Genomic DNA, 52,571 nt, shown 5'->3' with positions numbered 1-52,571 from the left:
AGGCCGGGGTATAAAATTGGCATTGAACATAGTGCACGCTGTTGAGTTCTCAAGAATCGGACACATCCCGCCTCCACACCAGAACGGTGCTTCACAACGAAAGTGATCGAAGTTTGCTGTGCGAGGGCCAGAGCCACTCGATTTGTCTTGCTTGCCGAGACCGGTTAGGCTTGTCAGAACCGAAGTCCTGATCGCCTCCGTGGCAACTCGACTAACTTAGCACATCCGCAGGCCGTGTCAAGTCCGGCTTCTTCGTGGTGTTCGCGGCGTGATCGAGGATCGAACCGCTGCACCGACTCGGCCGTGAGGCCTTGCGACGAAGCCGGGACCGTGTCCCGTGGAGGCTTTGCATCTTACGCTCGCGATCCCGCAGTCTTCAAGAGACGAATCTCTAACGGGCCTGGGAGCGAGGGGATGGTCCCCGCTTGAGGTGGGCCAGCTGGTCTCGACGCTCTGCGCCTGACTCCCGCTTGCCGCTCCTTTGGGGTGACGAGGAGTTACATTACGTCGGGCCTCGGCCGAGCGGCAAATCGCCTGCGTCCCGGGCGTGTCGCGATCCGAGGTCCCCGCGGCGGGGGGCACCGGACGCCGGGTACCGGACACCGGACACCGGACACCGGACACCGGCCACCGGCCACCGGCCACCGGGTACCGGCTACCGGCTACCGGCTACCGGCTACCGGCTACCGGCTACCGGCTACCGGCTACCGGCTACCGGCTACCGGCTACCGGCTACCGGCTACCGGCTACCGGACACTGAGTACCGAGCGCCTGCCACCGCCCGCACCGTCGCCGCCCGGCTCCGCCCGGCTAGAGCGGGCGCGCGATCAGCGGACGAAGGCCCCGGCGAAGCTCTTCTTGCCGCGGCGGAGCACGGCGATCCCGTCGATCAAGGGGAGCTCGCCGAGGGTGACGGTCTCGGACGGGAGGATGGTGTTGTTCACCGAGAGCCCGCCCTGGGCGAGCGCTCGCCGCGCCTCCCCCGTGCCGGCGACGAGTCCGGTCTCGACGAACGCCTGCAGCGCCGGCGTCTCCCGGGTCGCCTCCATCGAGGGCACCGCCTCCAGCGCGCCGCGGAGGATGACCGGGTCGATCCCCTCGAGCGAGCCCTTGCCGAAGAGCGCGGCGGACGCGTCGATCACCGAGCGCGTCGCCTCCGCTCCATGCACCAGCGACGTGACCTCCCAGGCGAGCGCGCGCTGCGCCTCCCGGCGGAACGGCTCGTCGGCGGCGGCCTTCTCGAGCCGCTCGATCTCCGTGCGCGGCAGGAAGGTGAAGATCCGCAGGCGGTCGGCGACGTCGCGGTCGTCCGTGTTGACCCAGAACTGGTAGAACGCGTAAGGGCTGGTGAGCTCGGGGTCGAGCCAGACGGCGTTGCCCTCGCTCTTGCCGAACTTGGTGCCGTCGGAGTTCATCACCAGGGGCGTGCCGATCGCGTGGACCGACACTCCCTCCGTGCGGTGGATCAGGTCGGTTCCGCTCGTCAGATTGCCCCACTGGTCGCTGCCGCCGGTCTGCAGGACGCACCCGTACTGCCGGTAGAGCTCCAGGTAGTCGAGTCCCTGCAGGATCTGGTAGCTGAACTCGGTGTAGCTGATCCCCGCGTCGGAGTTGAGGCGGGCGCTGACCGCGTCCTTCTTGAGCATCGTCCCCACGCGGAAGTGCTTCCCGATCTCTCGCAGGAAGTCGATCGCCGACAGGGGAGCGGTCCAGTCGAGGTTGTTGACCAGGCGCAGCCCGTTGTCGCCGCCCGCGGTGACGAACCGGGACACCTGCGCCTGGAGGCGCTCGACCCACGCGGTCACCGTCTCGCGCGAGTTCAGCGTCCGTTCGGCCGTCGGACGCGGATCGCCGATCAGCCCGGTCGAGCCGCCGACGAGCCCGAGCGGCCGGTGCCCGGCCAGCTGGAGCCGGCGCATGACGATCAGCTGCACCAGGTTCCCGAGGTGGAGGCTGGGCGCGGTCGGGTCGAAGCCGCAGTAGTAGGTGATCGGCTCCCCCGACAGCAGCTCTCGCAGCGCTCCCGCGTCGGTCGACACGTGCACCGAGCCTCGCCAGACCAGCTCGTCCCACACGGAGTCGAAGGCGGGGTCGAGCCGCGGGCTCGTCGCGGACCCGGGGAGGTGCTGGTCGATCACCCGACCAGGCTACCGCGGTGCCGACCGGCCGGTCTTCACCAGTCAAGCATGCAGGCTTGATCCTGGGCTATCAAGTGCCGATACTTGATCGAGGAGGTCGAATGTTCGTCATCACCGCGGATCAGCGCGACAGCAGGCACGACCACGACCGCGTGGACCAGACGATCGCGAGCCTGGTCGACGACGGTCGGACGACGTTCGTCCTGCCCCCGGAGCGGACGGCCGGCGACGAGTTCCAGTGCGTGCTGGACCGGGCCGACGCCGTCGTCGCGCTCGTACTCGAGCTGCACCGGACCGGCCACTGGAGCATCGGTCTCGGGATCGGCCCCGTCGACCGGCCGCTCCCCGCGACCACGAGAGCGGCTACCGGGGAGGCGTACTTCGCGGCGCGCCGGGCGGTCGAGGCGGCGAAGGGCCGGCCGACGCGCTTCTGTGTCGATCCGGACGCACCGGGATCGGCGGCCCCTGCACCGGCGGACGTCCAGGCGCTGATCGATCCGCTCCTCCTGGTGCGCGACGCGCGCTCCGAAGCCGGCTGGCAGATCGTCGACCTGCTCGAGAGCGGCCTCTCCCAGAAGGACGCGGCCGAGCGCCTCGCCGTCAGCCCTCAGGCGGTCAGCCTCCGGGTCCGCGCGGCGAGCGCCCGAGTCGACGCTCCCGCCCGCGACGCGCTCGCGCGCCTGCTGACAGTGGTCGACCGTACGCTCGACCCCACCGACGAGAGGACACCCCGATGACGGCACCCCCCGGATCCCCCACCCTGCTCCTCGCCTCCGCGCTGCAGTCCGCCTCGTGGACGGCCGTGGTGCTCGTGCTGCTCGCCGGCCTCGCCGGTGCGGTGCTCGCCGTGCGCCTGCACCGTCCGCAGCTCGCCTGGATCTCCCTGGCGGCGACCGCCGCCGCCTTCCTCCTCACGGCGGTCGCCGGACCGTCCGCGCCCCCCATCCACTCCGTCCTGGTGGCCGTGCTGGCCTTCGCGCTGGCGGTCGCGGGCGGCGGGCCGGTCGTGCTGCTCACCCTCCGGCTCGCGACGGCCGACTCCCGCAGCGGCAGCCACGGCGGCATCATGGTCGCCGGCACCTCCCGCCCCGCCACCGGAGGAGCGCCCTCGGCGATCGGCCAGCCGATCGAGGTGCTGCGCGGCGGGACGACGATCGGGGTCCTCGAGCGGATCGCGACGGTCGGCGCACTGATGAGCGGTCTCCCCGAGGGGATCGCGGTCGTCGTAGCGATCAAGGGCGTCGGCCGCTTCAGCGAGCTCGCCTCCCCGGAGGCGCGCGAGCGGTTCATCATCGGAACGCTGGCGAGCCTCGCCTGGTCGGCGGCTCTCGGCGTGCTCGCCCGGCTCTACCTCGCGGGCTGAGCTCCGGGCCGCCGCCGGGGCACGGCTCTCCGGTAGGGCGAGACGGTGGGGTCGCCCGGGATGCTGAAGCGCCACGGGAAATCGTCCCCGCCACCCGGGCCCGAGACGCCGGTCCGCGGGCCCACCGCCACGGAGGACGGCCGCTCCCCCGGCAGCAGCTCGAACGACTCCTCGAGCGGGTCGCCCGACTCGGTGAGACGGACCCCGAGGGCCTTGGCCAGCCGCGCGGGTCCGCGGGCCAGGTCCCGGTGGCGCACGGGTCCGCGCCGGAGCATCGCGAGCTCCTCCCCCACGACGACCTCGCCGGCGCGCAGCAGCACGGCGGACGCCGTGCCCGCCGGCGAGCAGACGATGTTCACGCAGGTGTGCATCCCGTACGTGAAGTACGCGTACACGGACCCGGGCGGTCCGAACATGGGAGCCGTCCGGGGCGTCGGTCCGCGGTGCGCGTGCGAGCCCGGATCCTCACCCATGCCGAGGTACGCCTCGACCTCGGTCAGCCGGACGCCGACCACTCCCTCCGCCGTGCGGTGCAGGAGGACGCGGCCGAGCAGCTCCGGTGCCACCTCGAGGGCCGAGCGCGAGAGATCGGGGAGGTCCGCGCTCAGAAGAAGCTCTGGCCCGACACGAGGGTGATCACGATCACCGCGACGATGACGACTGCGGCGACGATCACGAGCGTCCGCTGCTGCCAGGGGCGCAGCGGCGGACGGCCGTCGTCGCCCGGGTCTCCTCGAAGGGTCACGGGCGCTCCCCCCGGAGGGAGCCGCGCACGACCCGGACGCGCTCGGTCAGCCGGGCGAGCTGCTCCGCGACGCGGTCGGGAGCAGTGCCGCCGACGCCGTCTCGGCTCGCCACCGATCCCTCGATGCTGAGGACCGAGCGGACGTCGGGCGTGAGGAGCGGCGACACCGAGGCGAGCGCGGCGTCGTCGAGATCCTCGAGCCCCCTCCCCTGCGACTCCGCCAACTTGACCAGCTCGCCGGTGATCTCGTGGGCGTCGCGGAAGGGCACGTGCTTCTTCACGAGCCACTCGGCCACGTCGGTCGCGAGCGAGAAGCCCTGGGGCGCGAGCTCCGCCATCCGGTCGGTGTGGAAGGTGAGGGTCGCGATCATGCCGCTGAACGCGGGCAGCAGGACCTCGAGGGTCGTCACCGAGTCGAAGACCGGCTCCTTGTCCTCCTGCAGGTCGCGGTTGTAGGCCAGCGGGAGCGCCTTGAGGGTCGCGAGCAGCCCGGTGAGGTTGCCGATCAGCCGGCCGGACTTCCCCCGGGCGAGCTCGGCGATGTCCGGGTTCTTCTTCTGCGGCATGATCGAGGACCCGGTCGAGTAGCCGTCGTCGAGCGTGACGAAGGCGAACTCCCGCGTGTTCCAGAGGACGACCTCCTCCGCGATGCGCGAGACGTCGATCCCGATCATGGCGCTGACGAAGGCGAACTCGGCGACGAGGTCGCGGCTGGCCGTCCCGTCGATCGAGTTCGGCACGCTCGATGCGAAGCCGAGATCGCGGGCGACCGCCTCGGCGTCCAGGCCGAGGGTCGAGCCGGCGAGGGCGCCCGAGCCGTAGGGCGAGACGTCCGCCCGGACGGCCCAGTCCCGCAGGCGCTCCAGATCGCGCAGCAGCGCCCAGCCGTGGGCGAGCAGGTGGTGCGCGAGGAGCACGGGCTGAGCGTGCTGGAGATGAGTGCGCCCGGGCATGATCGCCGACGGGTGCGCCGACGCCTGCGCGGCGAGGGCGTCGATGAGCTGCACCACCAGCTCCGAGACGAGCGCCGCGTGGTCGCGGAGGTACATCCGGACGAAGGTCGCGATCTGGTCGTTGCGCGAGCGCCCTGCCCGGAGCTTGCCGCCGAGCTCGGGACCGGCCTCGAGCATCAGGCCGCGCTCGAGGGCGCCGTGCACGTCCTCGTCGGACTCGTCGGCGGCGAAGCTCCCGTCGGCGACGGCCGCCTCGAGCCGGTCGAGGGCCGCGAGCATCGCGGTGAGCTCGGCGTCGTCGAGGTAGCCCGCTCCCGCGAGCGCCCGAGCGTGCGCGCGGGAGCCGGCGAGGTCGTAGGGGGCGAGCTGCCAGTCGAAGTGGGTCGACTTCGAGAGCGCGGCGAGCTCGGGCGAGGGACCGCCGGCGAAGCGGCCGCCCCACAGGGCTCCGGCCTCGCCCGCGCGGGCGGAGGGTCGTTCCGTCATGGTTCTCCTCGGGTTCGGCTGTCGAGTCTACTGAGCGGCGTCGGCGGTGCCGGCGCGCTCGAGGAGCCACACGAGCAGGGCCTTCTGCGCGTGGAGGCGGTTCTCCGCCTCGTCCCAGATCACGCTCTGCGGGCCGTCGATCACGTCGGCGGTCACCTCGTAGCCGCGGTCCGCGGGCAGGCAGTGCAGGAACAGCGCGTCGGGAGCGGCGGCGGCCATCGTGGCCGCGTCGACCCGGTAGGCGCCGAAGGTCGCGACGCGCGCCGCCTTCTCGTCCTCCTTGCCCATCGACACCCACGTGTCCGTGATCACGATGTCGGAGCCGGCCGCGCCCTCGTCGGGGTCGGTCGTGGTGATCGCCGATCCGCCGGTGGTCGCGGCGATGCGCTGCGCATCGGCCAGGACCGTCGCGTCCGGCGAGTACGACTCCGGGGAGACGATGCGGACGTGCATGCCGGCCGTGGCTCCCGCCAGGAGGTACGAGTGCGCCATGTTGCTCGCTCCGTCGCCGAAGAACGTGAGCGTGAGGCCGGCCAGGTGGCCGCGGTGCTCGCGGATGGTCAGCAGGTCGGCGAGGAGCTGGCACGGGTGGAACTCGTCCGAGAGCGCGTTGACGACCGGCACGCGCGTGCCGCGCGCCATCTCCTCCAGGCCGGACTGCGCGTAGGTGCGCCACACGATCGCGGCGACCTGGCGCTCGAGGACCCGTGCCGTGTCGGAGGCGGTCTCCTTGCCGCCGAGCTGGCTGCTCGCGGTGGAGATGATCAGGGGGCTGCCGCCGAGATCGGCGATGCCGACCGCGAAGGAGACGCGGGTGCGCGTGGAGGACTTGTCGAAGATCACGGCGACGGTCTGCGGCCCGGCGAGGGGCTTCCGGGAGAAGCGGTCGCGCTTGAGCTCGAGGGCGAGGTCGAGGATCTCGGCCTGCTCGGCGGGAGTGATGTCGTCGTCGCGGAGGAAGTGGCGGGTCACGGTGCTGGTCGCTTTCGGTGGAGGTACGGGGTCAGAGGGTCTGCAGTGCGCGGCCGAAGCGCTCGGCGAACTCGGCGACGTCGGCGGAGGTCACCACGAGCGGAGGCGCGAGCCGGATGCTCGAGTCGTTCGCCGCGTTCACGATCAGGCCGGCGTCGAGGCAGGCGGCGGCGAGCTCGGCGGCGACCGGCCTGGTCAGGGCGACGCCCAGGAGGAGGCCCGCGCCGCGGAGCCCTCCGATCAGGGGCGAGTCGAGAGCGGTCAGCGCGTCGACGATCTGCGCCCCGCGCTCTCGCGCGTTGCCGAGAAGGTCGGCGCGCTCGATCTCGGCGAGCACGGCTCCGGCCACGGCGGTCGCGAGCGGATTGCCGCCGAAGGTGCTGCCGTGGTGGCCCTTCTGCAGGAGGTCGGACGCCTCGCCGAAGGTCACCAGCGCTCCGACGGGGAAGCCTCCGCCGAGCCCCTTGGCCAGGGTGACGGCATCGGGCAGGATCCCCGCCTCCTGGTACGCGAACCAGCGTCCGGTCCGCCCCACCCCGGTCTGGATCTCGTCGACGATGAGCAGCGCGCCGTGCTCGCGGGTGAGCTCCCGCGCGCGCTCGAGGTAGCCGGCGGGCAGCGGGATGACGCCCGCCTCCCCCTGGATGGGCTCGACGACGACCGCGGCGACGGACTCGTCGAGAGCCGCCTCGAGGGCCTCGATGCTCGCCTCGAGGTGCTCGACCCCTCCCGGCATCGGCTCGAACGGCGCGCGCATCGCGGCCTTGCCGGTCAGCGCGAGCGCGCCCATCGTCCGCCCGTGGAACGCGTTCTGCAGCGCCAGGATGCGGTGCCGCCCGCCGGCCGCGTTCAGCCGTGCCAGCTTGAAGGCCGCCTCGTTGGCCTCGGTGCCCGAGTTGGCGAAGTAGACGCGGCCCGTGTCCCCGGCCCCGGTGAGGCGGCGCAGGGTCTCGGCCAGCTCGATCTGCGGGGCGGTCGCGAAGTAGTTGGAGACGTGGGCGAGCGCACCGGCCTGGCGCGTCACGGCCTCGACGAACACAGGATGCGCATGGCCGAGGGAGTTGACCGCGATGCCGCCGAGGAAGTCGAGGTACTCCCGCCCGTCGACGTCCCAGACCCGGCAGCCCTCGCCGCGCTCGAGCACGGCGAGCGGCGGCGCGAAGGTCTGCATCATCGCGGCGGAGTAGCGGTCGCGCGCCGAGCCGGTGCGGGACGCGGTCGTGGGGGTGGACATGGTGGCCTTTCGATCGGAGCGGTCCGGCCACGAGGGCCGACGGTGCGCGCGTCCCGGACGGGACGGGCGCTCGGAGCCGGGGCCGCTGAGGATCAGCGGCCCGACATTCGCTCCCGGTCGCGGGGGTCGAGCGAGGCGACGACCTCGGTGCCGATGCCCTCCGAGGTGAACACCTCGAGCAGGATCGAGTGCGGGATGCGGCCGTCGATGATGGCGGCCTTGGGCACTCCCCCGCGCACGGCGTCGAGGCAGGCGGTCATCTTGGGGATCATGCCCGATTCGAGCGAGGGCAGCAGAGCCGCCAGTTCGTCCGAGCGGATGTGCGACACGAGCGACTCGCGGTCGGGCCAGTCGGAGTAGAGGCCGGCCACGTCGGTGAGGATGACGAGCTTCTCGGCGCCGAGCGCGACGGCCAGCGCGGCGGCGGCGGCGTCGGCGTTGACGTTCAGCGACTGCGTGGGGTCGTCGGAGTCGGGAGCGATCGAGGACACGACCGGGATCCGGCCGGCCTCGAGCTGGGCGAGGACGGCGGCGGGGTCCACGGCGATCACGTCTCCGACGAGTCCGAGATCGTGCTCCTCGCCGTCGATCACGACGCCGCGGCGGCGGCCGACGAAGAGGCCCGCGTCCTCACCGGAGATCCCGGCGGCGAGGGGGCCGTGCTCGTTGATCCGGCGGACGATGTCGCGGCTGATGCTGCCGGTGAGCACCATCCGCACGACCTCCATCGCCTCGGGGCTCGTGACCCGGTAGCCGCCCCGGAACTCGCTCTCGATCCCGAGCCGGTCGAGCATCCGCGAGATCTGGGGCCCGCCGCCGTGGACGACCACGGGGCGGATCCCGGCGTAGCGCAGGTAGACCATGTCCTGGGCGAAGGAGCGCTGCAGCTCCTCCGACACCATGGCGTTGCCGCCGAACTTGATCACCATCGTGCGCCCGTGGAAGCTCTGCAGCCAGGGCAGCGACTCGATGAGCGTCGCGGCCTTCCCGGGCGCGGCGTCGCGCTCGGCGCGGCTCTCGGCCGAGAGGGTGGTGTCGTCGCTCATGGCCGCCTCAGCTCGAGTACGCGGAGTTCTCGTGCACGTAGTCGTGCGTGAGGTCGTTGGTCCAGATCGTGGCCGTCGCGTCGCCGGCGTGCAGATCGATGTCGACCGCGACATCGCGAGGGGCGAGGTCGACGAGGTCGCGGCTCGCGTGCGGCTCGCCCGCGAGGCAGACCTGCACCCCGTTCATCGCGACGTCGATGCCGTACGGGTCGAACTGCGCGTCGGTGGTGCCCACGGCGGCGAGGACGCGGCCCCAGTTCGGGTCGTTGCCGAAGATCGCGGCCTTGAAGAGGTTGCTCCGCGACACGGCGCGGGCGACGACGACGGCCTCGTCCTCGGTCGCAGCGTTCAGCACGCGGATCGCGACGTCGTGGGCGGCACCCTCCGCGTCGGCCTGCAGCTGCAGGGTGAGGTCGCGGCAGACCGCCGTCAGGGCCCGGGCGAACTCGTCGGCGTCGGCCTCGACGCCGCTGGCGCCGCTCGCGAGCAGCGCCACGGTGTCGTTCGTCGACATGCAGCCGTCCGAGTCGAGGCGGTCGAAGGTGACCCGGGTCGCAGCGCGCAGGGCGGTGTCGAGAGCGGCGGAGTCGAGGGCCGCGTCGGTCGTGATCACGACCAGCATCGTCGCCAGGCCCGGTGCGAGCATCCCGGCGCCCTTGGCCATGCCGCCGATGCTCCAGCCCTGCTCGGAGCGCACGACCGCCTGCTTCGGGACCGTGTCGGTGGTCATGATCGCGCGGGCGGCCGACTCGCCCGCCTCGGGTCCGTCGGCCAGCTCGGCGGAGGCGCCGGTCACGCCGGTGGCGAGCTTCGCGAGGTCGAGCTGGTCGCCGATCAGCCCGGTGGAGCACACCAGCACGTCTCCGGCGGACACCTCGAGGCTCTCGCCCACGAGCTCCGCGGTGCGGTGGGTGACCTGGAAGCCCTGAGCGCCGGTGTAGCAGTTGGCACCGCCGGAGTTGAGGACGATCGCCGAGACGACGCCGTCGCGCATGACCTGCTCGCTCCAGAGGACGGGATTCGCCTTGCAGCGGTTGCTCGTGAAGACGGCGGCGGCGCTCTGCAGGGGGCCGAGGTTCTGCACGAGCGCGACGTCGCGCGCTCCGGTCGACTTCAGCCCGGCGACGACTCCTGCCGCCCGGAACCCTGCTGCTGCGGTGACGCTCACGGCGCGACTCCGTTCACGCTCAGGCCGAGGGACTCCGGGAGCCCCAGGGCGATGTTGGTGGACTGGAGGGCCGCGCCCGCGGTGCCCTTGACCAGGTTGTCGATGGCCGAGACGACCACGACGCGGCGGGCGCGCTCGTCCACGGCGAGGCCGATCAGTGCGGTGTTCGCCCCCACCACGTCCGCGGTGCGGGGGAAGGATCCCTCCGGGAGCAGCTGCACGAAGGTCTCGTCGCCGTAGGCGGTCTCCCAGGCGGCGCGCACGTCCTGCGCGGAGACGCCGGGGGCGAGGCGCGCGGTCGAGGTCGCCAGGATGCCCCGGGACATCGGCACGAGGACGGGGGTGAACGAGATCGAGACGGGTCCGGCTCCGGCGAGCAGGAGGTTCTGGCGGATCTCGGGATTGTGGCGGTGCGCTCCGCCGAGGCCGTAGGCGTGCGCGGAGCCGAGGAGCTCGCTGGCGAGCAGATCGGTCCGCAGGCTCTTGCCCGCACCCGAGGGGCCGACGGCGAGGACCGAGACGAGGTCCGACGGTTCGATCACTCCGGCATGCAGGCCGGGGGCCAGGCCGAGCGTGATCGCCGTGACGTTGCAGCCGGGGACGGCGATGCGCCGCACTCCGGCGAGCGCCTCGCGCTGCTTGCGTCCCCCGCCGCCGATCAGCAGCTCCGGGAGCCCGTAGGGCCAGGCCCCGGCGAAGTCGCCCCCGTAGTAGTCGGCCCAGTCCTGCGGGTCGGTCAAGCGGTGGTCGGCGCCGCAGTCGACGACGAGCACGTCCTCGGGGAGGGTCGCCGTGATCTCGCCCGACTTCCCGTGCGGGAGGGCGAGGAAGACGACGTCGTGCCCGGCGAGGTTCCCGGTCGTCGTATCGACGAGGACGAGGTCGCGGAGCGAGCGCAGGTGCGGGTGCACGGCGATGAGAGGCTGTCCGGCGTTCGCGTGCGCCGTGACCGTGCGCACCTCGAACTCGGGGTGGTCGGCGAGCAGTCGCAGCAGCTCGCCGCCCGCGTAGCCGCTCGCACCGGCCACCGCCACGGAGAAAGTCATGCCCGAGAGCCTAGCCGGTGCGGGTGCGGGGCCCCGCCCGGCCGAACCGGTCGGGACCCCGAGCTCACTCGCGGAGACGGGCGCCGAAGCGCTCCGCCGCCACGGCCACGCCGCTCTCCTTCGCCGCCGTCGCCTCGGCCGCGGTGAGCGTGCGGTCCGGCGCGCGGAAGCGCAGCGCGAACGTCAGCGACTTCGTCCCCTCCGCGAGGCCGGTACCGCGGTAGTCGTCGACCAGGCGGATCGCCTCGAGCAGCTCACCCGCCCCCTCGGCGACGGCGGCGCGCACGTCGGCGGCCGCAGTGCCGACCGGCACGACCAGCGAGAGGTCCTGGGTCGCGGCGGGCAGCGCGCCCACCGGGCGGGCCACGACGACCCTCCCTGCCCGCGCGATCAGCGGTTCGAGGTCGAGCTCGACCACGGCGACGCGGCGCGGGAGGTCGAGCTCCTCGGCGAGCGCCGGGAGCAGCTCCCCCGCGTGGCCGATGACCGCGCCGTCGAGCACCACCTCGGCAGTGCGGCCCGGGTGCAGCGCGGCGTGAGCCCCCTGGCGCAGCACCAGCTCGGTGCCGGTCGCCGCGGAGACCTCGCGGACCACGTCGAGGGCGTCGCGCCAGTCGACGTCGCGCCCGGCGACACCGGGCTGGCGCACGACGGCGGCACCCGCGAGCAGCGCCGCGAGGTGCCGGGGCTGCGGCGGGATGCCGGCGTTCAGCTCGGCCTCCACCTCCGTGGACGGACGCGCCCCGCCCGCGGGGAGCGCCCCCGAGCCGAACGGGCGGCCGGCGGCCGGGAGGAAGACGGAGCCGAGCTCGTAGACCGCGAGATCCGTCAGCCCGCGCGAGCGGTTGCGGGCCGCGACCTGCACGAGACCCGGCAGCAGCGAGATCCGCAGCTGGCCCGCGGTCGCGTCGAGCGGGTTCGCGAGCGTGATCTGCTCCTGCGGCGTCCCGTCGACCGAGCCGAGCCGGTCGTTGATCGAGCGGGAGAGGAACGGGTACGAGAGCACCTCGGTCAGACCCGCGGCGGCGAGCGCCTGGGCCAGGGTGCGGCGCATCCTCTGGCCCGGGGTCAGCCCGCGGCCGGGAGGTGCGACGGGCAGGATCGCCGGGATGCGGTCGTACCCGGTGATGCGGGCGACCTCCTCCGCGAGCGAGGCGCGGTCGACGAGGTCGGGCCGCCAGCTCGGCGGAGTCACCAGCAGGCCCGCTCCGCCGGCCTCGACGGAGGCTCCGATCTCGACGAGCGCGCCCCGGATCTCCTCCGGGGTGTACTCCACGCCGATGAGGCCTGCGACGTAGCCGTCCGGCAGCTCGACCGGCTCCGCCGTGCGCGGGTCGGCGAGGACCGAGCCGAGCTCGTCCGCCGTCCCGCCGGCGAGCTCCACCAGCAGCTGCACCGCGCGGGCCGCGGCGACCGAGGCCACCTCGGGGTCGACGCCGCGCTCGAACCGCCGCGACGCCTCGCTCGGCAGCTTGTGCCGGCGGGCCGTCCGGGCGATCGAGACCGGGTCGAAGTTGGCCGCCTCGAGCAGGACGTCGGAGGTGGCGTCCGAGATCTCGGTGCGCGCGCCCCCCATCACTCCGGCGAGGCCGATCGCCCCGCCGTCGTCGGCGATGACGAGGTCCTCCGCGTGGAGGCGCCGGGTCTGGCCGTCGAGCGTCTCGAGCGTCTCCCCCGGTGCGGCGCGGCGCACCACGATGCCGCCCTGCAGGGTCGCCAGGTCGTAGCCGTGCAGCGGCTGGCCGAGCTCGAACATCACGTAGTTGGTGATGTCCACGACGAGCGAGATCGAGCGGACACCGGCCAGGCGCAGTCGCGCGAGCATCCACGGCGGCGTCGGGCGCGAGACGTCGACGCCCCGGACGACGCGCGTGACGAACACGGAGGCGCCGACACGGCCGCGGATCGGCGCCTCGTCGGCCACGGACACGGGGAAGACGGGCGCCGTCTCCGTGCGCTCGTGCGGAGGGAGCGCCTGAGCGGGGTCGCGGAAGGCGGCTCCGGTGGCGTGGGCGTACTCGCGGGCGATGCCGCGGATCGAGAACGCGTAGCCGCGGTCGGGCGTCACGTTGACCTCGACCGCGGCGTCGTCGAGACCGAGGAGCGCGACGGCGTCCGTGCCCGGCTCCGGGTCGAGCCCGAGCGAGGCGAGCCGGAGGATGCCGTCGTGGTCGTCCCCGAGGCCGAGCTCGCGGCTCGAGGCGATCATCCCGTCGGACACGTGCCCGTAGGTCTTCCGCGCGGAGATCGGGAACGGCCCGGGCAGGACCGCGCCCGGCAGGGACACGACGACCTTGTCGCCGGCCGCGAAGTTGTGGGCTCCGCAGACGATGCCGCGGACGTCCTCTCCGCCGTCGGCGGCCCGCCCGCCCTCCGGGGCCACGCGGACGTGGCACCAGTTGATGGTCTTGCCGTTCTTCTGCGGCTCCGGAGCGAGGTCGAGCACCTCGCCGACGACGACGGGACCGGTCACCTCGAAGCGGTGGACGTCCTCCTCTTCCAGGCCGACCGACACCAGGGCCGCGTGCACGGACTCCGTCGTGACGTCCTGCTCGAGGTCGACGTACTCCCCCAGCCAGCTCAGCGGGATGCGCATCAGATCACCATCCCGTACTGCTCGCTGAAGCGGACGTCGCCCTCGACCATGTCTCGCATGTCCTTCACGTCGTTGCGGAACATCAGGGTCCGCTCGATCCCCATGCCGAAGGCGAACCCGGAGTACTCCTCCGGGTCGATGCCGGCCGCGCGCAGCACGTTCGGATTGACCATGCCGCAGCCGCCCCACTCGATCCAGCGGGCACCGCCGACGAAGGTCGGGTGCCAGACGTCCAGTTCGGCGCTGGGCTCGGTGAAGGGGAAGTAGTTCGGGCGCAGGCGGATGCGCGCGTCGTCGCCGAACAGGATCCGCGCGACGTGCTCGAGGGTGCCCCGCAGGTGCGCCATGGTCAAGCCGCGGTCGACGGCGAGGCCCTCGAACTGCGTGAACACGGGCGTGTGCGTCGCGTCGAGCTCGTCGGTGCGGTACACCCGGCCCGGAGCGATCACGTAGAGCGGCAGCGGGCGCTCGAGCATCGAGCGGATCTGCACCGGCGAGGTGTGCGTGCGCAGCACCAGATGCGAGTCGACGGGATCGACGAAGAAGGTGTCCTGCATGGCGCGGGCCGGGTGGTCCTCGTCGAAGTTCAGGGCGTCGAAGTTGAACCACTCGTTCTCGAGCTCCGGCCCCTCCGCGATCTCCCACCCCATCCCGACGAACACGTCGGCGATCGACTCCTGGAGCAGCGAGAGAGGGTGACGGGCGCCGCGGCGCACGAAGCTGGCGCCAGCGGTGACGTCCACGCGCTCGGCCTCGAGCGCGGCCGCGTCCTCGGCCTCGACGAGCTCGGCCTCGCGGGCGGCGTAGGCGTCGCCCACCTGCTTGCGGGCACCGCCGACGAGCTTGCCGGACGCCGCCTTGTGCTCGGGCGGGACGGAGCGCATCTGCGCGTTGAGGCGGGCGAGGGCGGACCCCTCGCCGAGGTGGGCGGCTCGGGCGGACTTCAGAGCGGCGGAGTCGCCCGCCGCGCCGATGGCGGCGAGGGCGTCGGCGACCGCCGCGGAGACGGCCTCATCGGTGATCGGGTTGCTGTCTGACACGATCCCCCAGTGTAGGCGAGGGCCTCCGCCCCCTCCCGCCGGCCGCGCGCGTGCTCGTCGCGCTCGCTCACGGCCGGGCTCCCGTCTGCGCCGACGGCTCTCGAGGCCCCGCCGCTCGGCGCTGCTCGATCAGCAGGGGCGGGGGTCTCGATGCGCCGCCGCCGGCGGCTGCTCCACCAGCATGAGGAGGGGCGACCGCCGCGCCCCCGGAACGGATCGATCGCGAGTGCCGTCATCGCTCCACGCCTCCGCCTCGACGAGACCAAAGCGGAGCACCTCCGCCACATGCGCTGAGCGATCGCAGGAACCCCGAGGCGAACAGGAGAACCGCGTGTCAGCGATTCTCCGTAGCCGGGCGCAGGACGCTCTCCGGAACCCGATCCCGTCGGGAAGCCGACCGCGGTGAGGATCGCCCTCGGGCGATCCTCACCGTTCAATCCTGCACAGCGATCAGCTGCGTGTCCGTCTGCGCGCGGGCCGCGGGGTGGCCGCCGATGGTGCGGCCTCCGCGCCCGCCGCTCTTCGTGCGGATCTCGATCCACTTCGCCAGCCCCGAGAGGAGGAGGCAGATGCCGATGTAGATCGCCCCGATGACGATCGCGGCCGGGATGATCGGGCTGTCCAGGCTCGACTGGTTGCCCAGGTAGCGCGCGTAGTACAGCAGCTCGTTGTAGGTGATGATCGAGCCGAGCGCCGTGTCCTTGAGGGCGACGACGAGCTGGGCGATGATCACGGGCAGCATCGAGCGGATCGCCTGGGGGAACAGGATGAGCCGCATGACGCCGGACTTGCGCAGGCCGATCGCGTAGCCCGCCTCCTTCTGTCCTCGCGGGAGGGCCTCGATGCCGGCGCGGAAGATCTCGGAGAAGACGGAGCCGTTGTAGAGGGTCAGGGCGATGACCACGGCGAGGTAGGGGCTGAGCTTGAGGCCCGCGAACGGCAGGCCGTAGTACATCAGCATCATCAGGATCAGGACGGGGATCGCCCGGAACAGCTCGATGAAGAGCGTGACGGGGACGGTGATCCAGCGGCGGTCCGAGAGCCGGCCGATGGCCAGGAGGAGGCCGAGGACGAGGCTGGCGACGCCCGCCGTGGCGAAGGCCGCGAGCGTGCGGCCGAGGGCGGCGCCGATGCTCTGCCAGACCAGCGGGTAGCCGAACGCGCGCCACTTGGAGGCGTCGAACTGGCCCGATTCCGCGAAGCGCCAGACCACGAAGCCGAGGAACACCGCGATCAGCAGGACGACGACGACGCCGATGACGCGGTTGCGCACGATGGCCCGGGGGCCGGGGTTGTCGAAGAGGACGGAGCTCATCGGGCGACCCTCCACTTCTTCTCGAGCTGACGTTGGACGAGCGAGAGCAGGGTGACCAGGACCACGAAGACCAGGGCCACCCAGAGGACGACGATGAGGCTGTTCTCGCCGCGCTCGTTGAGCACGCGGACGATGGTGCCCGCCTCGGCGACCGAGAAGCCGGCGGCGACGGTGGTGTTCTTGAGCAGCGCGATCAGGACGCTCATGAGCGGCGGGATCACGGAGCGGAAGGCCTGGGGCAGGACGACCTGCGTCATGGTCAGGCCGAAGTCCAGGCCGATCGCGCGGGCCGCCTCGGCCTGGCCGATCGGCACGGTGTTGATGCCCGAGCGCAGCACCTCCGCGACGTAGGTCGCGGTGTAGAGGCTGAGGGCGCAGATCGCGAGGTTCGTGTAGTCCACCTGCGGCAGATCGAGCTTGGGGTAGCCGAAGGCGAAGAAGAACATCACCAGCGTGAGCGGGGTGTTCCGGATGGTGTTCACGTACACCGTGCCGACCGCGCGGGCGATCGGGACGGGCGAGACGCGCATCGCGCCGACGACCGTTCCGATCAGCAGGGCGAACACGAGCGAGACGCTGAAGAGGATCAGGGTGTTGCCGAAGGCCGGGACGTAGACGTCGAGGTTGTTCAACAGGACATCCATGCGGCTGGCCCTTCTGTCGGAGCGGTGGAGGTGGTCGAGGAGGGGGTGACCCCCGGGCGGCGCTGAGGCCGCCCGGGGCGCCTCCTAGTAGTCGTTCACCGCCGGCTGGGTGACGGTCGTGCCGGACTGGCCGAGCGTCTCGTCGTAGATGGCGCTCCAGGTCTCGCCGCCGTCGGTCAGCATGCCGTTGACGAAGTGGCGCAGGGCGTCGTCGTCCTTGGGCAGGCCGATGCCGTACAGCTCGGTGCTGAAGGGCTCGCCGACGACCTTGAGCTCGTCGGGCTTCTGCGCGGCGTAGCCGATCAGGATCGCGCCGTCGGTGGTGACGGCGTCGACGGTGCCGTCGGAGAGGGCGTCCACGCACTGCGAGTACGTGTCGAACTCCTCGGTCTTCACCTCGGGGTAGTTGGTGCGGATGTTCTGGATCGGGGTGGAGCCGGTGGCCGAGCACACGGTGGTGTCGGCGGTGAGGTCGTCCGGTCCGGTGATCGTGTCGTTGTCGGCGGCGACGAGCAGCTGCTGGCCGGTCTCGAAGTAGGGTCCGGCGAAGCCGACCTGCTCCTTGCGCTTGTCCGTGATCGAGTAGGTGCCGACGTAGTAGTCGATGTCGCCGTTCACGATCGACGCCTCGCGGTTGGCCGAGGGGATCGCCTGGAACTCGATGGCGTCTGCCGCGAAGCCGAGTGAGGCGGCGGTCCACTTCGCGATCTCGATGTCGAATCCGGAGCGCTCGCCGGTCGCCGCGTCGAGGTAGCCCAGCCCGGGCTGGTCCTCCTTGACGCCGATGACGACCTTGCCGTCCGCGGTCATCGCGTCGAAGGTCGGGCTGCCCTCGAGGGTGACGTCGGAGGCGACCTCGTACGCGGAGGTCCCTCCCTCGGAGCCTCCTCCGGCGCCGCCGCCGGCGGTTCCGGAGTCGCCGGAGCAGCCGGCGAGGGCGAGGGTCGCTGCTGCGAGTCCCGCGGTCATGAACATGAGCCTGGTGCGCATGATCGTCCTTCCTGGGGTTCGGCCCGCCGGAGCGGGCGATGTCGGGTCGGATCCCGGATCACGGGCCCGACCTGCCTGGTGGCTGCTGATCGCGCTTCTAGTGCGTGATCAGCTTGGAGAGGAAGTCCTTGGCCCGGTCGGTGCGGGGCGCGGTGAAGAACGACTCCGGGTCGGTGTCCTCGAGGATCTCGCCGTCGGCCATGAACACGACGCGATCGGCGGCCTTCCGCGCGAAGCCCATCTCATGGGTGACGACGATCATCGTCATCCCCTCCTTGGCGAGCCCGACCATCACGTCGAGGACCTCGTTGATCATCTCGGGGTCCAGCGCCGAGGTGGGCTCGTCGAAGAGCATCACCTTGGGCTTCATCGCCAGCGCCCGCGCGATCGCGACGCGCTGCTGCTGCCCGCCCGAGAGCTGGGCCGGGGTCTTGGCGGCCTGGTGGCCGACGCCGACCCGGTCGAGCAGCGCCGTGGCCTGGGCCTCCGCGTCCTTGCGGGAGACCCCGCGGACCTTGATCGGGCCGAGGGTGACGTTCTCGAGGATCGTCTTGTGCGCGAAGAGGTTGAACGACTGGAAGACCATCCCGACGTCGGCGCGGAGCGCGGCGAGGCCCGTGCCCTCCTCCGGGAGCTTCTGCCCGTCGATGGTGATGGTGCCGCCCGAGATCGTCTCGAGGCGGTTGACGGTGCGGCAGAGCGTCGACTTGCCGGATCCGGAAGGGCCGAGAACCACGACGACCTCACCCCGGTGCACCGTCAGATCGATGTCCTTCAGTGCCTGGAAGTCGCCGTAGTGCTTCTGCACTCCGGAGAGGACGACGAGGGGTTCACCGGCGGGAGCGGCGGCGCGCTCGTCTTGCGGGGCTGTGACCATGCCGTCAGAGAATCACACGGGGATGGGCCGGTCAAATCATGAGGGAATTCTTAACCGAAGGGTAACAACGCGCCCTGTTCTCCAGCTTGGCGGCTCCCCCGCGCCGATTCCTCTCAGGAACGCAGCGCGAACGCGCTCTCGTAGAGGCAGACGGACGCCGCGGTCGCGAGGTTGAGCGACTCCGCCGCCCCGTAGATGGGCACCGCGACCACGCCGTCGACGAGGGCGAGCGACTCGTCCTCGAGGCCGCGCGCCTCGTTCCCGAAGACCCAGACGGTCGGCTGGGCGAGGTCCCCGCGTGCGCGGACCTCGAGCAGATCCTCCCCCTTCACGTCGGCCGCGACGGAGCGCAGGCCCACCCCGCGGAGCCGGCCCAGCACGTCCGCGAGGTCGGCGCCGACCGCGACCGGGAGGTGGAAGAGCGAGCCGGTCGTGGAGCGCACGACCTTGGGGTTGTAGAGGTCGACCGAGCGGCCGGAGAGCACGACCGCGTCGGCACCGGCGGCGTCGGCGGCACGGATGATCGTGCCGAGGTTGCCCGGATCGCGGACCTCCTCGAGCACTGCCACGAGGCGCGGCTCGGAGGCGACGACGTCCTTGAGCGAGGTGGGGAACTGGCGGCAGACCGCGACGAAGCCCTGCGGGGTGACGGTGTCGGCCATCGCGTCGAGGACGTCCTCGGTCACGTACTCGATCTCGACCTCCGCCTCGGCGGCGGCGGCGACGATCTCGGGGTGCCGCTCCAGAGCGGTCGGAGTCGCGAACGACTCGACGATCAGCTCCGGGCGGTACTGCAGCGCCTCGGACAGGGCCTGCGGGCCCTCGAGGAGGAAGAGCCCCGTCTCGAGCCGGGCCGGGCGGCGGGTGAGCTTCGCCACGGAGCGGACACGGGGAGAGCGGGGGTTGTCGAGCATGCGGCGAGCCTATCGGCGCGGTGATCGCCGCCCCCGCAGACACGGCGCGGGACGGCCCCGCGAACGACGGAGGGGGCCGCGACCTCTCGGTCGCGACCCCCTCCGGGAAGCCGTGCTGACTACGCTGCGGCCTTGGGCGCCGAGGTGTCGGCGGGCAGCGCGCTCTTCGCGGTCGCGACGAGCGAGGCGAACGTGGCCGGCTCGGTGATCGCGAGGTCCGCGAGGATGCGGCGGTCGACCTGGACGCCGGCCAGGGCGAGGCCCTGGATGAAGCGGTTGTAGGTCAGGCCGTTCGCGCGGGACGCGGCGTTGATGCGCTGGATCCAGAGACGACGGAACTCGCCCTTCTTGGCGCGGCGGTCGCGGTACGAGTAGACGAGGGAGTGGGTGACCTGCTCCTTCGCCTTGCGGTAGAGGCGCGACCGCTGGCCGCGGTAGCCCGAGGCGCGCTCGAGGATGACCCGACGCTTCTTGTGGGCGTTGACGGCCCTCTTCACTCTTGCCATTGCTGTTTCTTCCTATCGATCCGTGTCGGCTGAGTAGCGACCACGCGGCGCAGCGGGCTGCGCCGGCGGTGGGCTACAGACCGAGAAGCTTCTTGGCGACCTTGGCGTCCTGCGGGGCGAGGACCTGGTCCTGGTTGAGGCGGCGCGTGCGCACGCTGGACTTGGACTCCAGGTTGTGACGCATACCGGCCTGCTGCTTCATGAGCTTGCCGGAGCCGGTCACCTTGAAGCGCTTCTTGGCACCCGAGTGGGTCTTCATCTTGGGCATGTTCTCTCCTTGTGAACGTCACTCCGCACTCGGCGGGGCGAAACCGGTGCCCCGCGAGCGGGGCGTCCACCGGCCCCGAGGCAGGGGCGGCGAAGTACTAGACGGACTCGGCCTCGGCCGTGTCCTCGGGGGTGTTGGCCTCGCGACGAGCGGCGCGGACCGCATTGGCCTCGGCCTTCGCCTCGGACTTGTTCTTCAGCGGGCCGATGACCATCACCATGTTGCGACCGTCGATGGTCGGGGTGGACTCGACCTGGCCGAACTCGGCGACGTCCTCCGCGAAGCGCTGGAGCAGACGGACGCCCATCTCGGGGCGCGACTGCTCGCGACCGCGGAAGAGGATCATCGCCTTGACCTTGTCGCCGGCCTTCAGGAAGCCCTCGGCGCGCTTGCGCTTGGTCTCGTAGTCGTGCTTGTCGATCTTCAGGCGGAAACGGACCTCCTTGAGGATCGTGTTCGCCTGGTTGCGACGGGCTTCCTTGAGCTTCTGAGCCTGCTCGTACTTGAACTTCCCGTAGTCCATGATCTTGGCCACGGGCGGCTTGGAGTTGGGGGCGACCTCGACCAGGTCCAGGTCTGCGTCCTGCGCGAGTCGCAGGGCGACCTCGATCTTGACGACGCCGACCTGTTCTCCTGCGGGACCCACGAGGCGGACCTCGGGGACGCGGATACGGTCGTTGGTACGGGGATCGCTGATTGCGTTTCTCCTCTGATCTCGGTGAGTGCAGCTGCGCTGCCGGAGTCTTCTCCAGCGCACCCGAGAGAGGTGATCGTCCCGTCCACGTCGTGCCTGCAGCACGGCGCTCGCACCCTGTGACGCGGTTCCCGAGGCGGACCTCGAGAGCCGCAGCCCTGCCTCCGGTGGTCTGACGACCCTCGGGGGCGGAGTGCTTCTGACCCGGTAACCTTGTGAAGCGGTCAAGCGCGGGTGGGAGAATCTCCACTTTCGAACCGAGGACATGCCTCGGAGCCCGGACAACCATAGCAGACCGGCGGCCCGCCCGACAGAGCGGATCCGGCCGCCCCTCGATCCGCCGCTCCGGCGGCCGCGCCCCTCCACCACGGACGACGAACGAAGGACCCATGGCCCAGTACGACGACGACTACACGCGACGATTCGGCGAGGACGGCGGAGCCTCCGACGTGGAGGCGGCCCGCGACATCGCGGAGGTCCCGGCGGTGGAGATCATCACCACCGCGGCCGTGCACCTGATGAGCGCGGCCGCCGTCAAGTGCGGGCTCGCCGACGAGCCCGGAGCGCAGGTCGACCTCGACGAGGCCCGCAAGCTCATCAACGCGCTCGCGGGCCTGGTCACGGCCGGCGCGCCCGACATCAGCGACATGCACGCCCGGAGCCTGCGCGACGGCCTCCGCACCCTCCAGCTCGCGTTCCGCGAGGCCTCCCCCATCGCCGACCCGATCGGCAAGGGCCCGGGCGAGAAGTGGACCGGCCCGGTCACCTGACCGGGAGTCAGCGGGCGGCGGCGAGCTGCAGCGTCATCGAGTCGACACGCTGCGCGACGGTCTCGTCGGCCGCCCACCGTGCCCCCAGTCGCGCGACCAGGGCTCCGAGCGCGTCCTGATCGAGCCCCGGGCGCAGGCTCAGCACCACCACGAGCTCGGGTCCCGCGAGGCGCTGCTCCGGGTCCCCTGCGCGCACCTCGAGCGAGGCGACCGCCCGCTCCCCCTCCGCAGCTGCGCGCAGAGCCCGGAGCACCACCGCATCGGCGTGAGCGGGCCGCCAGTCGCCGCCCTCCGCGATCGCCCAGAGGGCCGGGCGCCGGACCGCGAACTCCCGCTCGGACGCGGGGTCGAGGACCATCACCTCGGTGCCCTCCGCGACGGCCGCCAGGGCCGCGCGGCGCCCGTCGACCGGGACGGGACGGGCCGCGGGGTCCCACCGGCGCATGCTCTCGACGCCGCTGAAGACGGGGAGCACCGTGCGGCCGTCGGGTCCGGCGACCGTCACGATCGCGAGCTCCTGCGTCTTGTCCGCCCGGAGTCCCCCGACGCCCTCGGCCTCCTCGCCGAGGCGGGCGACCAGGGGGATGAGCAGGCGGGACGTGCGGAGCGCGTCGACCACGGCCTCCGGGCCGCGCGCAGCACGGGCGAAGGACGCGAGCGCGGCGACCAGCGCCTCCGGAGCGCTCCCGTCGTCCTCGGGCGCGGCGCTCGGCTCGAAGTGCCGACCCGCCCAGGGGGTGCCGGCCGAGTCGGTCAGATGCGCCGGGAGCGGGCGGGGCTCACTCGGATGCGACATCCAGGGCCTCCGCGAGCGTGAACGCGCCCGCGTACAGCGCCTTGCCGACGATCGCGCCCTCGAGGCCCTGCGGCACGAGGTCGCGCAGAGCGGCGATGTCGTCGAGGTTCGAGATGCCGCCCGAGGCGATCACGGGCCGGTGGGTGCGGGCCATGACCTGCTCGAGGAGCTCGAGGTTCGGGCCCTTGAGCGTGCCGTCCTTGGTGACGTCGGTGACGACGTAGCGGGTGCAGCCGGCCTCCTCCAGGCGGTCGAGGACCTGCCAGAGGTCACCGCCCTCCTTGGTCCAGCCGCGCGCGGCGAGCGTGGTGCCCCGGACGTCGAGCCCGACGGCGATCTGGTCGCCGTACTGCGCGATGACGCTCGCGGCCCACTCGGGGTTCTCGAGCGCCGCGGTTCCGAGATTGATGCGCTTCGCGCCGGCGCTCAGGGCCGACTCGAGGCTCCGGTCGTCGCGGATCCCGCCGGAGAGCTCGACGTTGACGCCCTTCACCTGGCGGATGACCTTCTTCATGATGCCGTGGTTGTCGCCGCGGCCGAAGGCGGCGTCGAGGTCGACGAGATGGATCCACTCCGCGCCCTGGTCGGCCCAGTCGCCCGCGGCGTCGATGGGGTCGCCGTAGTTGGTCTCGGTCCCGGCCTCGCCCTGCGTGAGCCGCACGGCCTTGCCGCCCGCCACGTCGATCGCGGGCAGGAGGACCAGGCCCGGGGCCTTGGTGAACTCGCTCATCGTCATCCTCAGTCTCGGAGCCGGTGCCGGCCCCTGGAGGCGCCGACCACCGGCCGATCCTAGTTCGTGCGGAGGGTGCCCAGCCAATTGGCGAGGAGCCGGAGCCCGGCGGCGCCCGACTTCTCGGGGTGGAACTGGGTGGCCGAGAGCGGCCCGTTCTCGACCGCGGCGATGAAGGGGCCGCCGTGGTCGGCCCAGGTGACGGCGGGACGCGGGAACGGCGGCATCACGTCGAGCGACCACTCGCGGGCGCCGTAGGAGTGCACGAAGTAGAAGCGCTCCTCGGCGATGCCGTCGAACAGCACCGAGCCGTCGGGGGCGGAGACGGTGTTCCAGCCCATGTGCGGGACGACGTCGGCCGGGAGGAGGTCGACCGTCCCGGGCCACTCCCCGAGGCCCTCGCTCTCGACCCCGCGCTCGACGCCGCGTTCGAAGAGCACCTGCATCCCGACGCAGATGCCCAGGACGGGGCGCCCGCCGGCGAGGCGCTTCTCGATGATCTCGCCGCCGCGGGCGCGGGTCAGCGCCGACATCACGGCGTCGAACGCGCCGACGCCGGGGACGAGGAGGCCGTCCGCCTCCAGAGCCCGCTGCCGGTCCCCCGTCAGCTCGACGTCGGCACCGGCGAGCTCGAGCGCCTTGACGGCGGAGTGCACGTTCCCCGAGCCGTAGTCGTAGACCACGACGGAGGCACGTGCCGAGCTCACAGCGCGCCTTTCGTCGACGGCACGCCGGAGACCAGCGGGTCGAGGGCCTTCGCCTTGCGGAAGGCGCGCGCGAACGCCTTGAACTCCGCCTCGGCGATGTGGTGCGGGTCCCTGCCGCCGAGCACCGTGATGTGCACGGTGAGGCCGGCGTTGAAGGCGATCGCCTCGAAGACGTGGCGCACCATCGATCCGGTGAAGTGGCCGCCGATCAGGTGCAGCGCGAAGCCCTCCGGCTCGCCGGTGTGCACGAGGTAGGGGCGCCCCGAGATGTCGACGACCGCCTGCACGAGCGCCTCGTCGAGGGGCACGAGAGCGTCGCCGAAGCGGGAGATCCCGGCCTTGTCGCCGAGCGCCTGCCGGATGGCCGTGCCGAGCACGATGCCGATGTCCTCCGCCGTGTGGTGGATGTCGATCTCGATGTCGCCGCGGGCACGGACGCGCAGGTCCGTGAGCGAGTGCTTCGCGAACGCCGTCAGCAGGTGGTCGAAGAAGGGCACGCCGGTCTCGAGGTCGGCGACGCCCGTGCCGTCGAGGTCGAGGGAGAGCTCGATGCTCGACTCGCTGGTGGCACGGCTGAGGGAGGCGGTGCGCCCGGGTGCGGCGCTCGGGGAGGTCATGCCTCCCAGTCTATTCGCGCCGCGTCACCGCCCCCGGGCGGAGCTCACTCGCGCGAGAGCGCCACCGCGGGGTCGGCTGACGGGGCGGGGAGGGAGGCGAGCGCCTCGAGGAACGCGGTCGTCTCCTCCTCCGTGCCGGCGCTGACGCGGAGGTGGTTCGGGATGCCGACGTCGCGGATGAGGACCCCGCGGGCGAGCAGGCCCTCGAACACGGCGGCCGGATCCGCGACGCCGCCGAAGAGGACGAAGTTGCTGCCGGTCGCGTACGGACGGTAGCCGAGGGCGCGCAGGCCGTCGATCATCCGGTCGCGCTGCACGATGATCTCGCCGACCATCGCGAGCATCTCGTCGGCGTGAGCGAGAGCGGCGGTCGCGGCGGCCTGGGTGAGGGCCGACAGGTGGTACGGGAGGCGGACGAGGCGGAGCGCGTCGATCACCGCGGGGTCGGCGGCGAGGTAGCCCAGACGGACGCCGGCGAAGGCGAAGGCCTTGCTCATGGTGCGGGACACGAGCAGGCGCGGTCGGCCGGGGAGGAGGCTCAGCGCGGTCGGTGCGCCCCTGCCGGCGAACTCGGCGTACGCCTCGTCGACCACGACGACGCCGTCGGTCGCGTCGTAGACCGCCTCGATCACGGCGAGGTCGAGCGGCGTCCCGGTCGGGTTGTTCGGAGCGCAGAGGAAGACGATGTCGGGCCGGGCCCGGCGCACCTGCTCGGCGGCGTACTCGGCTCCGACCTCGAACTCCGCCTCGCGCGGAGCGGGGATCCACTCCGTTCCGCTCCCCGACGCGAGGATCGAGTACATCGAGTAGGTGGGCGCGAAGCCCAGAAGCGAGCGCCCGGGACCGCCGAACGCCTGCAGGACGTGCTGGAGCACCTCGTTCGATCCGTTCGCAGCCCACACTCCGTCCGCGGTGAGCCCGTGACCGAGGTAGCCCGCGAGGGAGTCACGCAGCTCCCGGAACTCGCGGTCGGGGTACCGGTTGACGGTCCGGAGCGCCTCGGACACCCGCTCGACGATGTCGGCGATCACGTCGTCCGGAACGGGATGGGTGTTCTCGTTGACGTTGAGGGCCACAGGCACGATCGCCTGGGGCGCGCCGTACGGGTGCTTGCCCCGGAGGTCGTCGCGGAGGGGCAGATCGTCGAGAGTCGTCACCAGGGAATGGTAGCGAAGCGCCCGACCGGGCCGCCCGGCTCAGCGAGCGGTGTCGTACTCGGCCGGGACGGCGAGGCGCTGCCCGGGCTCGACGCCCGCGCTCGAGAGCTGGTTGAGGGAAAGGATGTCATCGACCACGTCGCGCGGGTCCGCCTGCGGGGCGAGCTCCTCGGCGAGCGACCAGAGCGACTCGCCCGCGTGGACGGTGACGTACTGGAACTCGACAGCCGCGGCATCGCTCGACGCGACCGCGCCGCCGCCGTTGAGCCCGAAGGCGAAGGCGCCCGCCACGATCGGCAGGGCACCCAGTGCGGCGACCACGACGCGGCCGCGGCGGGTGAGGCGCAGGCGGGTGCGGACGACCCGCGGTCCGGAGGACGCGTTCATCGGCTCGGGAGCGGACGGCAGGGCCTCGACGGGCCGAGCCGCGGACGAGTGCTGCAGCGGGCGGGAGGTGAGCTGTGCGGTCATGAGATCGCTCCTTTCGACAGGGATTCGGGGAGGCCCTCGGCCGGGAGGGCCACCCCGAACGCCTGTACCGAACATATCTTCGAACGACGGGACGGTCAAGAGACCCACCCGGCCGATCCGCGCGCGGACTCGCGCGCGACACACTCGAACGAATGTTCCGAGTCGGGAGTTCCGGCGGATACAGTTTCGAGAGCCTGGTCGTAGTACAGCAGCGACCACCGACATTCCTTGTCGGGTCGCGACCGGGCGGGCGCGCACGCGGCGTGCGCACCGGGAAGAGGGAGCATCGTGAGCGACGCGCAGACGGCCGGGACGCCGGCCGCCAAGACGAAGGCGGCCGCCGGACGGCGCCGGAAGAGCCTGAGCGCCAAGCAGCTCGCGATCCTCGACGCGATCCAGCGCTCGGTGTCGAGCCGCGGCTACCCGCCGAGCATGCGCGAGATCGGCGACGCGGTCGGCCTCGCCTCGCTGTCGAGCGTCACCCACCAGCTCAACCAGCTCGAGCTCAGCGGCTACCTGCGCCGCGACCCCAACCGGCCCCGCGCCCTCGAGATCCTCATCGACGTCCCCAGCTCGACGGAGGACGACGGGTCGTTCGAGTCGACCGCGACGGTCGGCGACGCGGCGATGGTCCCCCTCGTCGGCCGGATCGCGGCGGGCGTGCCGATCATGGCCGACCAGCAGATCGACGAGGTGTTCCCGCTTCCCCGCCAGCTCGTCGGCAAGGGCGAGCTCTTCATGCTCAAGGTCGTCGGCGAGTCGATGATCGACGCCGCGATCTGCGACGGGGACTGGGTCGTGGTCCGCTCGCAGCGCACCGCCGAGAACGGCGAGATCGTGGCGGCCATGCTCGACGGCGAGGCCACCGTCAAGGTGCTGCGCCAGCGCGACGGCCACACCTGGCTGCTCCCCCGCAACTCCAACTTCGAGCCGATCCTCGGCGACGAGGCCGAGGTGCTCGGGAAGATCGTGGCGGTCCTCCGCTCGGTCTGACCCCGCGCAGCCAGGAGGGGCCCGACCGGCTGCATACCGGTCGGGCCCCTCCTGCGTTCGGCTGGCACCGGCTGATCGGGCCGCGTGCCCGCCGTCGCGGTCGCGGGAAGGCTGTGGAGGTCCGCCGCCGTTCCGTCTGCGTGTCCTCGGACCGCCGCCGCGGGTCGATGGCGCGGGACGCCGCACCTCCCCTCGGACGCACGGAGCGCCCGCCTCCCTGACGGGGAGACGGGCGCTCGGGTGGTGGCGATCAGGCCTGGACGGCCGCCCGTGGAACTGCGAACTCGGTGAGCGAGCCCGCCAGATCGGCGTGCACGAGGGCGACCACGTGGGTGCCGCCCTCGACGTACTGGGTCGACAGGATCCGGCCGCTGCGGTGCAGGTGAGAGATGACGTCGCCGCGGTCGTACGGCACGAGCAGGTCGATCTCGACGTCGGGCTCGGGCAGGATCTCGGCGATCCGCGCCTCCAGCTCGTCGATGCCCTCGCCGCTGCGCGCCGACACGAAGACCGCGTCCGGAGCGAGACCGCGCAGCACCAGCCGCGTGCCCTCGTCCACGAGATCGGCCTTGTTGAAGGCGATGATCTCGGGGATGCTCCGGGCGCCCACCTCGCCGATCACGTCGCGCACGGTGGCGATCTGCCCGGCGGGATCGGGGTGGGAGGCGTCCACGACGTGGACGATCACGTCGGAGTCCGCCACCTCCTCGAGCGTCGACCGGAAGGCCTCGACGAGCTGGTGCGGAAGCGCTCGCACGAAGCCGACGGTGTCGGCGAGCGTGTAGAGGCGCCCGTCCTTCGTCTGGGCCTTGCGGACAGTGGCGTCGAGGGTCGCGAAGAGCGAGTTCTCGACGAGGACGCCCGCGTGGGTCATCCGGTTCAGCAGGCTCGACTTGCCGGCGTTCGTGTAGCCCGCGATCGCCACCGAGGGAACGGAGTTGCGCTTGCGGTTCGCGCGCTTGGCCTCGCGAGCGGGCTTCATCGCCGTGATCTGCTTCCGCAGGCGTGCCATGCGGGTGTGGATGCGGCGGCGGTCGAGCTCGATCTTCGTCTCACCCGGACCGCGCGAGCCCATTCCGGCCCCCGCGCCCACCTGGCCTCCGGCCTGGCGGGACATCGACTCGCCCCAGCCGCGCAGTCGCGGGAGCAGGTACTCGAGCTGCGCGAGCTCGACCTGCGCCTTGCCCTCGCGGCTCTTCGCGTGCTGGCTGAAGATGTCGAGGATCACCGCGGTGCGGTCGATCACCTTGACCTTCACCACGTCCTCCAGCGAGCGGCGCTGGCTCGGAGCGAGCTCGGTGTCGGCGACGACCGTGTCGGCGCCGAGGGCCGCGACGAGCCCCGCGAGCTCCTGGGCCTTGCCCTTGCCGAGATAGGTGCTCGGGTCGGGATGCGGGCGGCGCTGGAGCAGGCCGTCGAGGACCGTCGCTCCCGCCGTCTCTGCGAGCGCGGCGAGCTCGTGCAGCGAGTTCTCCGCGTCCTCCAGCGAGTTCTGCGAGTACACGCCGATGAGCACGACGTTCTCCAGGCGCAACTGGCGGTACTCGACCTCCGTGACGTCCTCGAGCTCGGTCGAGAGGCCGGCGACGCGTCGCAGCGCCTGCCGGTCGTCGCGGTCGAACTGCTCGCCGTCGCTGTTCTCGCCCTCGTGGCCGGCGCTCTGCAGCGCCTGGGCTCCACCCGCGACGAAGCGCGAGTACCCTGCCGAGCGCGACTGCGCGTTCGCCAGGACCCTCGAGACGACGTCCACGGCCTCGGTCGTGTCGGTCTCGTTCAGGTCTTCCGTCATCCGGATAACACTAACTCCTCAGGTGTTGATAGGTTCACTTCTCATGGCCGCCGAGCACTACTTCTCGAGTACTCCCGACGGCGACCTCCGGCCCCGCAGGATCCCGGTCCGCCTGGCCGGCCGCGACCTCGAGGTCACGACGGCAGGAGGGGTGTTCAGCCCCGGTCACGTCGATCTCGGCACGCGCGTCCTGCTGGACGCAGTGCCCGACGCCCCCGCTGACGGGGACCTGCTGGACCTCGGCTGCGGCTGGGGTCCGATCGCCCTCGCGCTCGCCCTCGCCTCCCCCGACGCCCGGGTGTGGGCGGTCGACGTCAACCAGCGGGCGCTCGAGCTGGTCCGTCGCAACTGCGAGGAACTCGGCGTCCTCAATGTCAACGCCGTGCTGCCCGAGGATGTTCCCGACGACGTGCGCTTCCGCACCGTGTGGTCGAACCCGCCGATCCGCATCGGAAAGGAGGAGCTGCACCTCCTGCTCGAGCGCTGGCTGCCACGCCTCGAGGAGGGCGCGGACGCCTGGCTCGTCGTGCAGCGCAACCTCGGCTCCGACTCGCTGCAGTCCTGGCTCGCCACCGCGTTCGCCGGACGGCTCGACGTGCAGCGCGTCTCCTCGGCGAAGGGCTTCCGCGTGCTGCGGACGACCCGTCTGGGCTGACCCGGCCCTCAGTCGATCCGGATCGTCCCCGTGAAGACGAGGTCGGCCGGACCGGAGAGCCCGACGTGCTCGCCCTCCTCCGCCGCGAACATCGTCACGCCGAGCGTGCCGCCCGGGACCTCGACGCGCCAGGCCTGCGGAGCGCGGGCTCCCGCCCAGTAGCGCACGGCAAGCGCCGCCGCCGCGGCACCCGTGCCGCAGCTCAGGGTCTCGCCGCTGCCGCGCTCGTGCACCCGCATCCGGATCCGCCCGATACCGTCGTGGACCAGGGGCTCGCCGGGGACGACGAACTCGACGTTCGCGCCGTCCTCGGGCTCCGGGTCGAGCTGCGGGATGTAGGAGAGGTCGGCGGAGTCGAGCTCCTCGTCGTTGCTGAGGGCGACGACCACGTGCGGATTGCCGAGGTCGATCCCGATGCCGGGGCGCGCGACCTTCAGCTCCTTCGCCCGCACCAGGGGCTCGCCGCCCGCCAGCTCCCAGCGGCCGAGGTCGACCTGGAATCCGGCTCCGCTGCGGGTCACGTCGCGGACGCCGGCGCGGGTGCCGATCGGCAGGGTGTCGCCGGGCTCGAGCGTCGCCAGGCCGCCCGCGAGCAGGAACGCGGCGTAGACGCGGATGCCGTTGCCGCACATCTCGGCGAGGGAGCCGTCGGCGTTGCGGTAGTCCATGAACCATTCCGCCTCGCTCTCCTCGGCCAGGGCCGCCGACCCCTCCGGGATCGCCCGGGAGCGGACGGCTCGGATCACGCCGTCGGCGCCGACGCCGAAGTGGCGGTCGCAGATCATCGCGATCTGCGCGGGCGAGAGGTCGACCTCACCGTCCGGGTCGCTGAAGAGCACGAAGTCGTTGCCGGTGCCCTGGCCCTTGGTGAAGTGCAGCTCGATCGTCATGGCGCACAGCCTAGCGAGGAGCGGGTGCGGCGGCCTGGGCGACGGCGTGCGCCCGCGACGCCAGGTCCGGCGCGTCGTACGGGAGCCGGTGGGCGCCGGCGTAGCGCCGGAACCAGCTGTTCTGCCGGCGGGCGTAGCGGCGCGTGAGGGCCTGCGTGGCCGCGATCGCCTCCTCCTCGCGGAGGACGCCGGCACGCTGGGCGAGCGCCTGGGCGTACCCGATGGCGCGGCCGGCGGTGACGCCGCGCTCCAGGCCGAGAGGGACGAGCCGCTCGACCTCGTCGAGCATGCCGGCCGCCCACATCCTCTCCACCCGTCGGTCGAGGCGCTGCACCAGCTCCTCCCGCGGAGCCTCGAGGAACAGGATCGAGGCGGGACGCCACGGAACCGGCTCGTCGGACATCAGCGCGCTGTGCGTGCTCCCGCCGGTCAGCTCCGCGATCTCGAGCGCGCGGACGATGCGCCGGGCGTTGTGCGGACCGATGCGCGCGGCCACTCCGGCGTCGATCCGGCGCAGCCGCTCGACGAGGACGCCCAGGCCCTCGCGCTCGGCGGTCTCCTCGAGGCGGCGCCGAACCTCCGGGTCCGTTCCCGCGAAGGAGAACTCGAAGACGACGCTGGAGACGTACAGGCCGGAGCCCCCGACCAGGATCGGCGTCGCTCCGCGCGCCAGCACGCTCTCGATCACCCGCCGCGCCTCGCTCTGGTATCGGGCGACCGACGCCTCCTCCGTCACGTCGAGGACGTCGAGCAGATGGTGCGGGACGCCCCGCCGCTCATCGACGGGGAGCTTCGCGGTGCCGATGTCCATCCCGCGGTAGAGCTGCATCGCGTCGGCGTTCACGATCTCGGCGGCGCCGCCGTCCTGCCGGATCGCCCCGGCGAGATCGAGCGAGAGGTCGGACTTGCCCGTGCCGGTCGCGCCGACGACCGCGATCAGCTCCGGCGCAGGATCGGGGGCTCCGGCCTCAGCGCTCGCCATCGAGGGCGTCGTAGATCGGCGTCGTCAGCGTGCCGGCGTCGCGCACGCGCAGAGACGGCAGCCCCAGGGAGACCCGGGGCGCACCGCTCGCACCCGGGGCGGCCGGAACCCCGCAGGACTCGGTCTGCGCCCGGTCCCAGGCGTCGCCCGCGCGGGTGCGGCGGATGCGGAGCGGCGCGCCGTCGGAGGAGTCCGCCAGGAGGTAGAAGGGCGCGGCGCGGGTGACCCGGACCGAGACCACGTCTCCGGGACGCGGCTGCTCGGAGCCCTCGGGCACGTCGAAGTGCACCAGGCGGCTGTCCTCGGCGCGTCCGCTCAGGCGGTGGGTCTCCGAGTCGCGGCGCCCCTCGCCGGTCGCGACCAGGACCTCGACCTCGCGGCCGACGACCGTGCGGTTCTCCTGCTCGCTGATCGCGTCCTGCAGGGCGACGAGCCGCTCGTAGCGCTCCTGGACGATCGCCTTGGGGATCTGGTCGGCCAGCGTCGCGGCCGGCGTGCCGGGCCGGATGGAGTACTGGAAGGTGAAGGCGGAGGCGAAGCGGGCCGCCTCGACCACCCGCAGGGTCTCCTGGAAGTCGGCCTCGGTCTCGCCGGGGAAGCCCACGATGATGTCGGTGCTGATGGCCGCGTGCGGGATGCGGTCGCGCACCCGGTCGAGGATGCCGAGGAACCTCTCGGAGCGGTACGAGCGGCGCATCGCTTTGAGGATGCGGTCGGAGCCGGACTGGAGCGGCATGTGCAGCTGCGGCATCACCGCCGGGGTCTCGGCCATGGCGTCGATCACGTCGTCGGTGAACGCGGCGGGATGGGGGCTCGTGAAGCGGATCCGCTCGAGTCCTCCGATGGTGCCCGCGGCGCGGAGCAGCTTCGAGAACGCCTGACGGTCGCCGAACTCGACGCCGTAGGAGTTCACGTTCTGACCGAGCAGCGTGACCTCGATGGCGCCGTCGTCGACGAGTGCCTGGATCTCGGCGAGCACGTCGCCGGGACGCCGGTCCTTCTCCTTGCCCCGCAGCGAGGGCACGATGCAGAAGGTGCAGGTGTTGTTGCAGCCGACCGAGATCGAGACCCAGCCGCTGTAGGTCGAGTCCCTCTTGGTGGGGAGCGTGGAGGGGAAGACGTCGAGCGACTCGAGTATCTCGAGCTGCGCCTCGTCGTTGTGGCGGGCCCGCTCGAGCAGGCTCGGGAGTGCGCCCATGTTGTGCGTGCCGAAGACGACGTCGACCCACGGGGCGCGGTCGAGGATGACGTTCTTGTCCTTCTGCGCGAGGCAGCCGCCGACCGCGATCTGCATCCCCTCGTGACGGCGCTTCACCGACGCGAGGTGGCCGAGGTTGCCGTAGAGCTTGTTGTCGGCGTTCTCGCGCACCGCGCAGGTGTTGATCACGACGACGTCGGCCTCGGCTCCGTCGGCGGACACGTAGCCCGCCGCCTCGAGCGAGCCGCTCAACCGCTCCGAGTCGTGCACGTTCATCTGGCACCCGAACGTGCGGACCTCGTAGGTCCTCGGCCGGGTCTCGACGACGGGCGACGGGGCGGTACCGAGCGTGCTCATGGTGTGGGATTCTACGCTCCGGTCGGACCGCTCCCGGCCCGCCGCGTCAGCGGAAGCGGACGCTGGACCCCGGCTTGCGGATCGTCTCGCGGACGACGCGCTGCACGAGCCCGCCGGCGTAGCCGCGCCGCGCGAGGAACCCCGTGAGGCGGCGCTCGGCGACCTCGTCGGACAGCGAGCGCAGGCTCGGCAGCCGCTTGCGCGCGAGCTCGAGAGCCGTGCGGTACTCGTCGTCGCCGTCCAGCTCGTCGAGCGCGGACGCGATCGCCTCGGGGTCGATCTTCCGCGCGCGCAGCTCCTGCTGGATCGAGGAGCGGCCGAGCTTCTTGCGGTCGCGCAGCGAGACGACCAGCTGCTCCGCCATGCGCAGGTCGTCGAGGTAGCCGAAGCGCGTGAAGCGCTCGAGGATCTCGAGCGCGTCCTTCTCGGCCACGCCCTCCGTGTAGAGGCGCGCCTCGACCTCGGCGACGGACAGGCTCTTGCGCGAGAGTCCGCGCACGATCCGATCCGCGACCTGCTCAGGGTCGATCTCCTCGGGGACCTCGATCGGCTCGCCGTCCTCCGTGTCGTCCGCGTCCTCGACGAATGCTGGTGCACGTCGGGCGACGTGGGCCGACAGCTCGGCGATCCGCTCGGAGGAGTGCGACGCACGTTCGTCAGGAGCAGTGGATTCCGACCCGGCGACCGCGGCCTTCCGGCCGGCAGGCCTCGGGGCCTCGGCGACCTGCGACGAGGCCTCGGGCGGTCGCCCCGCGGACTCGGGACCATCTGAGTCCGGAGCAGCCGGAGCCCAGCCCTCGTCGCCCGCCTCACCCCGGTCGACCCAGGGCAGGAAGGCCACGGGGCGGCCCTTCGCCCCCTCCGCGGCCTTCTCCGCCACGGGCTAGGCGCCCTTGCGCACGGGCTGCTTGGTCTCGATCGCGACCGGAGCGGCCTCGACGGCCGCGTTCGGGTCGACGATCACGCCGAGCTTGACCAGGATGCGCTTCTCGATCTCGGCGGCCACATCGGGGTTGTCGATGAGGAACTGGCGCGCCTTCTCCTTGCCCTGGCCGAGCTGGTCGCCGTCGTAGGTGTACCAGGCGCCCGACTTGCGGACGATCTCGTGCTCGACGCCGAAGTCGATCAGGCTGCCCTCGCGGGAGATCCCGACTCCGTAGAGGATGTCGAACTCGGCCTGCTTGAAGGGCGGGGCCATCTTGTTCTTCACGACCTTGACGCGGGTGCGGTTGCCGACCGCGTCGGTGCCGTCCTTCAGCGTCTCGATGCGGCGGATGTCGAGGCGGACCGACGCGTAGAACTTGAGCGCCTTGCCGCCCGCCGTGGTCTCGGGGCTTCCGAAGAAGACGCCGATCTTCTCGCGCAGCTGGTTGATGAAGATCATCGTGGTGTTGGTGGTGTTCAGTCCGCCGGTCAGCTTGCGCAGCGCCTGGGACATGAGGCGGGCCTGCAGGCCGACGTGGGAGTCGCCCATCTCGCCCTCGATCTCGGCTCGCGGCACGAGGGCCGCGACGGAGTCGATCACGATGAGGTCGATCGAGCCCGATCGCACGAGCATGTCGGCGATCTCGAGCGCCTGCTCTCCGGTGTCGGGCTGCGACACGAGGAGGGAGTCGATGTCGACGCCGAGCTTCTTGGCGTACTCGGGGTCGAGCGCGTGCTCCGCGTCGATGAACGCGGCGATGCCGCCGTTCCGCTGGGCGTTCGCGATCGCGTGCAGCGTGAGAGTCGTCTTTCCGGAGGACTCGGGGCCGTAGATCTCGACGATGCGGCCGCGGGGAAGCCCGCCGATCCCGAGCGCGACGTCGAGCGCGATCGAACCGGTCTGGATCACCTCGACGGGGGCGCGGTCGTCGCTGCCGAGGCGCATGACGGCGCCCTTGCCGAACTGGCGGTCGATCTGGGCGAGTGCGGTCTCGAGGGACTTCTCGCGGTCGGAGGAACTGGGCATGGCCGTCTCGCTCTCGTGTTCGTGGTGGTGTCGCCTACAGGCTGTCGCGACATGCCGGTGGCTGTCGGAGTGACAGTGCCGGCCGGCTGCGACAAGGCGGTGAAGCAGGTCCGTTCAGGTGTCTCCGACGGTACGCCCGACCACCGACATCGGGGCCGAGCGAGAGCGACTCCGTGGAGACGGGGCCGTTCCTGCTTCTGTGGAGGAGCCTAGACCCGTTCGAACACGGATTCGAGCACGAGCCGTCGGCGTGTCGAACACGGCTTCGGCGGCGGGCACGTCAGCGGTGGCGTCTCCGCGGATCCACGCCGTGCCACCGCGCCTCGGGGACGTCGTTGGCGCGGCAGAGTGCGAGCCAGACCTCGCGCGGCTCCGCTCCGTCCGCGAGGGCGCGCTCGGCGGTACGGCCACCGAGCTCGGTCAGCACGAGGTCGGAGACCAGGACACGGGCGTAGGCGCCGCCGAACTCGTCGTCGACCAGCTGCCGGAACTCGCTCAAGCGCATGCGTCCACGGTAGCCGCTGCCCGGGAGCGGCACTCCCCCGGGAACGCCGAAGGGCGCCCGGCCGGAGCCTGGGCGCCCTTCGCGTGGAACGGGGTGCGGTGAGTGGAGGAGGACGGGAGCCGACTACTGCGTGACGAGGTCCGCGTCGAAGCCGGCGACCATGTCGGCCGGGATGGTGTCGGGGATGGTGTCGATGCCCTCGATGACGGCGAGACGATCGCCGACCTCGCGCATGATCACCGAGATGGGGGTGTCGAGGGCGTCGGCGACAGAGGCGAGGATCTCCGAGGAGGCCTCCTTCTGACCGCGTTCGACCTCGCTCAGGTAGCCGAGCGCAACGCTCGCCTTGCTCGCCACCTGACGGAGCGTACGACCTTTCTGCAGGCGAAAGTCCCTGAGGACATCGCCGATCTCCTGACGAACTAGAACCACTGGACCCTCCTTCTCCACGTCAACCGCATGTCGTGCACCTGCACCGCGAGCACGGGCGCCGGAGTACTCCGGAGCGGGTGATCGGGGGGCTGGGACGAGAGAACCGGATAGCTGTTCACTACCCGGTTCGTATGGAGTCGACTCTAATACCGGATGACTGGACTTTGCGTGTGAGCGACACCAGATGTAACCGGGCCGCAATGCGGCGCATTCCGATTCCCGGAAGGCTCCGGCTGGGTATCCGCCTCATGCCCCGCGGGCGAGCAGCTCCGCGCCGAGGGCGAGGGCCGCGTCGACCGAGGCGGCGCGGATCGCGGCGCGGTCGCCGTCGAACCGGTGCTCGCGGACGAGCTCGTCCTCGCCGAGGACGGCCGCCACGAAGACGGTGCCGACAGCGGCATCACCCTGCGGATCCGGACCGGCGACTCCCGTGGTCGCCAGGCCGAGCGTCGGCCGCCCGTCGGCTGCGAGCCGCGAGGACGCTCCGCGCGCCATCTGCACGGCGACTCCGGGATCGACGGGCCCCCGCTCGTCGAGGACCCGCGCGTCGACCCCGAGGAGCCGGTCCTTGAGGTCGGTGGCGTAGCTCACCACTCCCCCGCGGTACACGGCGGAGGCGCCGGGCACCTCCACCAGGGCCGAGCTGAGCGCACCGCCGGTGAGGGACTCCGCGACGGCGAGGTCGACGCCCCGCCGCCGGAGCTCGGCGATCAGATGCGCAGCCGTCACCGCGTCGACCGGGCGGCCCGGCTCTGGCGGGCGGCGTCGGCGAGGTAGTCGATCCCGGTGGCGACGGTGAGGACCACGGCCGCGGTCATCGTGATGCCGTTGAGCCAGTGGACCCACTCGCCGAGGACGGCCCAGAGCGGCAGCAGAGCGAGGGAGATCGCGATCGACTGCACGATCGTCTTGAGCTTGCCGCCCCGCGACGCCGGGATCACCCGGTCCGAGAGCACGGCCATCCGGAACACCGTGATGCCGATCTCGCGCACCAGGATGACGATCGTCACCCACCACGGCAGTTCCGCGAGGATCGAGAGCCCGACCAGCGCCGCCCCGGTGAGCACCTTGTCGGCGATCGGGTCGAGGAGCTTGCCGAGATCGGTCACGAGGCCCCGGCTGCGGGCGATGTGCCCGTCGATCCCGTCCGTGGCGATGGCGACGATGAACAGCAGCGCCGCCGCGATCCGGATCCCGCCGTCCTGCCCCCCGTCGGCCAGCAGGAGCCAGAAGAAGACGGGCGCCAGCAGGATCCGGACGACCGTGATCGCGTTCGGCAGGTTCCAGTTGCCCGGCGCGGCCGGAGCCGGTGCGGTGGGGTCGGTCATCGTGCTCCGCCGTTCGTCGCAGTGCGGGCGACCGGGACGGTCACTCGCGTCCCGTCAGAGTCCAGGCGTCCTCGCCGGACCCCTCGTCGTCGTCGTGGTAGTCCGTGGCGGCGGGCCCCGTCGGCTCGGCCAGCGGATCCGCGTAGGGGTCCGGGGCGACCGAGGACGGCGCTGCAGGCCCGTCGCCCGGGTCCTCGCCGCGCATCCGCGCGAGGACGCCCGGCAGCTGCTCGGCGGTGACCAGCACGTCGCGGGCCTTCGACCCCTCGGAGGGACCGACGACCTCGCGCGACTCGAGCAGGTCCATCAGGCGGCCCGCCTTGGCGAAGCCGACGCGGAGCTTGCGCTGCAGCATCGAGGTCGAGCCGAACTGCGTGCTGACGACGAGCTCCGCCGCAGCGACCAGCAGCTCGAGGTCGTCCCCGATGTCGGAGTCGATCTCCTTGCGCTGCGCCTGGACGGTGATGTCCTGGCGGTACTCGGGCTGCGCCTGGCGGGTGACGTGCTCGACGACCTTCGCGATCTCGTCCTCGCGGACCCAGGCGCCCTGGACGCGCATCGGCTTGTTGGTGCCCATGGGGAGGAAGAGGCCGTCGCCCTGTCCGATGAGCTTGTCGGCTCCCGGCTGGTCGAGGATGACCCGCGAGTCGGTCACGCTGGTCACCGCGAAGGCGAGGCGGCTGGGCACGTTCGCCTTGATGAGGCCGGTCACCACGTCGACGCTCGGCCGCTGCGTGGCGAGCACGAGGTGGATGCCCGAGGCGCGCGCGAGCTGCGTGATCCGCACGATCGAGTCCTCGACGTCGCGCGGGGCGACCATCATGAGGTCGGCGAGCTCGTCGACCACCACGAGGAGGTAGGGGTACGGCTTGAGGACGCGGCTGCTGCCGGCGGGGAGCTTGATCTCGTCGGCGCGGACGGCCGCGTTGAAGTCGTCGATGTGGCGGAACCCGAACGACGCGAGGTCGTCGTAGCGCATGTCCATCTCCTTCACGACCCACTGCAGCGCCTCGGCGGCCTTCTTGGGGTTCGTGATGATCGGAGTGATCAGGTGCGGCACTCCGCCGTAGATGGTGAGCTCCACGCGCTTGGGGTCGATCAGGACCATCCGCACGTCCTGCGGGCGCGCGCGCATGAGCAGGCTCGTGATCATCGAGTTGACGAAGCTGGACTTGCCGGAGCCGGTGGAGCCGGCGACCAGGAGGTGCGGCATCTTGGCGAGGTTCGCCACGACGTAGCCGCCCTCGACGTCCTTGCCGACGCCGATGGTCATCGGGTGCGTGGACGTCGTCGACGCCGGCGAGCGGAGGACGTCGCCCAGCGAGACGATCTCGCGGTCGGTGTTGGGGATCTCGACGCCGATCGCGCTCTTGCCCGGGATCGGGGAGAGGATCCGGACCTCGTTGCTGGCGACCGCGTAGGAGAGGTTCTTGCTGAGCGCGGTGACGCGCTCGACCTTGACTCCCGGGCCGAGCTCGATCTCGTAGCGGGTGACGGTCGGGCCGCGGGAGAAGCCGGTGACGGTCGCGTCCACGTTGAACTGCTGCAGCACCTCGGTGATGGCGCGGACCATCTCGTCGTTGGCCGCCGAGCGCGCCTTGGAGGGCGTGCCCGTCGAGAGGGCGGCCGCCGAGGGGAGGCGGTACGGCGCGTCGTCCTCGAACGAGGAGTCGAAGCCGGCGGTCGGGTCCTCCTCGGCGAGAGGAGCGATCGGGCCGGTCTCGATGACGGGCGGGATCGGGACGGCGGGCGCCACGTCGAGGCGGTCGAGACGGATGACCTCGGTCGCGTCGTCGTCGACCACTCCGGTCGCGCCGCGGGACGCGCCCGTCTGCTCGAAGCGGGCGAGCGCCGCCTCGGCGGTCTCGGCCTCGGCCAGCACCTCGGTGGCGTAGGAGCGGGTCGGCGGGTGGGCCTCGTCGTCGCGCTCCTCGAGCGCGGAGTCGAAGCCCTTCGCGCGGCCTCGGGCGGGCGCGGTGCCCTCGATGACCTCGGTGAAGGAGTCGATCGGGAGCTCGGTCTGCACGGTCGGCTCGTCCTCGCGCCCGGACTCGGTGCGCCGCCACCAGGGCAGCTCTCCGCCGTCCTGCTGCGCGTCCTCCTCCTGCTCGGCCTCCGCTTTCGCCGCGGCCTTGGCGGCGGCCCGCTCGGCCTTCAGGCGGGCGCGCTCCTCGTCGTCGAGCACGGGGGCGCCGAAGAGGTAGCCGTAGAGCTCCCGCGAGCGCGCGCCGATGCGGTTCGGCGGGGTCTTGGTGATGATGAACAGCGACAGCAGGATCACGAGCGACAGCAGCACGGTCGCGCCCGGGACGGTGGCGATCGCCGCGAGCGGGGCGCCCACGAGCCAGCCGAGGACGCCTCCCGCTGCCGCCATGGTCTCGATGCCCTGCCCCGGCTGCGGCAGGCCGAGGTGCGCGTGGCAGATGCCGGCGGAGGCGACGAGCAGCGTGATGACGCCCACGCCGATCCGCCCGTTGTCGTCGACGGACCGGGGGTGCCGGAAGAGCCAGAGGGAGAAGAGGAGCAGGACGACCGGCAGCACGTAGGCGACCCGGCCGAAGAAGCCGCCGAAGCTCCACGCGTCCAGAACCAGAGCGACCGGGTCGGTCGCGAGGAACCACTCGACGACCGCACCCGCGACGGCCAGCAGCAGCAGGAGGAAGGGGACGCCGTCGCGGCGCTCCTCCTTCGCCAGGCGCTCGGGACCGAGGGCGCGCGCCGCGCCGCCTGCGAGGTGGGCCAGCGCCATCCAGAGCCGCACGGCGGGGTTGGTGCGCGGGGCGGACTCGAAGGCCACCGTCTTCGTCTCGGCGGCCGCCTTGCCCGAGCCCCGGCCGGATCGCGGCGCGCCGGAGCGCGGAGTCGCGCTGCCGCGCCCGCGCGAGGTCGTCTTGGTACTGGTCGCCATGAGGCCACCGTACCCGCCGCCCCCGTCAGGGCCGGTGACCCGCGCCGGGACGGCCGACGCCGATCAGCAGCCGGCCCGGGAGGCTCAGGCCTCGATGACGAGCGGCACGATCATGGGCCGGCGGCGGTAGGAGGTGTTGACCCAGCGGCCGACGACGCGACGGACGGCCTGCGAGAGCGCGTGCTGATCGCTCGCCCCGTTGCGCACCGCCTCCTCGAGCGCGGCGGCGATCCGCGGCTTGACCTCGTCGAAGACGCTGTCGTCCTCCGCGAAGCCCTTCGCGTGGATCTCGGGGCCGACGACGATCCGCCCCGTGCCCGCCTCGACCACCACGATGATCGAGATGAAGCCCTCCTCGCCGAGGATCCGCCGGTCCTTGAGGTCGGCGTCGGTGATCTCGCCCACCGACGATCCGTCGACGTAGACGAACCCCAGGTCGAGCCGTCCGACGACGGTCGCCCGCCCGTCGAGCAGGTCGATCACGGTGCCGTCCTCGGCGATGATCGTGTTCTCCTCCGCGATCCCGGTCTCGCGCGCGAGCTGCGCGTTCGCGACCAGGTGCCGGTACTCGCCGTGCACCGGCATCACGTTCAGCGGCTTGAGGATGTTGTAGCAGTAGAGGAGCTCGCCGGCCGCGGCGTGCCCGGACACGTGCACCTTCGCGTTGCCCTTGTGCACGACGGTCGCTCCGAGCCGGGTGAGCCCGTTGATGACCCGGTACACCGCGTTCTCGTTGCCGGGGATGAGGCTGGACGCGAGGATGACGGTGTCGCCCTCGCCCGGCTCGATCTGGTGGTCGAGGTTGGCCATCCGGCTGAGGACGGCCATCGGCTCGCCCTGCGACCCCGTGGACATGTAGACGATCCTGTCCTCGGGGACGTCGCTCGACTTCTTCATGTCGACCAGGACGCCCGGGCGGACGTGGAGGTAGCCGAGGTCCGCCGCGATGCGCATGTTGCGGACCATGGAGCGGCCGAGCAGCGCCACGCGGCGGCCGGTGGCGTGGGCCGCGTCGAGCACCTGCTGCACCCGGTGGACGTGGCTCGAGAAGCTCGCGACGATGACGCGGCGGGTCGCCCTGGCCATGACGCTCTCGATGACCGGGCCGATGTCGCGCTCGCTCGGCGTGAAGCCGGGGACGTCGGCGTTGGTGGAGTCGACCATGAACAGGTCGACGCCCTCCTCGCCGAGGCGGGCGAAGGCGCGCAGGTCGGTGATCCGGCCGTCGAGCGGCAGCTGGTCCATCTTGAAGTCGCCGGTGTGCAGCACCGAGCCCGCGTCGGTGACGATCGACACGGCCAGCGCGTCCGGGATCGAGTGGTTCACGGCGACGAACTCGAGCTCGAAGGGCCCGAGGTTCTCGACGTCCCCCTCCTTCACCGTGAGCGTGTAGGGCGTGATCCGGTGCTCCTTGAGCTTCGCCTCGACGAGGGCGAGCGTGAGGGTGGAGCCGATCAGCGGGATGTCCCGCTTCAGCCGGAGCAGGTAGGGGACGGCGCCGATGTGGTCCTCGTGGCCGTGGGTGAGCACCACTCCGACGATGTCGTCGAGCCGGTCCCGGATGGGCGTGAAGTCCGGGAGGATCAGGTCGACGCCCGGCTGGTCCTCCTCCGGGAAGAGCACGCCGCAGTCGACGATCAGGAGCCTGCCGTCGATCTCGAAGACGGTCATGTTGCGGCCGATCTCGCCGAGACCGCCGAGAGGGATGATCCGCAGCGTTCCCGGCGCGAGCGGGGCGGGGATGATCACGGGACCGGGCATGCGCCCTCCTTCTCCAGCGGTGCTTTCTCGGGACGTGCCGCTCGGGCTCAGCGGGTGGTGCCGGCGACCTTCGGGAGGGCGCCGCCGGCCGCGGCGTTGCGGTCGGGCCGGAAGTTGCGGAAGTCGACGCCCGGGATGTCGCGGACCAGGCCGAGCTCGTCCTCGATGAGCGCCGCCTCCGACTCCTCCGGGCCGACCAGGGGCAGCCGCACGCGCGGAGAGGAGATGCGGCCGAGGCCGTGCAGGATGTACTTCGCGGCGACGGTCCCGGGGACGTGCGTCATCACGGCGCGCACGAGCGGCTCGAGCTGCTGGTGCGCGCGGGTGGCCGCGCGGAGGTCGCCCGCGTTCACGGCGTCGACGATGGTGCGGTACGGCGCGGCGGCGATGTTCGCCGTGACGCCGATGAGCCCCGTGGCGCCGATGGCGAGCTCGGGGAGCACGTTCGCGTCGTCGCCGCAGAAGTACATCAGGTCGGTCTGGTTGAGCACGCGGCTGACCTCGGAGAGATCGCCCTTCGCGTCCTTCACGGCCAGGATGTTCGGGTGCTTGGCCGCCCGCAGGATGGTCTCGTAGCGGATCGGCACGCCGGTGCGGCCGGGGATGTCGTAGAGGATGACCGGCAGGTCCGTCGCGTCCGCGATCATCCGGAAGTGCGTGAGCACGCCCGCCTGCGTCGGCTTGTTGTAGTACGGGGTGACGATCATGTTGCCGTCGGCGCCGGCCTTCTCGCTCTGACGGGCGAGCTGCATGGCGTGGGCGGTCTCGTTGGAGCCGCCTCCCGTGATGATCTTCGCGCGGCCCCCGGCGACCGAGCGGCCGACCTCCACCAGGCGGATCTTCTCCGGGTCGGTCAGGGTGCTGGTCTCGCCCGTGGTCCCGGTGACCACGATGCCGTCCGCGCCCGCTGCGATGCAGTCGTCGATGTGCTTCTCGACACCGGGCCAGTCGACCTCGCCGTCGGCGGTGAACGGGGTGACCAGGGCGACCAGGACCTGGCCGAAGGGATTCTCCGGAGTTGACACGCTGCCAGGGTAGCGGGTCGCCGCCGCGCCGCTCCGGTGGGTTCGGGTGTGCCGTCTGGGCGGTGCCGTCTGCAGGGGGCGGTGCGATCTGCAGGAGGCAGCGCGATCTGCAGGAGGCAGTGCGATCTGCAGGAGGCAGCGCGATCTGCAGGAGGCAGTGCGATCTGCAGGAGCTCTCCGCGATTAAGGGCGTTCTTCCGCCCAACGCCTCGGCCGCGCGGAGGATCCCCTGCAGATCGCACCTGCACACGGCACACCTCCCTGCACACGGCACACCTCCCTGCAGACGGCACACCTCCCTGCAGACGGCACACCTCCCTGCAGACGGCACACCTCCCTGCAGACGGCACACCTCCCTGCCGGCACACCTCCCTGCAGACGGCACCGCTGCGGGTCGCGCTGCGGTCCGGGGGCAGCCCCGATGACCCGATCCCCTACGAGCGGAGATGATCGCCGCGGGAGACGGCGGCGAGGACGTCCGCCTCCGCCGCTTCCCAGTGCGTGTCGACTGTCGCGGTCCGGAAGTGGTGGATCCGATAGCCCAGGCGGCCGAGCTCGATGTCGCGACGGTTGTCCCTGTCGGCCTCGTGGAACTCCGCACCGTCCACCTCCAGGATGAGGACCTCGCCGATGAGGAAGTCGACCCGGCGAGCGCCGATGCGCACCTGCTGGCGGAAGCGGACTCCGATCCTGCGCAGGCGGAACGCGACCATCGACTCGAGCCCGCTCTCCGACACCTTTCCCGCCCAGCTCAGCTGCACCGCGAGCCGGGTGGGCAGACGGGCGAGCAGGCGGTTCTTGGCCGCCGTGCCGAGGAGCCCCTGCCGGAGCGCCGACTCGAGGAGGACGAATCCGAACTCGGCGCCCTGACAGAGGGAGGCGATGACGATGCAGTCCTCCATGCTCTGCACGAGGGTGCAGGGCGGCGCAGCAGCGGCTGACCAGTGCACGACGACGTCGTCGGAGGTGCCGAGCCGCAGGTGGTACCGCTCGCGGTCGCGCAGACGCGAGGCCTGCTCCGGCACTCCGACGTGGAGACCGCGGAAAGCCGGGACCCAGAGCCCGTGGACGCGTGCTGCATCCGCGCAGGCGAGGACCCCTCCGACGCGGAAGGCCTGCTCGACCGCGGGAGCGAGGCCGGGCAGTGCGTACCAGCCCTTCCGGACGCGGACGAGCGACCCCGACACGACGGCGCGCGACAGCTCCCGCCGGGTCGTCCCCTCCCGGAGGAACTGCTCCGTCTTCACGACGCCGCCGGCGCGGAGGAGGGTGGTGGAGGACGCTCGCATCCGTCGAGGCTGGCCCGACCGGGACCGCCGTCGACGATGCGACCGCCGGAACTGGGGAGAGCTCTTCCGACCGGCGCCTGGGGAGGACGCTCCGCCGCCCCGCCGGCGCGGGTGACCCGTGCGATCTGCAGGCTTCGCCGGTGCGATCTGCAGGCTGCGGCGGTGCGATCTGCAGGCCTGGCCGGTGCGATCTGCAGGAGATCCGGGCGTCGACCCGCTGTCCAGGCGGAGGAGAGCGCTCCCCTCCGACCATCCCCTGCAAACGGCGCAATCCCCTGCGGACGGAACTGGAGCCTGCAGACGGCACACCCCCCTGCGGACCGCACTGGAGCCTGCAGACGGCACACCCCCCTGCGGACCGCACTGGAGCCTGCAGACGGCACACCCCCCTGCGGACCGCACGGAGCGTGCCGGCGGCACACTCGACCGCCGGCGGCGACACTCGCCTGCAGACGGCACACCCTCCTGCAGACGGCGGTGCAGCCTGCGGAGGGCACGCCTCGGGCCCCGGCACGCCCACGCGCCCGGCGGCTCCCTACGGGGCGACGCGGCCGTTCGCCGTGAAGGCGGCGGCCGTGAGGGGCATCAGCTCCTGGAAGTGGGTCTCCATCTGCTCGGCGGCCATCTCGATCTCGCGCTGCGGGAAGGAGGGGAACGTCGAGTCCTCGCGCTTGGTGCGCAGGGAGAGGAAGTTCATCAGCGAGCGGGCGTTGAGCGTGACGTACATCGAGGAGTAGATGTTCAGCGGGAGGACGATCCGGGCGACCTCGCGGGCGACGCCCTCGCCGAGCATCCGCTGGTACGACTCGTAGGCCTGCGTGCTGACGCGGCGCGTCTCCTCGGCGACGAGGTCGGCCTGCTCCGGGGTGCCCGGCTCGAAGGAGTAGGCGCCGGGCTTGCCGACCTGCACGAGGTTGCGCCGGGGGCCGGGCACGTAGAAGACCGGTCGGAGCTCGCGGTAGCGGCCCGACTCCTCGTTGTAGGAGGCGATGCGGTGGCGCATGAACTCGCGGAAGACGAAGATCGGCGCCTGCACGTAGAAGGTCATCGAGTTGTGCTCGAACGGCGAGCCGTGGCGGTCGCGCATCAGGTAGTTGATCAGGCCGCGGTCGCGCTTGCGCTGCAGCTCGGCGTCGGACTCCTCGCCGTCGAGCGCCTCGGCGAGCGTCTTCTCGCCCTGGGTCGAGACGCGGGCCGCGAACAGCACGTCGGAGTCGTGGGCGCTCGCGCGGACGAGCTCGACGACGACATCGCTGCGGAAGACGGGACTGCTCGGGTCTGCGCTGGGGCTGCTCTGTTCGGTCACGGATCGAACCTAGACCACGCTCCGACCGAGACCGTCGTCACATCCCGACACAGTCGTCCGCGCAGCGTCCGCGCCGACCTACGCTTCCCGGATGGAGCCCGTGACGATCCTCGCCGCACTGCTCGGCCTCGTCGTGCTGGGCGTCGTCCTCGGGGCTGTCCACCGGACCCGCTCCGGGCGCGTCGCGAGCGTCCCCTCGGGCGAGGACCCCGCGATCGACCCCGGAGAGCTCGTCCCCGGCGCAGTGCTCGGGACCCGAGCCACAGTCGTGCAGTTCTCGACCGACGTCTGCACGCGGTGCCCAGCGGTGCGACGGATGCTCGGGGAGCTCGCCCAGCAACGGCCCGGGCTGGCGCACCTCGACGTCGATCTGACGCACCGCCCCGACCTCGCGGCGCGCTTCCGCGTCCGGCAGACGCCCACGCTCCTCCTGCTCGATCGAGACGGAGTGCCGCGGAGCCGCATCGGCGGCGCTCCGACCCGCGCCGCTCTGACCATCGAGCTCGACCGACTCCAGGAGACATGATGAGCACCCGCTCCCCCTCAACCACCGGCGCCACTCCCCCGTCCGGCACCGTCGATCCCCGCGGCCCGAGGGTCGCCGCCGGAATCACCGCCGCACTCCTCCTCACGGCCGTGGGCCTCGGGCTCGCGGCCCCGGCCCGGGCCGACCTCGACGGCCGGCTCTCCCAGCCCGGATTCCTCCTGCTGCTCGCGCTCGCCGCCCTCTTCGCCTGGTCGGCCGCGCGCGGCGTCGGGTCCGGCCCCTGGGCGGTGCTGTTCCGCCAGGTGGTCCGGCCGCACCTGACACCGCCGCGCGAGTGGGAGGACGCCCGCCCGCCGCGCTTCGCCCAGCTGATCGGCCTGGTGGTGACCGGCGCCGGCGTCCTCCTGCACGTCGCCGGTGTCCCGGGATCGGTTCCGGTCGCCGCGGCCGTCGCCTTCCTCGCCGCCTTCCTCAACGCCGTGTTCGGCCTCTGCCTGGGCTGCGAGCTCTACCTCGTGCTCGCGCGGGCCGGCCTGGTCGAGCGCTCGGCGGGCTCCCGGGCGTGAGGCTCTAGGCTGGGTCCGCTTCGCGGGCGGCCCGCGACCGGCTCCGGGAGGCACCATGAGCGACTCATCCGCACGGCACTCCGACCACGACGGGGCCACGGGCTCCGGCTCGCCGCGACGCGCCTCGCGCACGCCGGGCGAGCACGTGTCGACGCCGTCCGAGCAGCCCTCTGCGCGGCCGGACGCCTCCGCTCCCCGGCTCCGCGTCCTGATCTCCGGCGCCAGCGGGATGATCGGCTCGGAGCTGGCCCGCCAGCTGCGCGCCGAGGGGCACGAGATCCTGCGCCTGGTGCGCCACGCGCCGTCGAGCCCGGACGAGTTCCACTGGGCGCCCACCTCGCACATGCTCGACTTCAGCGTGCTCGACCGCGTCGACGCCGTGATCAACCTCTCCGGCGCCTCGATCAGCCGCCTGCCGTGGACCGCGTCCTACAAGCGGGAGATCCTCGACTCGCGGATCCAGTCCACGCAGACCCTCACCGACGCGATGCGGATGTCCTCGACCCCGCCGACGACGCTGATCAACGCCTCCGCGGTCGGCTACTACGGAGACCGCCCGGGCGAGGAGCTCACCGAGCAGTCCTCCCGCGGCGACGGGTTCCTCGCCGACGTCGTCGACCGCTGGGAGAAGGCCGCCCACCTCGCCCCCGAGGCCACGAGGGTGGTCACCGCTCGCACCGGGCTCGTCCTCGGCGACGGCGGCGCGCTCAAGCCGCTCCTGCCCCTGACCAGGCTCGGCCTCAGCGGGCCGCTCGGCAGCGGCAACCAGGCCTGGCCCTGGATCAGCCTCTACGACGAGGCCGCGGCGATCCGCCACCTGCTCACGTCCTCGCTCTCGGGCCCGGTGAACCTCGCCGGACCGGTGCCGGCGACCGCGAACGACGTGATGCGCACGCTCGCCGAGCAGCTGCACCGCCCGTTCAAGCTGGCCGTCCCCGAGAAGATCATCGAGCTCGCGCTGCGCGACGCCGGGCACGAGCTGCTGCTCTCGAGCCAGCGCCTGGTCCCCCAGCGGCTCCTCGACGACGGCTTCGAGTTCCGCCACCGTACGGTCGGCGAGGCGCTGGCGTGGGTGCTCGCCTGATCCGGGCCGCCTGAGCGCCCGGGCCGCCCGGTCGCGGCCGGACGGTCAGGCCGGAGCCTCGTGCTCCAGCGCGATGGCCCGGCGGATCGCGCCCCGGGCGCGCTTGCGGTCGCCGCTCGCGTCGTAGGCGAGGCCGAGACGGTACCAGGCGCGCCAGCTCCCGGGCTGCGCGTCGACCTCCTCCGCGTACTGCGGGAACAGCGCGTCCGCCTCCTCCCGGAGCGGCCGCCCACTGGCCCGCGAGTCGAGGACCTCCTGCGGGAGCGCGTTCTCGCCCTCCAGCCGACGGGCCAGCTTCTCCGCGCGGAGCCCGAACAGCAGCTCGCGCACGAGCCCCCAGACTCCCACCGCGCCGAGGATCAGCAGGCCGACGCCCATCACGATGCCCGGCACCGTCGCCGCGGCGAAGGCGACGACGGAGTACTGCAGGCAGACGAACAGGTAGAGGGCGAGCAGGACCGCCATCAGGACGACGCCGACGCGGGTCCTCACGGGATGCTCGTCGCTGCGGCGGCCTGGCCGGACGGTGCCCGGTCGACGACGGGCTGCTCGTCGACCGGCCGCTCGGCCAGGGGCGCGGCGTCGAAGGCGGCGCGCAGGTCGAGGAGGGCGTCGAGGCCCACCACCACGCCCGTCGTCGTGCGGACCGCGTCGAGAGCGCGCAGGACGCCCTGCTCGTAGGACGCCTGCGACGTGGTGTCGTGGCGGATGGTGACCGTCTCGCCGGTGCCGCCGAAGACGACCTCCTGGCGCGCCTCCACTCCGGGCAGGCGGAGGCTGTGGACCGGGACGCTCGCGACCTGCTGGCCGCGGGCCCGCTGATCGGTGTGCGGAGCCTGCACCGGACCGAGCTCGGCCCGGGCGCGCAGCAGGAGCTCGGCCGTGCGGACCGCGGTCCCCGAGGGTGAGTCGACCTTGCGGGCGCCGTGGGTCTCGACGATCTCGGCCGCGTCGAAGAAGCGCGCAGCCACGGTGGCCAGAGCGGTCGCGAGCACCGAGCCCAGCGAGAAGTTCGGGATGATCACGACGCCGGCCTCGGGCTGCTCGGCGACGCTGCGCCGGAGGGCCGCGATGCGGTCGCCGGTCCAGCCGGAGGTGCCGACGAGCACCTTCCTCCCGTTCGCCACGGCGAAGTCGACGATCTGCTGGCTGACGGCCGGCACGGTCATGTCGACGACGACGTCGGCCTCGAGCATCTCGGCGGGATCGCTCCGCGAGCCGAGCCGCGCGACGAGCGAGAACTCGCTCGACGCCTCGATGAGCGAGCAGGTGAACGAGCCGAGTCGGCCGGACGCGCCGACCACGGCGACGGAGGTAGTCACCGACTCAGCGTAGCCCGCGGCTCAGTACGGCTGGGCCTCGGGCAGGCCGGTGCGCAGCTCCACGGGCAGGTGCGAGAGGTCGTTGTGCACGACGAGCACCGGCGGCTTGCGGGAGCGGACGCGGATGATCGTCAGCCCGCAGTTCGCCTGGTTGAGGCCCAGCCACCGCCAGTCGGGAGCGTCGAACACGTGGCGGACGAACCAGCCGATCACGAAGTTGTGGGTGATGAGGAGGTCGTGGCGGTCCTCGCGCGACGGCGCCAGGAACTCGGCCACCGCGTCCTGCATCTGCGCGTGCCCCGCCTCGATCTCGGCCGCGGTCACGCTGCCGAAGAAGGGCTCGAACGCCTTGGGCATGTCCGGGGTCGGCCCCGAGGGGATGCAGTCGAACAGCAGCGAGGACGGCTGGAGCGGCAGGCTCGGCAGGAGCGTCTGGAAGCGCGCTGCCGTCTCCTCGGCCCGGCGCAGCGGCGAGTGCCACGCTCCGGTGAAGGGGACTCCGCCGAGCCGTTCGGCGATGAGCCTCGCCTGGCGCTCGCCTCGGGCCGAGAGCGGGCCGTCCGGCATGCCGTGCTCGGCGTCCTGCTGCTCGCCGTGGCGGACGAGGTAGATGTAGTGGGACACGGGGTCCTCCCTGGTGCGGCGCGGCGGTGCGCGATCAGCGGGCGTTCGACGATCGGATCAGATCGCGGAGGCGCTCTCGACCCCGGCGATCCCGGCGAAGGCCGACTCGTCGACCGCGCCGACGGCCGAGATCGACGACGGCCCCCGCGCCAAGTCTGCCGCGAGTGCCTGGACGTCCTCCGCGCCGACGAGGGCGAGTCGGCGCAGGCTCTCGTCGAGGTCGACGAACTCGCCGAAGGTCAGCTCGGCGCGGCCGAGGCGCGACATCCGGGTGTCGGAGTCCTCCAGCGCGAGCGCCGCCGCTCCCGAGAGCTGGCCGCGGGCGCGGGCGAGCTCGTCATCGGTGACGCCGTCCTCGGCGAGGCGGTGGAACTCGGTGAGCAGGAGCTCGGCGACCGTCCCCGCCTTCGCCGGGGTGCAGGCGGCGTACAGTCCGAAGAGGCCCGCGTCGGAGTAGGACGGGGCGAAGGAGTAGACGGAGTAGGCCAGGCCGCGCTTCTCGCGCACCTCCTGGAACAGGCGCGAGGACATGCCGCCGCCGAGGATCGAGTTGAGGACGCCCATCGTCATCCGCCGCTCGTCGCCCGCGGCGAGACCGGGGAAGCCGACCAGCAGGTTCGCCTGCTCGGTGGGGCGGTGCACGACCGACAGGGCGCTGCCGCGGGTGTAGGAGGCGCGGCCGCCGACGCGCCGCTCGACGGGCGAGGCCGCGGTGCCGAGGTCCCAGCCGTCGGCGACCAGCACCCGCTGGAGCAGCGCGACGAGCGCCTCGTGGTCGACGGCGCCCGCGACCGTGATCACCACGTCGCGCGGGCGGTAGGCGGCGCGGTAGTGCGCCCAGACCGCATCCCGGGTGGCCTCGCCGATGGTCGCCGCGGTGCCCCCGATCGGGCGGCCCAGCGGGTGGTCGCCGAAGACGGCCTCGAACAGCTTCTCCCCCGCGACGTCGCCCGGATCGTCGTCCGCCATCGCGAGCTCCTCGAGGATGACCCCGCGCTCGGTCTCGAACTCGTCCGGGTCGATCAGGCTGGAGGTCACCATGTCGGCGATCACCTCGACCGCCATCGGGAGGTCGCGGTCCTGGATCTTGGCGTAGTAGCAGGTGTACTCCTTGGCGGTGAGAGCGTTGTGCTCCCCGCCGACGGAGTCGAAGGACACGGCGATGTCGAGGGCGGACCGCTTCTGCGTGCCCTTGAACAGCAGGTGCTCGAGGAAGTGCGTCGAGCCGACGTTGGAGGGCACGGCGGGCCCGCCCGCGGTCGCGGGACGGCCGGGCCGCTCGTCGCGCGATCCCGCGGCGACCCAGAAGCCGATCGTGGCGCTGCGGGCGCCGGGCACCGATTCGCTGAGGATGCGGACACCGCTCGGGAGGACGGAGCGGCGGACCGTGGATCCGCCTGCGGCCCGGACTGACGTCTCCGGCTGGTCGAGGGGCAGTGCGACTCCGTGGTTCATCGTGCCCACCCTAGGCCACCGGCGACGGCGGCCCGGCCGGGCTGTCGCGCCGTGGCGGGAGAGGTGCCCGGCTGGTCGCGGTCGGGCGCGGTCAGCGGCGCGCGCGCTCGAGCGCGGCCAGGTGTCCCGCGTCGAGGTCGAGCGAGACCGCGCGGACGAGCGCGTCCACGTCGGCGGGCGAGCGCGGGGCGACGGTCGCAGCGGTCAGGCGCGGCCGGCCGAGCAGCCAGGCCAGGGCGACGGCGGCGGGAGCGGCCGAGAGCTCGGCGCCGATCGCGTCGAGGACGGCGAGGACCCGGCGTCCGCGGCGCCCGAGGTGGGCGGCGGCGAGGGCTCCGTCGGGCAGGCGGCCGAGCTCGCGGCGGGTGCGCTCGGCGCCGCGGAGGAACCCGTGGGCGAGGGGGACGGTCGCGAGCAGGGCGAGTCCCTGGCCGGCGGCGACGAGGCCGAGATCGCCCTCCGAGCCGGGCCGCTCGAGCAGGTTCCAGCGGACCTCTGCGCCGGCGAGGCGGGGCAGCCCGTGTGCGGCCAGGACGCGCGCCTCGAAGAGCTCCTCCGGGGAGAAGCCGGAGGCGACGACCGAGCGCACCAGACCGCGTGTCAGCAGCACGTCGACCGCACTGAGGAGCTCGTCGAGGCGCCCGGCCCCGTCGGGTCGGACCGCCAGCACGTCGAGGCGGTCGGTGCGGAGGCGGCGCAGCACCCCCTCGACACGGTCCACCAGCGCGCGCGGCGTCGCGGGGGCCCCGGCCGGTGCGGCGAAGCGGCCGATCAGGAGGAAGCGGTCCCGGTCGCGGTGTCCGGCGGGCCAGCCGCCGACGCCGTCCGCGAGGCGCGAGTCGGTGACGACGACGCCGTTGCCGCCCCACGCCGCGTAGCGCTCGAGGAGCGCGGCACCGTCGTCGCGACCGAGTGCCGCCGCGTCGAGCACGAAGGGGAAGAGGTCGTGACCGGAGTCGCCCAGCGGCCGGCGGTGCGCGGGTGCGACGGCGGTCGGCTCGACCGGGCCGGTCTCGGCGAGGACGCCGCTCGAGGAGGCTCCGCGGGAGGCCGCGGCCGGGAGCGGGACGGCACTGTGACGGGGAGCCCGCACGGCGGCGCCGGTCCTGTCCCTGGGCACGCCACCACTCTCCCTGCGGCGGCTCGGGTCCCGCCAGGGGAGAGAGTATCCGAGCGCTCGAGCCGCCACTCCGCCGTGTCGCGCACGGTTCACCAGATCGTTACACGGGCGCTGCCGGCGGGGTCGACCCGCCCCGGCGCGCGGTGCGGCGGGCCCCTCCGTGTCGGCCGTCCGGACTAGATTCGCGACCATGGACTCCGCCGCCCCGACCCCCTCCGAGACCGCCGCCGCAGGGAGAGTGGTGGCGTGCCCAGGGACAGGACCGGCGCCGCCGTGCGGGCTCCCCGTCACAGTGCCGTCC

Annotated in this window: 53 protein-coding genes; 8 read left to right on the top strand and 45 right to left on the bottom strand. The window is 72.2% G+C overall.

The window, feature by feature from the left end; genetic code table 11:
• Window positions 1–827: 827 nt before the first annotated feature.
• Window positions 828–2,138: a tyrosine--tRNA ligase gene (tyrS, locus tag C5D44_RS15170; protein ID WP_104282140.1), complete on the bottom strand. Its 1,311-nt coding sequence runs from the start codon at window positions 2,136–2,138 to the stop codon at window positions 828–830.
• Window positions 2,139–2,239: 101 nt separating this feature from the next.
• Here tyrS and C5D44_RS15165 point away from each other — a divergent pair, with 101 nt between their 5' ends.
• Window positions 2,240–2,875, top strand: a complete 636-nt coding sequence (locus C5D44_RS15165; protein WP_104282139.1) for a DNA-binding protein — start codon at window positions 2,240–2,242, stop codon at window positions 2,873–2,875.
• Window positions 2,872–3,501, top strand: coding sequence for a hypothetical protein (locus tag C5D44_RS15160; RefSeq protein ID WP_104282138.1), 630 nt, complete (start codon window positions 2,872–2,874; stop codon window positions 3,499–3,501). The genes C5D44_RS15165 and C5D44_RS15160 overlap by 4 nt, the downstream gene beginning before the upstream one ends.
• On the opposite strand, the gene C5D44_RS15155 is transcribed toward C5D44_RS15160, so the two are convergent.
• From C5D44_RS15155 to infC, 18 genes are all read right to left on the bottom strand, one after another.
• Window positions 3,486–4,109 carry a DNA-3-methyladenine glycosylase gene (locus C5D44_RS15155; protein ID WP_104276088.1) on the bottom strand — a complete coding sequence of 208 codons (624 nt, stop codon included), beginning with the start codon at window positions 4,107–4,109 and terminating at the stop codon, window positions 3,486–3,488. The two genes, C5D44_RS15160 and C5D44_RS15155, sit on opposite strands and share 16 nt — an antisense overlap.
• A complete protein-coding gene (locus tag C5D44_RS18175; RefSeq protein ID WP_181110170.1) occupies window positions 4,106–4,246 on the bottom strand; it encodes a hypothetical protein in 141 nt (46 codons plus the stop codon). Before C5D44_RS18175 ends, C5D44_RS15155 begins: the two co-directional genes overlap by 4 nt.
• The gene (gene argH, locus C5D44_RS15150; RefSeq protein WP_104276089.1) at window positions 4,243–5,685 is read right to left on the bottom strand and encodes an argininosuccinate lyase; all 1,443 of its coding nucleotides are present in this window, start codon (window positions 5,683–5,685) and stop codon (window positions 4,243–4,245) included. Before argH ends, C5D44_RS18175 begins: the two co-directional genes overlap by 4 nt.
• Before the next feature lie 27 nt (window positions 5,686–5,712).
• Window positions 5,713–6,657 (bottom strand): ornithine carbamoyltransferase, encoded by a 945-nt coding sequence (gene argF, locus C5D44_RS15145; RefSeq protein WP_104276090.1) that lies wholly within the window; start codon window positions 6,655–6,657, stop codon window positions 5,713–5,715.
• Window positions 6,658–6,688: 31 nt separating this feature from the next.
• The gene (locus tag C5D44_RS15140; RefSeq protein ID WP_104282137.1) at window positions 6,689–7,891 is read right to left on the bottom strand and encodes an acetylornithine transaminase; all 1,203 of its coding nucleotides are present in this window, start codon (window positions 7,889–7,891) and stop codon (window positions 6,689–6,691) included.
• A gap of 92 nt (window positions 7,892–7,983) precedes the next feature.
• The gene (argB, locus tag C5D44_RS15135) at window positions 7,984–8,937 is read right to left on the bottom strand and encodes an acetylglutamate kinase (RefSeq protein ID WP_104282136.1); all 954 of its coding nucleotides are present in this window, start codon (window positions 8,935–8,937) and stop codon (window positions 7,984–7,986) included.
• Window positions 8,938–8,944: 7 nt separating this feature from the next.
• Window positions 8,945–10,105, bottom strand: coding sequence for a bifunctional glutamate N-acetyltransferase/amino-acid acetyltransferase ArgJ (argJ, locus tag C5D44_RS15130; protein ID WP_104282135.1), 1,161 nt, complete (start codon window positions 10,103–10,105; stop codon window positions 8,945–8,947).
• Window positions 10,102–11,151: an N-acetyl-gamma-glutamyl-phosphate reductase gene (argC, locus tag C5D44_RS15125; protein WP_104276094.1), complete on the bottom strand. Its 1,050-nt coding sequence runs from the start codon at window positions 11,149–11,151 to the stop codon at window positions 10,102–10,104. Before argC ends, argJ begins: the two co-directional genes overlap by 4 nt.
• Before the next feature lie 64 nt (window positions 11,152–11,215).
• The gene (gene pheT, locus C5D44_RS15120; protein ID WP_104282134.1) at window positions 11,216–13,747 is read right to left on the bottom strand and encodes a phenylalanine--tRNA ligase subunit beta; all 2,532 of its coding nucleotides are present in this window, start codon (window positions 13,745–13,747) and stop codon (window positions 11,216–11,218) included.
• On the bottom strand, window positions 13,747–14,787 hold the full coding sequence (pheS, locus tag C5D44_RS15115; protein WP_104226313.1) for a phenylalanine--tRNA ligase subunit alpha: 1,041 nt from the start codon (window positions 14,785–14,787) through the stop codon (window positions 13,747–13,749). The genes pheT and pheS overlap by 1 nt, the downstream gene beginning before the upstream one ends.
• A gap of 433 nt (window positions 14,788–15,220) precedes the next feature.
• A complete protein-coding gene (locus C5D44_RS15110; RefSeq protein WP_104276096.1) occupies window positions 15,221–16,102 on the bottom strand; it encodes an amino acid ABC transporter permease in 882 nt (293 codons plus the stop codon).
• The gene (locus tag C5D44_RS15105; protein WP_104224491.1) at window positions 16,099–16,746 is read right to left on the bottom strand and encodes an amino acid ABC transporter permease; all 648 of its coding nucleotides are present in this window, start codon (window positions 16,744–16,746) and stop codon (window positions 16,099–16,101) included. Before C5D44_RS15105 ends, C5D44_RS15110 begins: the two co-directional genes overlap by 4 nt.
• Before the next feature lie 84 nt (window positions 16,747–16,830).
• A complete protein-coding gene (locus C5D44_RS15100) occupies window positions 16,831–17,736 on the bottom strand; it encodes a glutamate ABC transporter substrate-binding protein (protein WP_181118529.1) in 906 nt (301 codons plus the stop codon).
• 97 nt (window positions 17,737–17,833) lie between these two features.
• Window positions 17,834–18,613 carry an amino acid ABC transporter ATP-binding protein gene (locus C5D44_RS15095; RefSeq protein WP_104282132.1) on the bottom strand — a complete coding sequence of 260 codons (780 nt, stop codon included), beginning with the start codon at window positions 18,611–18,613 and terminating at the stop codon, window positions 17,834–17,836.
• A gap of 113 nt (window positions 18,614–18,726) precedes the next feature.
• The gene (locus tag C5D44_RS15090; protein ID WP_104276100.1) at window positions 18,727–19,527 is read right to left on the bottom strand and encodes an RNA methyltransferase; all 801 of its coding nucleotides are present in this window, start codon (window positions 19,525–19,527) and stop codon (window positions 18,727–18,729) included.
• A 119-nt stretch (window positions 19,528–19,646) separates the two neighbouring features.
• Window positions 19,647–20,033, bottom strand: a complete 387-nt coding sequence (rplT, locus tag C5D44_RS15085; protein WP_104224487.1) for a 50S ribosomal protein L20 — start codon at window positions 20,031–20,033, stop codon at window positions 19,647–19,649.
• Window positions 20,034–20,106: 73 nt separating this feature from the next.
• Window positions 20,107–20,301 carry a 50S ribosomal protein L35 gene (rpmI, locus tag C5D44_RS15080; RefSeq protein WP_056042364.1) on the bottom strand — a complete coding sequence of 65 codons (195 nt, stop codon included), beginning with the start codon at window positions 20,299–20,301 and terminating at the stop codon, window positions 20,107–20,109.
• Window positions 20,302–20,398: 97 nt separating this feature from the next.
• Window positions 20,399–20,947, bottom strand: coding sequence for a translation initiation factor IF-3 (gene infC / locus C5D44_RS15075; protein ID WP_374952931.1), 549 nt, complete (start codon window positions 20,945–20,947; stop codon window positions 20,399–20,401).
• Window positions 20,948–21,384: 437 nt separating this feature from the next.
• Here infC and C5D44_RS15070 point away from each other — a divergent pair, with 437 nt between their 5' ends.
• Complete coding sequence (locus C5D44_RS15070) at window positions 21,385–21,765, top strand: DUF1844 domain-containing protein (RefSeq protein ID WP_104313470.1); 381 nt, start codon at window positions 21,385–21,387, stop codon at window positions 21,763–21,765.
• A gap of 7 nt (window positions 21,766–21,772) precedes the next feature.
• Here the strand turns inward: C5D44_RS15070 and C5D44_RS15065 are convergent, their stop codons facing one another.
• From C5D44_RS15065 to C5D44_RS15040, 6 genes are read right to left on the bottom strand one after another with little or no spacing between them, the layout of a single operon-like run.
• Entirely contained in the window at window positions 21,773–22,561 is a 789-nt protein-coding gene (locus C5D44_RS15065) for an SseB family protein (RefSeq protein WP_104282131.1), read from the bottom strand.
• Window positions 22,545–23,291, bottom strand: coding sequence for a bifunctional 1-(5-phosphoribosyl)-5-((5-phosphoribosylamino)methylideneamino)imidazole-4-carboxamide isomerase/phosphoribosylanthranilate isomerase PriA (priA, locus tag C5D44_RS15060; RefSeq protein ID WP_104276102.1), 747 nt, complete (start codon window positions 23,289–23,291; stop codon window positions 22,545–22,547). The genes C5D44_RS15065 and priA overlap by 17 nt, the downstream gene beginning before the upstream one ends.
• A gap of 59 nt (window positions 23,292–23,350) precedes the next feature.
• Window positions 23,351–23,998 carry an imidazole glycerol phosphate synthase subunit HisH gene (gene hisH, locus C5D44_RS15055; RefSeq protein ID WP_104282130.1) on the bottom strand — a complete coding sequence of 216 codons (648 nt, stop codon included), beginning with the start codon at window positions 23,996–23,998 and terminating at the stop codon, window positions 23,351–23,353.
• The gene (hisB, locus tag C5D44_RS15050; protein ID WP_104282129.1) at window positions 23,995–24,615 is read right to left on the bottom strand and encodes an imidazoleglycerol-phosphate dehydratase HisB; all 621 of its coding nucleotides are present in this window, start codon (window positions 24,613–24,615) and stop codon (window positions 23,995–23,997) included. The genes hisH and hisB overlap by 4 nt, the downstream gene beginning before the upstream one ends.
• A 44-nt stretch (window positions 24,616–24,659) precedes the next feature.
• Complete coding sequence (locus C5D44_RS15045) at window positions 24,660–25,775, bottom strand: histidinol-phosphate transaminase (protein ID WP_104276105.1); 1,116 nt, start codon at window positions 25,773–25,775, stop codon at window positions 24,660–24,662.
• 36 nt (window positions 25,776–25,811) lie between these two features.
• Window positions 25,812–26,243, bottom strand: a complete 432-nt coding sequence (locus tag C5D44_RS15040) for a LysM peptidoglycan-binding domain-containing protein (protein WP_374953952.1) — start codon at window positions 26,241–26,243, stop codon at window positions 25,812–25,814.
• A gap of 288 nt (window positions 26,244–26,531) precedes the next feature.
• Here C5D44_RS15040 and lexA point away from each other — a divergent pair, with 288 nt between their 5' ends.
• On the top strand, window positions 26,532–27,236 hold the full coding sequence (gene lexA, locus C5D44_RS15035) for a transcriptional repressor LexA (RefSeq protein ID WP_104276106.1): 705 nt from the start codon (window positions 26,532–26,534) through the stop codon (window positions 27,234–27,236).
• A 250-nt stretch (window positions 27,237–27,486) separates the two neighbouring features.
• Here the strand turns inward: lexA and hflX are convergent, their stop codons facing one another.
• Complete coding sequence (hflX, locus tag C5D44_RS15030; RefSeq protein ID WP_104282128.1) at window positions 27,487–29,025, bottom strand: GTPase HflX; 1,539 nt, start codon at window positions 29,023–29,025, stop codon at window positions 27,487–27,489.
• Between the two features lie 43 nt (window positions 29,026–29,068).
• On the opposite strand from hflX, the gene C5D44_RS15025 reads away from it, so the two are divergent.
• Entirely contained in the window at window positions 29,069–29,680 is a 612-nt protein-coding gene (locus C5D44_RS15025; RefSeq protein WP_104282127.1) for a class I SAM-dependent methyltransferase, read from the top strand.
• Between the two features lie 8 nt (window positions 29,681–29,688).
• On the opposite strand, the gene dapF is transcribed toward C5D44_RS15025, so the two are convergent.
• The 14 genes from dapF to thyX all read right to left on the bottom strand — a co-directional run bounded on the left by dapF (window position 29,689) and on the right by thyX (window position 45,612).
• Complete coding sequence (gene dapF / locus C5D44_RS15020; RefSeq protein ID WP_104276109.1) at window positions 29,689–30,570, bottom strand: diaminopimelate epimerase; 882 nt, start codon at window positions 30,568–30,570, stop codon at window positions 29,689–29,691.
• A gap of 10 nt (window positions 30,571–30,580) precedes the next feature.
• Window positions 30,581–31,552, bottom strand: coding sequence for a tRNA (adenosine(37)-N6)-dimethylallyltransferase MiaA (gene miaA, locus C5D44_RS15015; protein WP_104276110.1), 972 nt, complete (start codon window positions 31,550–31,552; stop codon window positions 30,581–30,583).
• The gene (gene miaB, locus C5D44_RS15010; RefSeq protein ID WP_104276111.1) at window positions 31,539–33,107 is read right to left on the bottom strand and encodes a tRNA (N6-isopentenyl adenosine(37)-C2)-methylthiotransferase MiaB; all 1,569 of its coding nucleotides are present in this window, start codon (window positions 33,105–33,107) and stop codon (window positions 31,539–31,541) included. Before miaB ends, miaA begins: the two co-directional genes overlap by 14 nt.
• 46 nt (window positions 33,108–33,153) lie before the next feature.
• The gene (locus C5D44_RS15005; RefSeq protein WP_104276112.1) at window positions 33,154–33,987 is read right to left on the bottom strand and encodes a regulatory protein RecX; all 834 of its coding nucleotides are present in this window, start codon (window positions 33,985–33,987) and stop codon (window positions 33,154–33,156) included.
• Window positions 33,988–33,990: 3 nt separating this feature from the next.
• Entirely contained in the window at window positions 33,991–35,058 is a 1,068-nt protein-coding gene (recA, locus tag C5D44_RS15000; RefSeq protein WP_104224475.1) for a recombinase RecA, read from the bottom strand.
• A gap of 280 nt (window positions 35,059–35,338) precedes the next feature.
• The gene (locus C5D44_RS14995) at window positions 35,339–35,563 is read right to left on the bottom strand and encodes a DUF3046 domain-containing protein (protein WP_104276113.1); all 225 of its coding nucleotides are present in this window, start codon (window positions 35,561–35,563) and stop codon (window positions 35,339–35,341) included.
• A 123-nt stretch (window positions 35,564–35,686) separates the two neighbouring features.
• Entirely contained in the window at window positions 35,687–35,995 is a 309-nt protein-coding gene (locus tag C5D44_RS14990; protein WP_068207524.1) for a helix-turn-helix domain-containing protein, read from the bottom strand.
• Window positions 35,996–36,241: 246 nt separating this feature from the next.
• Window positions 36,242–36,724, bottom strand: a complete 483-nt coding sequence (locus tag C5D44_RS14985) for a CinA family protein (protein WP_104276114.1) — start codon at window positions 36,722–36,724, stop codon at window positions 36,242–36,244.
• The gene (gene pgsA, locus C5D44_RS14980; RefSeq protein ID WP_104276115.1) at window positions 36,721–37,323 is read right to left on the bottom strand and encodes a CDP-diacylglycerol--glycerol-3-phosphate 3-phosphatidyltransferase; all 603 of its coding nucleotides are present in this window, start codon (window positions 37,321–37,323) and stop codon (window positions 36,721–36,723) included. The genes C5D44_RS14985 and pgsA overlap by 4 nt, the downstream gene beginning before the upstream one ends.
• Before the next feature lie 40 nt (window positions 37,324–37,363).
• Entirely contained in the window at window positions 37,364–40,231 is a 2,868-nt protein-coding gene (locus C5D44_RS14975; RefSeq protein ID WP_104282126.1) for a DNA translocase FtsK, read from the bottom strand.
• 84 nt (window positions 40,232–40,315) lie between these two features.
• Entirely contained in the window at window positions 40,316–41,992 is a 1,677-nt protein-coding gene (locus C5D44_RS14970; protein WP_104282125.1) for a ribonuclease J, read from the bottom strand.
• Between the two features lie 47 nt (window positions 41,993–42,039).
• Entirely contained in the window at window positions 42,040–43,017 is a 978-nt protein-coding gene (dapA, locus tag C5D44_RS14965) for a 4-hydroxy-tetrahydrodipicolinate synthase (protein ID WP_104276118.1), read from the bottom strand.
• Window positions 43,018–43,451: 434 nt separating this feature from the next.
• The gene (locus tag C5D44_RS14960; protein WP_104276119.1) at window positions 43,452–44,306 is read right to left on the bottom strand and encodes a type IV toxin-antitoxin system AbiEi family antitoxin domain-containing protein; all 855 of its coding nucleotides are present in this window, start codon (window positions 44,304–44,306) and stop codon (window positions 43,452–43,454) included.
• A gap of 535 nt (window positions 44,307–44,841) precedes the next feature.
• On the bottom strand, window positions 44,842–45,612 hold the full coding sequence (gene thyX, locus C5D44_RS14955; RefSeq protein ID WP_104276120.1) for an FAD-dependent thymidylate synthase: 771 nt from the start codon (window positions 45,610–45,612) through the stop codon (window positions 44,842–44,844).
• A gap of 91 nt (window positions 45,613–45,703) precedes the next feature.
• Here thyX and C5D44_RS14950 point away from each other — a divergent pair, with 91 nt between their 5' ends.
• From C5D44_RS14950 to C5D44_RS14940, 3 genes are read left to right on the top strand one after another with little or no spacing between them, the layout of a single operon-like run.
• A complete protein-coding gene (locus C5D44_RS14950; protein ID WP_104276121.1) occupies window positions 45,704–46,138 on the top strand; it encodes a thioredoxin family protein in 435 nt (144 codons plus the stop codon).
• Window positions 46,138–46,665, top strand: a complete 528-nt coding sequence (locus C5D44_RS14945; protein WP_104276122.1) for a DUF4395 domain-containing protein — start codon at window positions 46,138–46,140, stop codon at window positions 46,663–46,665. The genes C5D44_RS14950 and C5D44_RS14945 overlap by 1 nt, the downstream gene beginning before the upstream one ends.
• A 55-nt stretch (window positions 46,666–46,720) precedes the next feature.
• A complete protein-coding gene (locus C5D44_RS14940; RefSeq protein WP_104276123.1) occupies window positions 46,721–47,749 on the top strand; it encodes a TIGR01777 family oxidoreductase in 1,029 nt (342 codons plus the stop codon).
• Between the two features lie 45 nt (window positions 47,750–47,794).
• On the opposite strand, the gene C5D44_RS14935 is transcribed toward C5D44_RS14940, so the two are convergent.
• The 5 genes from C5D44_RS14935 to C5D44_RS14915 form a co-directional block, all read right to left on the bottom strand.
• Window positions 47,795–48,241 carry a tetratricopeptide repeat protein gene (locus tag C5D44_RS14935; RefSeq protein ID WP_104233263.1) on the bottom strand — a complete coding sequence of 149 codons (447 nt, stop codon included), beginning with the start codon at window positions 48,239–48,241 and terminating at the stop codon, window positions 47,795–47,797.
• On the bottom strand, window positions 48,238–49,071 hold the full coding sequence (gene dapB / locus C5D44_RS14930; RefSeq protein ID WP_104282124.1) for a 4-hydroxy-tetrahydrodipicolinate reductase: 834 nt from the start codon (window positions 49,069–49,071) through the stop codon (window positions 48,238–48,240). The genes C5D44_RS14935 and dapB overlap by 4 nt, the downstream gene beginning before the upstream one ends.
• Window positions 49,072–49,092: 21 nt before the next feature.
• Window positions 49,093–49,695 (bottom strand): histidine phosphatase family protein, encoded by a 603-nt coding sequence (locus C5D44_RS14925; RefSeq protein WP_104224462.1) that lies wholly within the window; start codon window positions 49,693–49,695, stop codon window positions 49,093–49,095.
• 57 nt (window positions 49,696–49,752) lie between these two features.
• Entirely contained in the window at window positions 49,753–51,150 is a 1,398-nt protein-coding gene (locus C5D44_RS14920) for a pitrilysin family protein (RefSeq protein WP_104282141.1), read from the bottom strand.
• 91 nt (window positions 51,151–51,241) lie between these two features.
• Window positions 51,242–52,270, bottom strand: a complete 1,029-nt coding sequence (locus tag C5D44_RS14915; protein WP_181118528.1) for an aldo/keto reductase — start codon at window positions 52,268–52,270, stop codon at window positions 51,242–51,244.
• Between the last annotated feature and the right edge of the window lie 301 nt (window positions 52,271–52,571).

Origin of the sequence: Rathayibacter sp. AY1B5 (assembly GCF_002932795.1) — a bacterium.
Lineage (GTDB): Bacteria > Actinomycetota > Actinomycetes > Actinomycetales > Microbacteriaceae > Rathayibacter.
The sequence above is the reverse complement of the archived record's forward strand: the minus strand, read 5'-3'. Positions and strand labels throughout refer to the sequence as shown.

Bases quoted from the DNA above. Each gene is read 5' to 3' on its own strand.
- C5D44_RS15140 (WP_104282137.1), bottom strand. From the start codon at position 7,891: ATGTCCACCCCCACGACCGCGTCCCGCACCGGCTCGGCGCGCGACCGC.
- C5D44_RS14950 (WP_104276121.1), top strand. From the start codon at position 45,704: ATGGAGCCCGTGACGATCCTCGCCGCACTGCTCGGCCTCGTCGTGCTG.
- hflX (WP_104282128.1), bottom strand. From the start codon at position 29,025: ATGACGGAAGACCTGAACGAGACCGACACGACCGAGGCCGTGGACGTC.
- C5D44_RS14945 (WP_104276122.1), top strand. From the start codon at position 46,138: ATGAGCACCCGCTCCCCCTCAACCACCGGCGCCACTCCCCCGTCCGGC.
- C5D44_RS15100 (WP_181118529.1), bottom strand. From the start codon at position 17,736: ATGCGCACCAGGCTCATGTTCATGACCGCGGGACTCGCAGCAGCGACC.
- C5D44_RS14940 (WP_104276123.1), top strand. From the start codon at position 46,721: ATGAGCGACTCATCCGCACGGCACTCCGACCACGACGGGGCCACGGGC.
- C5D44_RS15110 (WP_104276096.1), bottom strand. From the start codon at position 16,102: ATGAGCTCCGTCCTCTTCGACAACCCCGGCCCCCGGGCCATCGTGCGC.
- argC (WP_104276094.1), bottom strand. From the start codon at position 11,151: ATGACTTTCTCCGTGGCGGTGGCCGGTGCGAGCGGCTACGCGGGCGGC.
- C5D44_RS14960 (WP_104276119.1), bottom strand. From the start codon at position 44,306: ATGCGAGCGTCCTCCACCACCCTCCTCCGCGCCGGCGGCGTCGTGAAG.
- argB (WP_104282136.1), bottom strand. From the start codon at position 8,937: ATGAGCGACGACACCACCCTCTCGGCCGAGAGCCGCGCCGAGCGCGAC.
- C5D44_RS14975 (WP_104282126.1), bottom strand. From the start codon at position 40,231: ATGGCGACCAGTACCAAGACGACCTCGCGCGGGCGCGGCAGCGCGACT.
- rplT (WP_104224487.1), bottom strand. From the start codon at position 20,033: ATGGCAAGAGTGAAGAGGGCCGTCAACGCCCACAAGAAGCGTCGGGTC.
- C5D44_RS14970 (WP_104282125.1), bottom strand. From the start codon at position 41,992: ATGCCCGGTCCCGTGATCATCCCCGCCCCGCTCGCGCCGGGAACGCTG.
- miaB (WP_104276111.1), bottom strand. From the start codon at position 33,107: ATGAGCACGCTCGGTACCGCCCCGTCGCCCGTCGTCGAGACCCGGCCG.
- C5D44_RS15105 (WP_104224491.1), bottom strand. From the start codon at position 16,746: ATGGATGTCCTGTTGAACAACCTCGACGTCTACGTCCCGGCCTTCGGC.
- pgsA (WP_104276115.1), bottom strand. From the start codon at position 37,323: ATGACCGACCCCACCGCACCGGCTCCGGCCGCGCCGGGCAACTGGAAC.
- C5D44_RS15090 (WP_104276100.1), bottom strand. From the start codon at position 19,527: ATGCTCGACAACCCCCGCTCTCCCCGTGTCCGCTCCGTGGCGAAGCTC.
- C5D44_RS14995 (WP_104276113.1), bottom strand. From the start codon at position 35,563: ATGCGCTTGAGCGAGTTCCGGCAGCTGGTCGACGACGAGTTCGGCGGC.
- hisB (WP_104282129.1), bottom strand. From the start codon at position 24,615: ATGACCTCCCCGAGCGCCGCACCCGGGCGCACCGCCTCCCTCAGCCGT.
- recA (WP_104224475.1), bottom strand. From the start codon at position 35,058: ATGCCCAGTTCCTCCGACCGCGAGAAGTCCCTCGAGACCGCACTCGCC.
- C5D44_RS15025 (WP_104282127.1), top strand. From the start codon at position 29,069: ATGGCCGCCGAGCACTACTTCTCGAGTACTCCCGACGGCGACCTCCGG.
- dapF (WP_104276109.1), bottom strand. From the start codon at position 30,570: ATGACGATCGAGCTGCACTTCACCAAGGGCCAGGGCACCGGCAACGAC.
- rpmI (WP_056042364.1), bottom strand. From the start codon at position 20,301: ATGCCCAAGATGAAGACCCACTCGGGTGCCAAGAAGCGCTTCAAGGTG.
- C5D44_RS15040 (WP_374953952.1), bottom strand. From the start codon at position 26,243: ATGACCGCACAGCTCACCTCCCGCCCGCTGCAGCACTCGTCCGCGGCT.
- C5D44_RS15160 (WP_104282138.1), top strand. From the start codon at position 2,872: ATGACGGCACCCCCCGGATCCCCCACCCTGCTCCTCGCCTCCGCGCTG.
- C5D44_RS14920 (WP_104282141.1), bottom strand. From the start codon at position 51,150: ATGAACCACGGAGTCGCACTGCCCCTCGACCAGCCGGAGACGTCAGTC.
- C5D44_RS15065 (WP_104282131.1), bottom strand. From the start codon at position 22,561: ATGTCGCATCCGAGTGAGCCCCGCCCGCTCCCGGCGCATCTGACCGAC.
- C5D44_RS15165 (WP_104282139.1), top strand. From the start codon at position 2,240: ATGTTCGTCATCACCGCGGATCAGCGCGACAGCAGGCACGACCACGAC.
- C5D44_RS15095 (WP_104282132.1), bottom strand. From the start codon at position 18,613: ATGGTCACAGCCCCGCAAGACGAGCGCGCCGCCGCTCCCGCCGGTGAA.
- pheT (WP_104282134.1), bottom strand. From the start codon at position 13,747: ATGCGCATCCCGCTGAGCTGGCTGGGGGAGTACGTCGACCTCGAGCAG.
- miaA (WP_104276110.1), bottom strand. From the start codon at position 31,552: ATGGCGAGCGCTGAGGCCGGAGCCCCCGATCCTGCGCCGGAGCTGATC.
- priA (WP_104276102.1), bottom strand. From the start codon at position 23,291: ATGAGCGAGTTCACCAAGGCCCCGGGCCTGGTCCTCCTGCCCGCGATC.
- C5D44_RS15070 (WP_104313470.1), top strand. From the start codon at position 21,385: ATGGCCCAGTACGACGACGACTACACGCGACGATTCGGCGAGGACGGC.
- argH (WP_104276089.1), bottom strand. From the start codon at position 5,685: ATGACGGAACGACCCTCCGCCCGCGCGGGCGAGGCCGGAGCCCTGTGG.